A 57671-nucleotide genomic window follows, 5' to 3' on the forward strand; every position below is an offset into this window, starting at 1 on the left:
CGGTGTTGCCGGGCAGCACCTCACCGGTCATCGCGGTGATGCCGTGCCGGCGGGCACGGGCGGCCAGATGCTCCAGCAGGAGCGTGCCGATGCCGCGGCCGTGATGGCGGTCGGCGACCAGGACGGCGAACTCACCGCGCGGACCGTCCCCGGTCCGGTCGCAGGACGCCACCCCGACCACCTCGTCGCCCTCGCAGGCGAGCATCGCCAGGAACCGGCCCGACTGCGGGCGGCACAGCCGGTCCACCTCGGCGGCCAGCGTCGCCGGCGTCGGCCAGGTGAAGAAGCGCAGCCGCAGATTCTCCGGCGAGGCCCGCTCGTACAGGGCGGCGATGGCGCGCCGGTCGCGCGCGGTCACCGGCCGGATCGACACGATCCGGCCGTCCGCGGCGAGGGCATCGGCCGGACCGGTGCTCATCGGCCTCCTCCCGCGGTGCCGTCGTCGGCTCGCCTTGTGTGCGGCGCCGCCGTCGGCCCTGGCGGTACGGCGGCCGTCGCCGGCTTCACCATCGTGGCCCGGCCGGTGGTCTCGCGGGCAGTGCCACAGGTCCCCACCACTCCCGCGTGGTTCGGGCCGCAAGTCCCTACTGGCCGGGCCGGGAGGTGGTCACCGTGAGGGGAGAACCGCAGGCGAAGGAGGGATCGACGTGAGGACCTGGACGGTCGGTGACGTGATGACCCGCGACGTGGTGTCGGTCGCCGAACAGACCTCGTATCGGGACGTGGTGGACCTGCTGGTGGAAATGCGGATCAGCGCGGTGCCGGTGGTCGACGGCTCCGGCCGGGTCACCGGGGTGGTCTCCGAGGCCGACCTGCTCCGCAAGATCGAGTACGGCGGACAGGACCAGCCCCGGATCTTCGAGGGCCGCCGCCGGCGCGGCGAGCGCGCCAAGGCCACCGCCCGTACCGCCGCCGAGCTGATGAGCGCGCCGCCCGTGGTGGTGCGCGAGGGCACGCCGATCGCCGCGGCGGCCCGGCTGATGGACAGCACCGGCGTCAAGCGGCTGCCGGTCACCGACGCGGCCGGCCGGCTCGTCGGCATCGCCTCCCGCACCGACCTGCTGCGCACCTATCTGCGCTCGGACGACGACATCCGCGCCGACGTGCGCAACACGGTGCTGCGCGAGTTCCTGGCCGAGGAGGCCGACGGGGTGACCGTGACGGTCGCCGAGGGCGCGGTGACCCTCGCCGGCCGGGTCGGCCGCTGGTCCTCGGCGGACCTGGCCGAGCGCCTGACGCACCAGGTCGCCGGGGTGGTGCAGGTGCGCTCCAGCCTCTCCTACGACCTCGACGACCGGAACCTGGAGGGGCCGGTGGGACCGTTCGGCACGTACTGAGCCGCCCGGCCGGCCGCGGTTCCGCTTCGCCGGGGGCCTCCGGGTCGCCCGGCGGCGGTTCCGCTTCGCCGGGGGCCTCCGGGTCGCCCGGCGGCGGTTCCGCTTCGCCGGGGGTCCGGGTCGCCCGGCGGGGCTCAGCCGGTGATCCGGCCCGCCGTGGCCCGCGGGCTGCCCGGCAACGCCACCGGCCAGCCCGGCGGAACCAGCAGCACCGGGCACACGCCGTGCTGGCCGCCGGCCCGGTCGAGCGACGCGCCGATCAGCTCGGTCAGCTCGCCGCGGCCACCGGCGCCGGCCACCAGCAGCCGGGAGCGCCGGGAGGCCCGCTGCAGCGTGTACCGGGCGTCGACGTCCGGCACCAGCAGCGACTGGACGGCGACCTGCGGCAGCCGCCAGGACCACTCGGCCAGGGCGGCGGCCAGCGACTCGGCCATCGCCCGCCGCCGCGGGTCGGCGCCGCCGATCGGGAACGGGTGCCGGTTCCGCCGCTCCGGCGGCTGCCGCCAGGCGTGCACCGCGATCAGATCGGCCCCGGTCAGCGCGGCCTGGACGAAGGCGTACCCGAGGGCCGGTTCGGCGGGCCGCCCGGAGACGCCGACGACGACCGGGCCGGGCAGCCCGGCGCGGCCGCGGTGCACCAGCAGCGGACACGGGCAGAGCCGGGCCAGCCGGCTGGTGGTGGACCCCCAGTCCGCGCGGCTGACCTGGCTGTCGCGGTGCCCGACCACGAGCAGTCCCGCACCCTCGGCGCAGGCGGCGAGCGCCTCGCCGGGGACGCCGGGGCGCAGCTCGGTCTCGACGACGAGGGTGGGGTCGGCGGCCGCGGCGTGCTGGGCGGCGGCCGCCAGCACCCGGCTGCCCTCCGCCTCGGCGCGGTGCACGCCGGTGGCCCGGGACCGGCCCCGGTAACTGCCCGGCCAGGCGTGCACGATGAGCAGCCGTGCCGAACGGCGGCCCGCCTCGGCCACGGCCAGGTCGACAGCGACCTTGGAGGTCGTGGAACCGTCGACCCCGACCACGACCGTGCGGTGCTCCCTTGACACGAAGGCCTCTCCCATGACCGTACGTTATGGACGGATCACCGAGGCCGGACACGGCCGATGGTCCGGGGCGCAGGGGCCGATGGGCCGTCGCCCCGGCGGGCCGGGTCCTCCGGCCCTGACCCGCCCACCCCGCCCGGTTCACCGTGGGAAGGGGAAAGGAGTGCAGCCATGATGTACGACCATCCGCACCTGACGGCTTCCGGATCGGCCTGGCTGCTGGTCGTCCTGGCGCTGCTTCTGGTGAGCGCCCTCGTCGCCGCCGTGATCCGCCGGCCGGCGCACCGCGACCACGGTGCCGAGAAGGTGCTGGCCGACCGGTTCGCGCGCGGCGAGATCGACGCCGAGGAGTACGAGCAGTGCCTGCACACCCTGCGCGCCGCGGGGCGGTAGCCGTGCGGGGCAGCGGCTTCCCGCACCTGCCGGCCCGCGCCGCGGGCCGGTGGCCGCGCGGGGCAGCGGCTGCCGGCGCGGTCCGGGTGTGCGGTCGCGGCTCACTCGCCGAGGGGGCGCGGGCTTCCGGTTGTGGCTCATTCGCCGGCGGGGCGCGGGTTTCCGGTTGTGGCTCATTCGCCGGCGGGGCGCGGGTTTCCGGTTGCGGTTCATTCGCCGGCGGGGCGCGGGTTTCCGGTTGTGGCTCACTCGCCGGCGGGCCGCGGGTTTCCGGGCGCGGCGATCGTGGAACAGGGGACCGATGATATTGGAGACTGATGTCGGCGAGGCCCGGGAACTCGCGCACGAGCTGCTGGGCGAGCTGCCCGAGCGGTGGCAGCACACCGCCGGGGTGGCCCGCTGCGCCGAGGCGGTGGCCGGGACCGTCCCGATCGGGGACGTGCCGGTCCTGCTGGCCGCGGCCTGGCTGCACGACATCGGGTACGCCCCGCCGCTGCACGACAGTGGATTCCATCCGTTGGACGGCGCGCGGCACCTGCTGGCCCGGAACTGGCCGATCCGCCTGGCCGGGCTGGTGGCACACCATTCCGAGGCACGCTGTGTGGCCGACCGGCGCGGGCTGGGCGCCGCGCTGGCCGCCTTCCCGCGCGAGAACTCGCCGGTCACCGACGCGCTGACCTACGCCGACCAGAGCGTCGGGCCGTACGGGCGGCCGATGACCTTCGACGAGCGGCTCGACGACATGCTGCGCCGGCACGGTCCCGCCTCGCCGAACGCCGCGGCGCACGCGGAACGCGCCCCGCGCCTGCGCGCCGCCGTGCAGCGCGTGCAGGAGCGCCTCGCCGGGACGGGTCCGGCCGCTTGACCCGCTGTTCGTGCCGCCCGCCGGGTGATCGGGTCCGGCGTCTGGTGCGGTCGGCTGCCGTGTTGACGCCCGGCGTCTGGTGCGGTCGGCCGCCGCGATCCTGGCCGGATCCCGGGCCGGTCGTGCCGCCGCGGTCCACGCGCCCGCGCACGGCGGGACTTGCGGCCCTGCCCGGCCGGCGGCGGTGCGGGCAGGCTGGAACGCGGCGCCGGGTTCCGGCGTACGGCGCAGCGGCCGTGTCGCACGGTGGGCTGCGCGGTGATCGTCGGCGGTGTGGCGGATCCGTCGGCCCCGGGTCTGGACCTGACGTCTCGACGAGGCCGGAACCCGACACCGGTTCCCGGCCGGTTCAGCCTCCTTCCCGGCCGGGAACCGTGACACCGCACGTCGGCAGCGCACGCCGCGCGCCGAGTCGTCCACGCCCCGGGCCGTGCGCCCGCGTCCGCCCGATACGGCGCGCTCCCGCGCCGATCTCCCGGGGACCGCCGTTGCCGGAGCCGATGGCGATCCTGCGCGGCGTGGCCTTGGCGGAGACCGGGATGCGGTGCCCGCCCGGCCGGGCGGGCACCGGTGGCTCAGGACAGGACGGTCACCAGGCCGGTGTCCAGGTCGTACCGCGCGCCCACGACGGCCATCTCGCCCCGGGCGACCTTCTCCCGGATCATCGCGCTGCCGGCCAGGACCGCGGCCACCTGCGCCTTGACGTTCGCCCGCACGGCCTGCTCGACGCCGTCGGCGGCGCCCGCGTACGGCGCGACGATGGGCCGCAGCGCATCCACGACGGTGCGGATGTGGCCGGGCGGGGTGGCTCCGGTCGCCATCGCGTTCAGCGTCGCCGACACCGCGCCGCACCGCTCGTGGCCGAGCACCACGACCAGCGGCGGGGTGAACTCCTCGATGGCGTACTCCATGCTGCCCAGCAGCAGGTCGTCGACGATGTTGCCGGCCACCCGGTCGTCGAACAGGTCCCCGATGCCCTGGTCGAACAGCAGCTCGGGGGAGACCCGCGAGTCGGCGCAGCCCAGCAGCACGGCGAACGGGTGCTGGCCGGCCGCCACGTCGTGAAGGCGCCGTACCGTCTGGTGCGGGTGCCGGGCGTGGCCGGCGACGAACCGGCGGTTGCCGTCGAGCAGCGCTCTCAGCGCCGCGTGCGGCGTGGTGGGCGGGGTGGGGGTCGCGGCGGCGGGCGACGCGGCGGCGGCGACCGCGATCGACCCCGCGACGGCCCCGCCGGCGGCGAACAGCGCGCGGCGGCGCAGGGATTGCTCGAGCATCGACACTCCAAAGTGAAGGGTGGTCGGCACATCGTGCACCCGGTCGACGGCTGCGGGTAGGGCCCGGCGGCTGCGACGATCGACACAGTGCGCGGCGCGGTGCCGGCCGGTCACCAGCCGAGGTAGCTGCGGGTCAGCGCGGCGACGTGCTCCGCGACGTCGATGCCGCCCCGCTGGCTGCGATGCCCGTGGGAGAGCACCGAGAGCAGAACGTCGGTCTTCTCGCCGGAGATCCGGCCGGTGCTGTTGATGATCCAGCGGTTGTTCTCGGTCGAGCGGGCCAGCCAGCCGTTCTTCAGCGACACCTGTTCGCCGCTGACCGACGCGGCGCTCACGCCCCAGGTCTGGTCGGCGTTGACCGACGACATCAGGCCCAGGATCAGATCCCGCGACCCGGTGGTCAGCGGGCTGTCCGCGCCGGCCAGGGCGGCCATCATCCGGGTCTGATCGTTCGCGGTCGTCTTGCTCAGGCCGGAGGAGGCGGCCGGGTCGGTGTCGTCGAGACCGAGCCGGCGCAGGGCGTCGCGCAGCGGGGCCGGGCCGCCGACCGCCTCGTAGATCTGCTTCGCGGTGGTGTTGTCGCTGGCCCGGATCATCTTGGTGGCCCGGGAGCGCTCCTTGGCGGTCAGCTGGCGGTGCTCGTCCTGCGCGCGCAGCAGCAGCGCGGCCAGCAACTCGACCTTGATCACGCTGGCCGCCTCCAGCTTGCGGTCGCCGTGGTAGTCGTACCGGTGGCCGGTTCTGCGGTCGACGACCGAGACGGTGAACTCCGGTACGGTCGCGGCGTACTCGTCGAGCGCCGCGGTCAGCCGGGACACCCGCCGGCTCCAGGAGCCGACCGCCTTGGACCGGTCGACCTTGGCGCCCCGCTGCGGCCCGGCGTAGACCAGGCCCCGGCCCTTCTTCACGTCCGGGCCCAGCGTCTTGAGGTCGTCGCCGACCCGGTTGCCCACCATGGCCGGGCCCGCCATGGCCCGCGGGGGCTGGCCACGCAGCGCGTCGCCGAGGAACCTCTGGAAGATCCGGTACGGCATCCCGTCCCCGTTGATCGCCTTGCCGGTCCGGTCCCGGATCGGTCCGGGCTTGTCGCGGCCCACCCAGGTGACCACGGCCAGCCCCGGCGACCAGCCGGCCGTCCAGGCGTCGGAGGAGTCGTCGGTGTCGCCCCACTGCTGCGAACCGGTCTTCGCGGCGGCCTGCTGGCCGGGGACCCTGCCGTCGTGCTCGACCACCTTCGCCAGCACGGTGCCCACGTCCGCGGCCACGTCCCGGGAGAGCACCCGCCGCGGCTTGCCGGCCGGCGCGTGCAGGAAGGTCCCGTTGACCGTGGTGACCCGCTGCACGAAATGCCGGTCGGTGCGGACGCCGCCGCCGGCCAGGGTGGCGTAGACGCCGGCCAGGTCGGCCGGGGTGACCGGGTAGCGGCCCAGCGCGATGTCGGCGCGGGTCCGGCCGGGGGCCGGCTCGCCCTTGACGTCGACCAGGGTCCGCTGGTCGCCGTACGTGCGCGGCACGCCCAGCCGGTGCGCGAGATCGCGCACCGCGTCCGCCCCGATCTGCTCGGTCAGCGCGTAGAACGGGGTGTTGAGCGAGTGCACCATCGCGGTGTCCAGCGGGCAGACCGGGCACTGCAGGTTGTCCTTGTTGTACAGCGGCGCACCGTCCCGGTCCGGGAACAGCCGCGGTGACGTCCCGTTGTACACCGACTGGAAATTGATGTCGCGTTCCTCGGCGGCGGCCAGCACCAGGGGCTTGAACGTCGAGGCCGGCGGCCGGGCGGCGATGGCGTCGTCGAAGTAGCCGCGGCCCCGGTCGCCGCCGTAGTACGCGCGCACCCCGCCGTCGGCCGGGTCGACCGCCACCAGCGCCGCCCGCAGCTGTTCCGGCTGGCCTCGCAGCGCCGCGCCGACGCCGCCGGTGGCGGCGGCCTGCGCGGCCACGTCGATCGTGGTGGTGATGTGCAGCCCCCCGCTGCGTACCTGCTGGCGGCTGATCCCGGCCTTGAGCAGCTCGTCCTCGACCCGGTCGGCGATCAGGCCGACCGGGCCGCTGATCGCGCTCGCCGTGACGTTCTCCGGGCTCACCGCCGGGTACGGGGTCTGCTCGGCCGCGCCGCGGGGCAGCCAGCCCTGCTCCACCATCGCCCGCAGGATCCACGTCCACCGGTTCTTGGCCCAGGTCGCGTCCACCGCCGGGTCGCCCCGGGACGGATCCTTGATCATCGCGGCGAGAACCGCGCCGCGCGCGGCGTCGAGCCGGTCGACCGACATGCCGAAGTAGGCGCGGGCCGCCGCCTCGATGCCGTAGGCGCCGCGGCCGAAGTAGATGGTGTTGAGGTAGCGCTCAAGGATCTCGTCCTTGCTGTACCGGTGTTCGACCCGCAGCGCCAGCGCGGCCTCCCGGGCCTTGCGGCTGACCGTGCGCTCCTGGGTGAGGTAGGCGTTGCGCACGTACTGCTGGGTGATCGTGGACGCGCCCTGGCCGCTGTCGTCGACGATGTTCGTCCACAGCGCCCGGGCCAGGCCGCGTACCGAGACGCCGAGGTGGTCGTAGAAGTCGCGGTCCTCGGCGGCCAGGAACGCCTGGCGCACCGGCACCGGGATCCGGTCCAGGGTGACGTCGGTGCGGTCGGTCAGGCCGATCCGGGCCAGCACCGTGCGGCCGTCGCGGTAGTAGAGCACCGACGCCTGCGGCGGGCTCGGCTCCGGCGGCAGGGTGACGCTCGCGACGTAGCCGAACCCGGCGGCGGCCAGGGCCAGCGCCACGGCGAGAAGGACCGTCACCGTCCGGCGGCACCACCGCGGCAGCCACCGCCACCACCGCGGCGCTCTCCACCGCTGGCGATGCCCGGTCGGTCGGATGCCGTCAGCCGCTGGCATGGTCACGTCCCCCTGTCGTCCGCAGCGCGCCGGGTGGCGCATCCCTAGAGACGCCGGAAAGACGATCTATGTTGCACAGGCGTCAAAAGATCACGAATGGCTCGCGTGTGGTGACGCAGCGTGCGGGCGAGCCGGTCCGCGGGGCCGGCGTGCACCGCCGTGACGCCCGGCCCGCGCCGGGACCGTCCACCGTGGTCCGGTGATCAGTTCCGGAACCGGCGGCGACCAGTCGTTTCGCCCGGTGTGCCCGGGGTCGGCTTGTGGTGTTCGGGTGACGTCCATTAGATTCCTTCGCGTTGTCGGCGATCGGCGGAAATGAATAGCGGCGTCGTGCGATCTGCCATCGCCGCCCCCGGCCGATGAGAATCCGGAAGGCGCCGGGCGGATCCGTGCCGTCGTCCGGACGGGAGAAAAGGCACGTGAATGGGTCGAAAGGCCGCCGGGTGTGCCTGGTGGTGCCGACCAACCGGGAATGCACCGCGACGCTGGCCGAGGTGGTCGCCGAGGCAGAGCACGCCGAAAGCCATTTCGACGTGGACGTCCGGCTGCTGGTCCTGGACTCCTCCGACCATTTCCGGGCGCACGCCGCGACGCTGGCCGCCGCGCGCGACGTCCGGCACCTGGACGAGCGGCGCCAGCGGGACTTCCTGCGGCGCGTCATCCGCCGGGCCGACCTCGCCAAACCGGATCTGGCCCTCGACCTGATGCTGCCGCGCGGGCTGTCGTACGGCGCCTGCACCAACCGGGCGTTCCTGATCGCGGCGGCGCTGGGCTGCGAGTCCGTGCACCGGCGGGACTCCGACCTGTACTTCCAGACGTACGCCGGCAGGAAGGTCTTCCCGATCCACGCGGAGCTGTCCGCGCTGGGCCGCCCGGCGGGCGACGTGGTGGCCACCGAGAACCGGCTCGACCGGAGCCGCCGGAACCTGCCGGTGGCCCTGGTCGGCGCCTCGTTCGTCGGCAGCATGTCGGTCGACATCGAGGACATCCGCGACCACGCGGCCTACTACGACCTGGTCAGCCTGTGGGCGGCGGACGGCAGCACCGAGGCGGAGAAACGCGCGCTGGTGGCCGAGTCGTTCACCGGCAGCGCGCCGTTCGACGGCGACCGTTGCGTCCTTTCCGCGGTCGATCCGATGCGCGTGGACATGCACAACATCAGCTTCCACGGATTGCACGAGCGGGTCCCGCTGCCGCCGGCCACCGACACCATCGGAAGTGATTATTTCCTCATTCACGTGGCCGCCCGGGCGGGACTTCCCGGCGTTCTGCACAACCGGCACATCGTCAATTTCCACACCGCCGAGCGCAAGAGCGACGCGGGTTTCCTGGCGTACCAGATGCGGTTCGCCAAGTTCATTCTGTCGATGTATTACCTGCATTTCGTCTACCAGCGGATGACCACCGACGACCCGGCCGACATCGCCGCGCTCGTGCGGGCCAGCACCTGGCAGCCGCGCGAGCCGAACGAGGCGAAGGCCGGCCTGCTGGAGGCGGCGTACCGTCGGCTCGGCGGGCGGTTCACCGGCGTGGCCGACCGGATCCGGGAACGCCGCGAGCTCCTGCTGGTCGAGGCGCGCCGGGACATGGACGACTTCGCGCTGCTGATCGACGCGTGGGCGGCGCTGACCGCGGCGGCCCGCGAGACGCCCGTCGACGATGTCTGACGCCCCCGTCCGCGTGCCGCGCCGGCCACCGACCGGATCGAGCGGATGACCGGACGCGGCTGGGCGACCGTCCTCGACGCGCTGCTCGCCCTGCTTCCCGGCGGGCGCGAGCGCGGCATCCGCGCCCGGGTGGCCGGCCTGACCGTACGCCGCGCCGCCCGGCTCCACCTCGGTGGCGGCCGCTGCACCGGGTGGTACGAGGGTGACCGGCTGCGCCACCACCGCAAGTTCCCCACCCACGCCGGCGCCCCGGCGGCGCCCCGCGTGGTCGCCCGACCCGGCCGCGACCCGCTACCGTGCACCACCGTGCGCGCCGAACGGGTCCGCCCGATCGACGCGCCCGACTGGCCGGCGATCGCCGCCCTGGAGTCCGGCGCGTACGCGGAACTCGGCCTCTCGGAGAGCCCGGACGCCCTGCGCTCGCGGGCGCACCCGGCCACCTCGTTCGTGCTCGACGCCGGCGGGCGGGTCGGTGGCTACCTGCTCGCGCTGCCGTACCCGCCGGCGCGCTGCCCGGACCTGTCCGGCCCCGAGGGATCCGGCTTCCACGGCGGCAATCTGCACCTGCACGACATCGTGGTCGACGCCGAGTTGCGCGGCCGCGGCTGGGGCCGGCGCCTGGTCCGGCATCTCGTCGAGGAGGCGCAGTCCCGGTCGTACGACAGGATCTCGCTCGTCGCGATCGACGGCACCGCCGGCTTCTGGTCGGCCCGCGGGTTCCGCCCGCACCCGGAGGTCGAGGTCCCGGCCTCCTACGGCCCGGGCGCCGTCTACATGTCCCGTGACCTGAATCGGCCGGCCCCGCCCGCCGCCTGAGCGCCGCCCGTACCGCGCGACTGGCCTGAACACCCGACCGCGGCTGTCCGCATGGTGATCAGCAACCGCACGAACAGCCAATCGACCAACATCACCATGACGGCCAGGGTGGGACGGGTGACCTACCCGCCACCCAGCACGCCGCCGTCGCCCCCGCCGTCCGAGCCCGGGACGCAGCCCGCCGCGGACCGGCCACCGGTCCGGCGGCGCGCCTCGTGGAAACTGATCGGCGGCCTCGCCGCCGGCGTGCTGGCGCTGTGCGCGGGCGGGCTCGCCGCCGTCGGCGCGGTCGTCGACGGCCCGGACGCGACGAAGCCCGGAGCGGGCGCCACGGCAGCCGCGCTGCCCGTGGTCACCGGCCAGGGCGGGACCACCGGATCCGCCGGACCGGCCCGGACCACCGCCACGGCGGCCGCGCCCGCGGCCGGAACCACCACCGCCGGGCCCACGACCGTCGCATCCGCCACCCCCGGCGCCACGGTGGCCAGCCGGCCGGGGCCGTCCCACTCGCCGGGCACCCACCCGACGCGGACCAGCACCCCGGCCCGGCCCCGGCCGACCACCGCCCGGCCGACCACGACGGCGCCGCCGGCCACGACCACGCCCACCTCCGAGCCCACCCGGCAGGGCGTGCGGGCGGGCTCGTTCTGCTCCCCGGAGGGCGCCTACGGAGTCACCGCCAAGGGCACCGTGATGCGCTGCACGAGCCGGGACGGCGACCAGGCGCGCTGGCGCAAGGCGTAGCGCCACGGCAGTCGATGCCCGCGGCGACGAGGCGCCGGTCGCGCCGGACCGCGCGGCGACGGCGGGAGCGGCACCGGGCACCGCACCGACGAACCGCGCGGAGCGTCGGCGGCCGGCCTACGCGACGGCCGGCTGCCAGGCCTCCCGGAAGCGCAGGCGCGCGCGGTGCAGGCGGGAGCGCACCGTGCCCACCGGCAGGGCGAGGAGCTCCGCCATCTCCTCCTCGTTGAGCCCGTACGCGCGCATGGTCAGCACCTGCCGGTGCGACCTCGGCAGCCGCTCCAGCACGTCGCTGATGTGCACGGCGTCCAGCGGGTTGGTGGTCGGGCCCGACTCGGGGCTCAGGTACGGCGCCGGGGTGCCGGACCGCTTCGCCGTGCGGACGGCCTCGCGGATCGTCACGGATCGTACCCAGCCGTAGAAGGCGGCCGGGTCGCGCAGCGTACCCAGGCCACGGTAGACGGCCAGCAGCGACTCCTGGGTGGCGTCCGCGACGTCGTGGGTGATGGAGCGGCACAGCCGCGAGACGTACGGGGTGATCGCGGTCAGCAGTTCGTTCATGGCGGGCCGGTCGCCGGACTGCGCGAGCGACAGCAGCGACGGTGAGACGGAGATGTGCCTGACGTTGTCCATGCCGGGAGTGGCTCCTTCCGGTGGCCGGGGTCACGTACGAGGGGCCGGCAGTGTTCAGCCGGCCGGCGCGGGGGCGGGCTCGGCCGCGTCGGCGAAGGCCACGAGCCCGGCGTGGAGCTCGTTCCGGAAGGTCCGCATGAACGACGGGCTGAAGCACGCGGTGAAGAACGGGAACTCGATGGCGAGGCGGCCGTCGAAGGACACCGCGCAGGCCATGATCGGGCTGCGGCCGGCCTGCGGGAAGTACTGCTCCCGGGCGGGCACGAGGCGCACGTCGACGAGCTCGAGTCCCCGCGGCGGGCGGGGCGCGGGACAGACGCCCATGTTGGTGGCGATCACGGTCGCCAGCTGCAGGGTGGGGTTCCCCGGGATCTGCGGCGTGATCCGCATCTCGTGCACGTAGTCCCGGCTCGCGACGAAGTCGCCCAGTCGGGTGTGGACCGTGCGGGCCAGCTCGTACCGGTCCGCGTCCGTGGCGACCTCCAGCGTCTGCAGGTGGGTGGTGACCGCGGGCACCGTACGCAGGGCGGGCACCGGTGGCGACACCCGGGACCGCAGGTCCACCGGGGACAGGCAGCCGAGGGTGCGGGGCTCGTCGCCGTCGAGGCGGCGGCGCGCCGCCGACAGCAGCGCGGCGCAGATCAACGCGTGCACGGACACGCCCCGCCGCCGCGCGGTGTGCCGCAGCCGGGTGGTGTGCTCGTCGTCCAGCGTCAGCCGGACGACCTCGATGTGGGGGTCGTCCACCTCGCCCGCGTCGTAGGCGACCAGGTGGACCGGGTGCTTGCGGGCGTGCTCGACGCGCTGCTGAAGGTAGGCGGCGGTGTCCGCGCGGCCGGTGTCGGGCAGCAGCTCGCTGATCGGCTGCGGCCACCGCGGCGCCTGCTGCCGGCCGCCGGGCGCGCTGGCCGCGCCGGTCCGGCCCTCGACCAGGGCCCGGTAGCGGTTCCACACCTCGTTCTGCACGGCGACGGCGCTGTGCCCGTCGATGATGGTGTGGTCCAGCGAGATGACCAGCATGTGCTCGTCGCCGGTGGGGGCGCTGGTCAGCACCGCGCGGCTCACCGGCCCGCCGACCGGCAGCGCGGTGTTCAGCTCGCGGGCGTACGCCTCCCGCAGGTCCCCGGTCACGGTGCTCAGCCGCGGCCGCTCGTCCTCGCCCAGCGGCGCCAGCGCGAAGCCGTCACCGGCCGCCACGATGCGCGTGCGCATCGACGGCTGGTCCCGGGTGACCTCGTCGAACGCCGTGGCCAGCGCTCCGGTGTCGAGGTGGCCGCGCACGGTGCTGGAGAGCACCCCCCTGCTGCGCTGCCCGACGTACAGCGTCTCCACCGGACACAACGCGCGGTGCATGTCGTCAACCCTTTCCCGTACGCGATCTCCGAGAGCCCGCGACACCGGCGGACCGGCGCCGTCGGGGCTCGGCTCAAGGTCGGCTCGACGATGCATCGCCGGGGCGCGAGCGGTCCACAGGAACGAGGGAAATCGCCGGAGAAACCGGGAATCCCCTAGAACTGCCGGCCGGTGACCGGCGCGGAGGCGCACATGGACCGCCGCTATCCCGCCCCCGCGCGATTCCAGTGAGATCACTGAAAATGGCGTCGTGGCGCCCGGCCGCCTTGACCGGACTCCCCGCGACACCGCACCGTGATGATCGATCCGGTGACCCGGCGGCGCGTGGGGCGGCGGCCACATCCTCGGCATCCGACCCCTCCCTCAGCCGCCCGCCCGAGGTCCGTGAACCCCTGTCCGGCCGGGACCTTACGGCTTGCTACGTGAGGGTGTGTGCAATGTCTGTTGACAAGGACGAACGTCAGCCGCTGTCCGGAGCCCAGGCGGGCCTCTGGTACGCCCATCGGCTGGCTCCCGACAGCGCGGTCTACAACACCGCCGAGGCGGTGGAGATCCACGGGGCGCTCGACGTCCGGCTGTTCGAGGCCGCGCTGCGCCGCGTGGTCACCGAGGCCGGCACTTTCGCCCTGCGCTTCGTCGACACCGACGACGGCCCGCGCTGCCACCCGGCGCCGGACGCCGACGACTGGCCGCTGCACCGGATCGACCTCAGCGACGCCGCCGACCCGCACGGCGCCGCCTGGGAACACGTCCGCGCCGACCTGGCGACCCCGGTCGAGCTGGACAAGGGCCCGCTGTTCGCGCACACGCTGATCACCCTCGCGCCGGACCGGTACCTCTGGCTGCTGCGGGCCCACCACATCCTGCTCGACGGCTACAGCTACAAGCTCCTCGGCCGTCGTCTCGCCGCCGTCTACAACGCGCTGGTCGAGGGGCGCGAACCGGAACCGGCACGGTTCGCGCCGGTAGGCAGGCTGCAGGCCGAGGAGGCGGACTACCTCGCGTCCGAGCGCTGCGACCGGGACCGCAAGTACTGGCAGGGACGCCTGGCCGAGCTGCCCGAACCGGCCCGGCTGACGCACCGTACGGCGCCACCGCAGGCGCCGTTCCTGCGCCGCACCGCCGAGCTGCGCGGCCCGGACGCCGAGGCCCTGACGGCCGCGGCGGCCCGGTGCGGCGTCACCCGTACGGACCTGTTGACCGCCGCCGTCGCCGCGTACCTGCACCGGATGACCGGCACCGGCGACCTCGTGCTCGGCATGGCCTCGATGAGCCGGCTGGGCAGCGCGGCCCTGCGTACCCCGGGAACCGCCTCGGACGTCCTGCCGCTGCGCGTCACCGTCGCCCCCGACGCGCGCGTGGGCGACTTCGTCCGGGCGGTGGCCGAGGAGCTGGCCGCGCAGCGCCGCCACCAGCTGTACCGCGCCGAGTTCATCCGGCGTGACCTGAACCTGCTGGGCACCGGCCGCCGGCTGTACGGGCCGGTGCTCAACATCGTGCCGTTCACCGAGGCGCTGGAGTTCGGCGGCCACCCGGCGCAGTGGCACCACCTCTGCGGCGGCGCCGTGGACGACCTGCAGATCAACGTGCGTCCCGGCGCCGGCGAGGACGGGCTCTGGCTGGCCTTCGACGCCAACCCCGCCCTGTACGACTCCGACGAGCTGACCCTGCACCGCGACCGGTTCCTGACCGTGCTGCGCCGGCTGGCGGGCGCCGACCCCGCGAGCGCGCTCGGCGACCTGGACCTGCTGCTGCCCGGCGAACACCCAGGCGAGCTGCCCAGCCGGGAGTTTCCGGTCACCGCCACGCTCACCGAGCTGTTCGAGCGGCAGGTGCAGGCCGGCCCCGAGCGGATCGCGGTCAGCCACGAGCACGACCGGCTCACCTACGGCGAGCTCGACGCCGAGGCGAACCGGCTGGCCCGGCTGCTGGCCGAGCGCGGCGCGGGCCCGGGAACGGTGGTGGCGCTGGCGCTGCCCCGCGGGCTGCGGCTGCTGCCGGCCCTGCTGGCGGTGCTGAAAACCGGGGCCGCGTACCTGCCGCTGGACCCCGGCCACCCCGCCGAGCGCCTGCGCCTGGTCATGGCGGACGCGGCACCGGTCCTGCTGGTCACCGAGACCGGCCTCGCCGGCGCCCTGGCCGGCGACGTGCCGGCCGTGGTCCTCGACGATCCCGCCGTCGCGGCCGACCTCGCCACCCGCCCCGAAGGCGACCTGAGCCCGGCCGAGCGTGCCGGGGCCACCGGCCCGGCCGACATCGCGTACATCATCCACACCTCCGGCTCCACCGGACGGCCCAAGGGCGTTCCGGTCACGCACGCCAACGTGGTGCGGCTGTTCGCCGCGGCGGCCGAGCACTTCACGTTCGGCGCGGACGACGTCTGGACGCTGTTCCACTCGTACGCCTTCGACTTCTCGGTGTGGGAGATCTGGGGCGCCCTGCTGCACGGCGGCCGGCTCGTCGTCGTCCCGTACCCGGTCAGCCGCTCCCCGCGCGACTTCCTGGCGCTGCTGCACCGCGAGGGCGTCACCGTCCTCAACCAGACGCCGTCCGCCTTCGAGCAGTTGATGGACGCGGACGTCGACCGGCCCGGGGGCGGCTCGCCGGGCGCGCTGCGCTACGTCGTCTTCGGCGGCGAGGCGCTGCGCCCGCAGCGGCTGCGCCCGTGGGTCGACCGGTACGGGCTGGACCGTCCGGTCCTGGTGAACATGTACGGCATCACCGAGACCACCGTGCACGTCACCCATCACCGCATCGGCCCGGCCGACCTCGACGACGCCCGCCGCGGCAGCGTCATCGGCACGCCGCTGGCCGACCTGCGCGTGTACCTGCTGGACGCCCGGCGCCGGCCGGTCCCGCCCGGGGCGGTGGGGGAGATGTACGTCGCCGGCGCCGGTGTGGCGGCCGGCTACCTGCACCGTCCCGAGCTGACCGCCGAACGGTTCCTCGACGACCCGTACGGCACGCCGGGCGCCCGGATGTACCGCTCCGGCGACCTGGCCCGCCGTCGCGCCGACGGCGAGCTGGACTACCTCGGCCGGGCCGACCAGCAGGTGCAGCTGCGCGGCTTCCGCGTCGAGCCGGGCGAGATCGAGGCGGTCCTGGTCACGCACCCGCGGGTCAGCCGCGCCGCCGTGGTCGTCCGCCGCGCGGACAACGGCTCCCAGCAGCTCGTGGCGTACACCGTGACCGCCGGCGGCCCGCCGCCGAGCTCCGCCGAGCTGCGCCGGCACGCCGCCACCCGGCTGCCCGAGCACATGGTCCCGGCGGCCTGCGTGAGCGTCGACGCGCTGCCGCTGACCGCCAACGGCAAGCTCGACGTCGCCGCCCTGCCCGCGCCCGACTTCACCGCGGTGGCGGCGGGCACGCGGCCGGCGAGCCCGCAGGAGGCGCTGGTCTGCCGCCTGTTCGAGGACGTGCTGCGGCTGCCGCGGGACACGGTCGGCGCGGACGCCGGCTTCTTCGACCTGGGCGGCGACTCGCTGCTGGCCACCCGCCTGCTGGGCCGGCTGCGGCAGGAGACCGGCGCCGAGGTGCCCATCACGGCGCTGTTCGACGCGCCGACGCCGGCCGCGATCGCCCGGCGGGTCGCCGAGCGCATCGGCGCGGACCCCGACCGGCCGCGGCTGCGCCCGGTGACCCGGCCGGAGCGGGTGCCGCTGTCGTACGCCCAGGAGCGCATGTGGTTCCTGAACCGGCTGGACGGCGCCGCGGAGACGTACAACATCCCGCTGATCGTGCCGCTCGGCGCCGCCGTCGACGCCGGCGCGCTCGACGCCGCGCTGGGCGATCTCGCCGACCGGCACGAGAGTCTGCGGACGGTGGTCACCGCCGGTGACGGCGCCCCGTACCAGCGGATCCTGCCGCCCGGGCAGCTGCGCCCGCGGCTGCGCCGGGTGGACTGCCCGGCCGACGAGATCGACGCGCACGTCACCGTGGCCGCCCGGCACCGTTTCGACCTGAGCGCCGAGAGCCCCCTGCAGGCGTGGCTGGTCGGCGCCGGCGAGCGGCGCACCCTGGTGCTGGTGCTGCACCACAGCGCCGCCGACGGCTGGTCGCTGCGGCCGCTGGCGGACGACCTGAGCACCGCGTACGCGGCGCGCCGCGCCGGCCGTGCCGCGCAGTGGCGGCCGCTGCCCGTGCAGTACGCGGACTACGCGATCTGGCAGCGGGAGCTGCTGCGCCCCGACCCGGACGGCGCCGGCCGGACGGAGCGCCTGACCCGGTACTGGCGCACGGAGCTCGCCGGTCTGCCCGAGGAGTGCACCCTGCCCGGCGACCGGCCCGGCCGGGCCGAGCCGCGCGCCGGCGCCCAGGTCACCCGGCACATCGGCGCCGGCCTGCACGGCAGGTTGCTCGGCCTGGCCGACCGCGAGGGGGTCAGCCTGTTCATGGTGCTGCACGCCGCGGTGAGCGCCCTGCTCACCCGCGGCGGCGCCGGCGAGGACGTGGTGCTCGGTGTGCCCGTCGCCGGCCGCGCGGAGCCCGGGCTGGACGACCTGATCGGGTTGATCACCAACACCCTCGTGCTGCGCGCCGACACGTCCGGCAATCCGGCGTTCCGTGACCTGCTGGCCCGGGTGCGGCCCCGCGACCTTGCCGCCCTGGACCACCAGGACCTGCCGTTCGACCGGCTGGTGACCGAGCTGAACCCGCCCCGGCAACCCGGACGCCACCCGCTGTTCCAGGTCATGCTGGCGCTGCAGAACAACGACCCCGCCGTGCTACGCCTGGGCTCCGACGAGGTGCCGCTGCGGCCCACCGCCACCGGCACCGCCAAGTTCGACCTCTTCGTCGACGTTCTCGAACGGCATGCCCCCGACGGCACCCCCGACGGCCTCGACCTGCACGTCGAGTACGCCACCGAGCGGTACCAGGCGGACACGGCCGAGGCGGTCGCCGATGCCCTGCACCGGCTGCTGGACGTCGTCGCCGCGAACCCCGCGACGCCGCTGGGCGAGCTGCCCGCGCCGAGCCGCCCCGCCGCCGCGGCCGCGGTCGCCGACACCGCCGGCCTGGCCGACGCGGCGCTGTCCGTACCCGGCATCCGCGACGCCGTGGCCGTGCCCGCGGCCGGGGACCGCCCGGCGCGGCTGTTCGTCGCCCCGGCGCGCGCCGAGGCCGCGGAGGGCGTCGAGCGGCTGCTGGAACGCACCGGCGCCGGCGACGTCCCGGTCACCGCCGTGAACACCCTGCCCCGCGACGCCGACGGCGCGCTCGACCTGGCGGCGCTGAGCGCCCTGCCGGCGGTCGACCGGGCGGCGGCGCAGACCTGGCAGCGGCAGCTCGCGCGCCTCGACGGCGTCGCCGCGGCCGAGGTCGTGGTGGAGGACACGCCCGAGGAGCTGGGCCGCCGCCATGCCGGATCGCACCGGCGCCGCGCCGGCGAGGAGCCCGCCGGGCAGGCCGCTCCGGCGGCCGAGCGCAGGCCGGCGCTGAGCGAGGGCCCGGCGCTGACCGAGCCGTCCGTCTCCAGCTGGGCCGAGGCCCTGGTACGCGCCGCCGAGCGGGCGCAGGGCGACATCGTGCACGTGCACGCCGACGGCAGCGAGAACCGGCGTGACTACGCGTCGCTGCTCGCCGAGGCCTCCCGGGTCCTCGCCGGGCTGCGGCGGGCCGGGCTGCGCGCGGGCGACCGGGTGATCCTGCAGTGCGACGCCAGCGAGGACTTCCTCGCCGTCCTGTGGGGCTGCATCCTCGGTGGCTTCGTCGCCGTCCCGCTGACCGTGCCGGCCTCGTACGCCACCGCGTCGGCGGCGCTGACCAAGCTGGAGGGCATCTGGCGGATGCTGGGCTGTCCGTGGATCGTGTGCTCGCCCGCCCTGGAACCGGGCCTGCGCGCTCTGGCGGAGCGGCAGAGCTGGCCCGGCCTGCGGCTGGCCACGGCGGACGCGCTGCGCGAGCCGCAGGAGGACCGCGACTGGTACGCCGCCGCGCCGGACGACCTCATCCTCATGCTGATGACCTCCGGCAGCACCGGCCTGCCCAAGGCGGTCCGCCTGACCCACCGCAACGTGCTCACCCGGTCCGCGGCCACCGAGGCCGTCAACGCGCTGGGCGTGCACGACGTCTCGCTCAACTGGATCCCGCTCGACCACGTCACCGGCGTGGTGATGTTCCACCTGCGTGACGTGTACCTCGGCTGCCGGCAGGTCCACGCCCCCACCGGCTGGGTGCTGCAGGACCCGCTGCGCTGGATGGACCTCGCCCACCGGCACCGGGTCACCGTGACCTGGGCGCCCAACTTCGCGTTCGGCCTGCTGGCCGAGCAGGCGCCGCGCTTCCGCGACCGCGACTGGGACCTGAGCCCGATGCGGTTGGTGATGAACGCCGGCGAGGTGGTCGTGGCCGCGGCCGCCCGCGCCTTCCTGCACGCGCTGCGGCCGTTCGGGCTGCCGCAGGACGTGATGCACCCGGGCTGGGGCATGTCCGAGACCTGCTCGGTGGTCACCGACGCGGTGCTGCCGTCGGAGCCGCCGGGCACCGACGAGACCTTCGTGAGCTGCGGCCTGCCGTACCCCGGGTTCGGCATGCGGATCGTCGACGAGAACGCCGGGCTGCTCGCCGAGGGCGACGTCGGCCGGCTGCAGGTCCGGGGCACGTCCGTGACCGGCGGCTACCACGACAACCCGGCCGCGAACGCGGAGGCGTTCAGCGACGACGGCTGGTTCGACACCGGCGACCTGGCGTTCCTGCGCGACGGTGAGTTGTACATCGCGGGCCGGGTCAAGGACGTCATCATCGTCAACGGCGTCAACCACTACAGCCATGAGATCGAGGCGTGCGTCGAGCAGCTCGACGGCGTCGTGCGCAGCTACACCGCGGCCGTCGCGGTGCGCTCGGACCCGTCCTCGACCACCGACGAGCTGGCGCTGTTCTTCCACCTCGCCCCGGGCGCCGACCCGGCCACCACGCTGCGCGAGATCGGCGGCAAGGTCACCCGCGAGATCGGCGTGAGTCCCACCTTCCTCGTGCCGGTCGAACCCGGCCAGGTGCCCAAGACCGAGATCGGCAAGATCCAACGGAGCAAGCTGCGCAAGGGCTTCGAGGCCGGCGCGTTCGACGACGCCATCCGCGAGGCTCAGCTGCTGCTCGGGTCGGCCGCCACGGTGCCCGACTGGTTCCTGCGCCCGGTGTGGCAGCGGGCCGGCCGGCACCGTCCGCCCGCCGCGACGGCAGGCCGGCACACGGTGGTGCTCGCCGGTGCCGACCCGCGCACCCGGGAGCTCGCCGGGCGTCTGGCCCACGCCGTGCGCGCCGGCGGCGGACTGTGCACCGTGGTCACCGACGCTGCGGCGTACGCCCGGATCGACGCGGCCCGCTACCGGATCCGGCCCGGCGCGGAGGCGGACCACGCGGCGCTGCTGACCGGCCTGGCCGCCGACGAGCGGGCCGTGGACACCGTGGTGCACCTCGGCGCGCTGCACGCCGGCCCGGCCGACGCGTCGCCCGACGAGGCCGGCGCCGCGTCCCTGCTGGCCCTGGCGCGCGCCCTCGCCGCCCGGCCCGGCGGCCCCGGCCCGGTCACCCTGCTGTACGTGACCGCCGGCGCCCAGGCGGTCACCGAGCGGGATCGTCCGGTCCCGGCGCACGCCATGGCCGGCGCCGTGCTCAAGTCGCTGCCGGAGGAGCTGGGCACGCTGCGCGGCGTGCACCTCGACCTGGACCCGTACGGCGACGCCGACCCGGTGCCGCTGATCCTGGCCGAGGCGGCACGCACCCCGGTCGACGTCGAGGTCGCCCACCGCGGCGGGCAGCGCTACGTCCGCCGGCTGGCCGCGCTCACCGACGACGACACGGGCGCGGAGCCCGCCGCGACCGAGGGCTTCCACGTGATCAGCGGGGGACTCGGTGGCGTCGGCGTCGAGCTCGCCGCCCACCTGCTCCGGGCGCCGGGCGCCAGGGTCCTGCTGCTCGGGCGCACGCCGCTGCCCGCCGAGGACACCTGGGCCGACCTGCTGGCGCGGGGCGGTCCCGCGGCGTCCCGCGTCGAGGCGTACCAGCGGCTGCGCGCGCTCGGCGACGTACGGTACGCCTGCGCCGACGTCACCGACGAGGGCCGTACCCGGCAGGCGGTCGACGCGGCCGCCGCGGCGTGGGGCGTGCCCCTGGCGTCGGTGCTGCACCTGGCCGGCGCGTTCGTCGAGCGCGGCATCGGCGACCTGGACGAGGCCGCCTGGCGCGCGGCCCTGGACGCCAAGGTGCGCGGCGGCTGGACCCTGCATCGCATCGCCGCGGACCACCCGGTCGCCTCGTTCGTCACGTTCTCATCGCTCAACGGCTACTTCGGCGGCGCCATGAACACCGCCTACGCCGCGGCCAACGCCTACCTCGACGCGCTCGCCCTGCACCGGCGGGCACTCGGGCTGCCCGCGCAGAGCCTCGCCTGGAGCATGTGGCGCGAGTGCGGCATGAGCAGCGGCTACCGGCTGGCCGCGCTCACCGAGGCCCGCGGCTACCGGCTGCTGGACGTCACCGCCGCGCTGCGTTCGTTCGACCTCGCGCGGTCCCTCGGCCATCCACACCTGCTGATCGGCGCCGATCGCACCGCGCCGTGGGTACGCAGCCACGTGCTCGCCCCGGCCCGGCAGCTGCGGCGGCTGGCCGGCCGGGTCACCCTGCGCGACGGCGCCGACCTGGGCGAGCTGTACCGGGCCGCGGCCCGCGCGGCCGGCGGCGACGACTGGGTTCTGCGCGCGGCCGGCAGCGCGCAGACGCCCGCGGCGGCCTCCGGCGAGCAGCGGCGGCTGCACGACCTGGAGACCCGGATCGCCGGGCTCTGGTGCGAGGTCCTGGGCCGCGACCGGGTCGGCCGCGACGAGAACTTCTTCGACCTGGGCGGCAACTCGCTGATCCTGGTGGCGGCCCAGAACGCGGTCAACCGCGCCTTCGGCTGCCAGCTGTCGGTCGTCGACCTGTTCGCGCACCCCACCGTCCGCGACCTCGCCCGGCACGTGGCGAGCCGGACCGCGCCGTCACCGGCCGAGGCGCGGCCGGACCGGGCGGCCGAGCCGCCCGCGAGCGCGGCGAGCGGGCTGGACCGCGCCAAGGAACTGGCTCAGCGGCAGCGCGCGGCCCGGGCCCGCCGCACCGCACGGCACGGAAAGGGCTGAGACCATGCCGGACATCCCCGAGAACGAGCAGCCGCCCGCCGTCGCCATCATCGGCATGGCCGGCCGGTTTCCCGGCGCGGACGACCTGGACGAGTTCTGGGACAACCTCGTCACCGGGCGCGAGTCCATCCGGCCCGTCACGGACGAGGAGTTCCTGGCGGCCGGCGGCCGGCAGGGTGACCTCGACGACCCGTCCCTGGTGCGCATGGCGTCGGTCGTGGCGGGCATCGACCGCTTCGACGCCGGCTTCTTCGGCTACACGCCGGCGGAGGCCGCCGTCGTCGACCCGCAGCAGCGGCTGCTGCTGGAGACCGCCTATCACGCCCTGGAGGACGCCGGCTGTCTCGGCGAGGGCGCGGACAACGGCACCGTCGGTGTGTACGCGGGCAGTGGCGACAGCCGCTACTACCCCGCGCACGTGCACCCCCGGTACGCCGGGCGGCCCGCGACGATGGAGCTGGTGCACGCGGCGACCGCCAACTCACTCGGCACGCTCGCCACGCGGGTGTCGTACGAGCTGGGCCTGACCGGGCCGAGCGTCTCCCTGCAGACGGCCTGCTCCACCGCGCTCGTCGCCGTGCACACCGCCTGCCAGGACCTGCTCGACTACCGGTGCGACACCGCGCTCGCCGCCGCCGTGTCCCTCAACCCCTCGGCGGCGCTGGGCTACCGGCACGTGCCCGGAGGTCCGTTCTCGCCGGACGGCCGCTGCCGTGCCTTCGCCGCGGACGCCGAGGGCACCTCCTCCGGCGACGGCCTCGGCGTCATCGTCCTCAAGCGGCTGGAGGACGCGCTGGCCGCCGGCGACCGCATCCGGGCCGTGGTGCGCGGCAGCGCGATCAACAACGACGGGCGGCGCAAGGTCGGCTTCAGCGCGCCCAGCGCCGCCGGGCAGACCGAGGTCGTCCTTGCCGCGCAGGCCCAGGCGATGATCAGCGCCGACACCATCGGCCTGGTCGAGGCGCACGGCACCGCCACGCGGCTCGGCGACCCGATCGAGGTGTCCGCGCTCACCGAGGCCTTCCGCCAGTCCACGCAGCGCCGCGGCTACTGCGCGCTGGGCTCGGTGAAGACCAACATCGGTCATCTGGGCGCGGCCGCCGGCATCGCCGGGCTGATCAAGGCGGTCCTCGCCCTGGAGCACCGGCAGATCCCGCCCAGCCTGCACTTCACCGAGCCCAACCCGCTGATCGACTTCGCCTCCAGCCCGTTCCGGGTGCCCACGACGCTGCAGGACTGGCCCGCCGCCGAGCATCCGCGGCGGGCCGCGGTCAGCGCGTTCGGCATCGGTGGCACCAACGCGCACGTCATCCTTGAGGAGGCCCCACCGGCCGCGCCCGCGCCCCGCCGCGCGCCCGGGGACGGCCGGCGCCTGGTGCTGCCGCTGTCCGCCCGTACCGCCGGCGCGCTGCGGGGCCAGGCCGAGGCGCTCGCCCGCCACCTCGAACGGCGGCCGGAGCTGCGGCTCGACGACGTCGCCCACGCGCTGCGCGCGGACCGGCCGGCCCTGCGCCACCGGCTGGCGGTGACGGCCGCGAGCCGCGACGAGGCCGTGGCGGCGCTGCGCACCGCGGCGCCGGTCGCCCCGCCGCTGTCCGACGAGCCCGCCCGGGTGGCGTTCCTGCTGCCCGGCGGCGGCACCCAGTACCAGCGGATGGGCGCCGGCCTCTACCGGGAGCACGGTGTCTACCGCGACGTGGTGGACGAGTGCGCGCGGATCCTGCGCCCGGTCCTCGGCGACGACCTGCGGACCGCCGTGTACGAGCGGCCGGAGACCGACCCCACGACCGCCTTCCTCGGCCTGGTGGTGACCGAGTACGCCATCGCCCGGTCGCTGATCGAGGCCGGCGTGCGCCCGGACGCGCTGATCGGCCACTCCCTCGGCGAGTACACGGCGGCCTGCCTGGCCGGGGTTCTCGACCTGGACGAGATGCTGCCGCTGGTCACCGAACGGGTGCGGCTGATCGCCGCCGCCGGCGGGGCCACGGTCGGGGTGGCGGCACCGGTCGAGCAGGTGCTGCCGCTGCTCGGCGACGATCTGTCGCTCGCCGCGGTGAACGGCCCGGCGGCCTGCACGGTCGCCGGGTACGACGACGCGGTGACCCGCCTGGAGGCCGAGCTCACCCGGCGCCAGATGCCGTTCCGCCGCCTGCGCATCCCCGCCGCCGCGCACTCGCACGTGCTGGATCCGGTGCTGGAGACGTACGAGAAGCACCTGAGCGGCGTCACCCTGCGCCCGCCGAGGATTCCGTTCGTCACCAACGTCACCGGCACCTGGATCACCGACGAGCAGGCCACCTCGGTGCGGCACTGGATCGAGCACACCCGCGGCACCGTCCGGTTCGCCGACGGGATCACGACTCTGTGGGAGTCTCACCGCCCGGTGCTGGTGGAGGTCGGCCCGGCGGACACCCTCACCAAGCTGGCCACGGCGCAGCTGGCGACCGAGCGTCCGGTGACCGTGACCACCATGCGGCACGTCAAGGCCGAGGCCTCCGACGGCTTCGTGTTCGCCGAGGCGCTGGGCCGTCTGTGGAGCGCGGGCGTGGACGCGGCGCTCCCGCCGGCGAGCGAGGAGTCGCGGCGGGCGCCGCTGCCACCGTACGCCTTCGACCGGCAGCGTTACTGGATCGACGCCCCCGGCGCCCGGGCCGGCGCCGACGACGGCCCGGACGTGCCGGACGCCGGTCCCGTGCTGAGCCCCCGGCCGCGGCTGACCACCGAGCACGTGCCCCCGCGCACCGACCGGGAGCGGGCGGTCACCCGGCTGTGGGAGGAGACGCTGGGCATCGGCGGCATCGGCGTGCACGACAACTTCTTCGACCTGGGCGGCGACTCGATGCGCGCGGTGCTGCTGGCGGGCCGGCTGCGCCAGTCCGGCGTGCTGGACGTGCCCGCCGCGGCCCTGCTGAGCGCGCCCACCGTCGCGGGTGTGCTGGCCGCGACCGGCGAACCGGCGTCCGGGGCGGACACCGGCGCGCTCGGGCCGCTGTTGCCGCTGCGCGCCGAGGGCAGCGCGACGCCGCTGTTCTGCCTGCACCCCGGGGCGGGCGTGGCCTGGCGGTACACCGGGCTGCTGCCGCACCTCGGCGGCGACCAGCCGGTCTACGGCATCCAGGCCGAGGGCCTCGACGGCACCCGGGCGCCCGCGGCGGACGCCGCCGCCATGGTGGCCTCCTATCTGGAGCGGGTCCGCAGCGTCCAGCCGCACGGTCCCTATCGCCTGCTCGGCTGGTCGTACGGCGGGTTCGTGGCCCACGCCATGGCCCGCCGGCTGCGGGAACAGGGGGAGCGGGTGGAGCTGCTGGCGATGCTGGACGCTCCCCAGCCGTACCGGATGGGCTACGACGAAGCGGCCGCCGAGCGGCAGGTGGCCGCCCTGCTGAGCCGGGTCGCCGGCCTGCCGCCGGAGCCGGACGCGGGCCAGACGCCCGGCGTGGCGGAGGTGCTGGACCGCATCGGCACGATGGTGGCGCGGGACCCGGCGAGCTCGCCGATCACCCGCGAGCAGGCGGCGGCTATCGCTACCGTCATGCGCAACAACCTGCGCATCGCCGGCGAGTTCGAGCCCGGCGTCTACGACGGCGACGTGCTGTTCTTCAGCGCCGACGAACAGGTCACCGGCACGGCCGGCACCGACCTGGCCGTGCAGCCCGGCAAGGCCGAGGCCTGGCGCCCCTATGTGGGCGGCGCCCTGCACCTGCACAGCGTGCCGTGCGGGCACTACGAGATGACCGAACCCGAACCCATCGCCCTGATCGGCGCCGCCGTCGCGGAGGCGCTGCGGCCCGTTCCCCCCAGTGGACCAGCCCCCGCGGGGCACCGACCCTCAGGAGACAACCCGTGATCGAGAACGGCATCCAGGATCTCTACGAACTCGGTGACGCACCGGAGCTCGGCACCGCGCCCAAGCGCATGTACGCCTCGCTCATCCGCCGGGAGCGGTACGGCGAGCCCATCGACGCCTTCCGCACCGAGGTGGTCGACGTGCCCCCGGTCCGGCGCGGGCAGGTGCTCGTCAAGGTCATGGCGGCCGGGATCAACTACAACAACGTCTGGGCGGCGCGGGGCGAGCCGCTGGACGTGATCGCCGCCCGGCAGAAGGCGGGTGCCACCGAGGAGTTCCACATCGGCGGCTCCGACCTGTCCGGCATCGTGTGGGCCGTGGGCGAGGGCGTCAAGGGCGTCAGGCTCGGCGACGAGGTGGTGGTGCTGGCCAACCGCTGGGACGAAACCGCCGAGGACATCCGGCTCGGCGGCGACCCGGCCTTCTCCACCACCCAGCGCATCTGGGGCTACGAGGAGAACTACGGCTCCTTCGCCCAGTTCGCGGTCGTCGACGACTACATGTGCCACCCGAAGCCCGCGCGGCTGTCCTGGGCCGCGGCCGCCTGCTACATGGCGACGGCGGCGACCGCCTACCGGCAGCTGTTCGGCTGGCCGCCGCACACCGTACGTCCCGGTGACCCGGTGCTGATCTGGGGCGGCGCCGGCGGGCTGGGCAGCATCGCCATCCAGCTGGTCCGGCACGTCGGTGGCATCCCGGTCGCGGTCGTCTCCAGTCCGGAGCGCGGCGAGTTCTGCGGGCGGCTGGGCGCCGAGGGCTGGATCGACCGGCGCGACTTCGACCACTGGGGCCGGATGCCCGACACCGACGACGACGCGGCGATGGCCCGGTGGTTCAGCGGTGTGCGCGCCTTCGGGCGGCGGTTCTGGGAGGTGCTCGGCGAGCGCCGCAGCCCGCGCATCGTGCTGGAGCACTCCGGGGCCGACACCATCCCCACCTCGATGTACCTGTGCGACAACGGTGGCATGGTGGTCACCTGCGGCGGCACCACCGGGTACAACGGCGACATCGACCTGCGGCTGCTGTGGATGCGGCAGAAGCGCCTGCAGGGCTCGCACGCGGCCGGCGTCCGGGAGGCCCGCGAGGTGACCCGGCTGATCGACCAGGGTGTGCTCGACCCGTGCCTGTCGCGGACCTTCACGTTCGAGGAGATCGGCCTGGCCCACCAGCTCATCCACGAGAACCGCCACCCGTCGGGCAACATGGCGGCCCTGGTCGGCGCCCGGGACTGAGCTCACCGGCAGGGCGACGGCTGCCCGGCGGCACCCCGATCGCCGACCGGCCGCGTCCGGCTCACGAGCTGACCACGCTCAGCTGCGCCGCGCCGAAGGAGACGGCGAAGCGTTTGCACCAGATGCTCACGCTGCGCCACGCCTGCGGATCGACGGCGTCGGGGAAGCGGTACACCTGATCGCCGTGGTTGCCCTTGAGCCTGCCCAGTTCGGCGTGTTCGCCGTCGTCGAACACGCCCCACCCGGCGGGGCCGGTGCGCACCGGCTGGTCGGAGAGCCACACCCGCAGGTCGGGGCCGTCGCTGGTATCCAATCCGGCCAGCTCCAGCTGGTGGCTGCCGTCCGCGTTGCGCACGATCCGTGCCGTACCGCTGGTGTCGTGCTCATGGGACACGAAGGGGCCCTCCGCGATCACGACCGGCGACAGGTCCCGCGTAGGTGCCGCCGAGGCGCTCGACGGCTGCGGCCCCGCGGACGGCACAACCGACAGCGTGTCGGTCACCACGGTGTCGGTGAACAGCCGCCACGGCTGGAACCAGTACAGGGCGCCGGCGGCGGCGATGCCGAGCACTGCGACGACGGTCAGGGTGACGGATCTGGTGAACAGTCGGCGAATCACGGTTCGAGTCAACGCGCCGGATCCGAGGATCACCAGGTTCCGCCCGCTTACGATCACCTTACGGCCGGCGACAGGGGGCCGGCGGTCATCCGCCGGCCCCCTGTCATGTGGCGGGCCGTCAGCCCCGGAGCAGCTTCTTGATGATCTTTCCCGCCGGGTTGCGCGGCACCTGCTCGATGAACTCCACCCGGCGCGGCCGCTTGTACGGCGCGAGCCGCTGCGCGACGTGGGCCTGCAGCTCCCGGGCGGCGGTCCCCGGCTCGGCCACCACGTACGCCAGCGGCACCTCGCCGTAGTCCTCGTCGGGGATGCCGACGACCGCGGCGTCGCGGACCGCGGGGTGCGTCATGAGGGCCCGTTCGATCTCCGAGGGGTAGACGTTCTGCCCGGCCCGCAGGATGAGGTCCTTGGTGCGGTCCACGAGGTGGATGCGGCCGTGCTCGTCGACGAAGCCCAGATCGCCGGTCCTGATCCAGCCGTCCGGGCTGATCTCCCGGGTCGCCTCGGGGTCGTTCCAGTAGCCCTGCATGACGCCCGGCCCGCGCACCACGATCTCGCCGATCTCGCCGGTCGGCAGCGTGCGGCCCGCCGCGTCGGCCGCGCGGGCGGACATGCCCGGGATGACGCGCCCGCAGGGGATCCGCGCGGTGACCTGGCCCGGGGCGGGGTGCTCGTCGGGGCCGAGGGTCACGAACGGCCCGCCGACCTCCGTCATGCCGTAGACCTGGCGGAACCCGCAGCCGAGCCGCCGCGTCGCCTCGGCGTACACGTCGAGGGGCATGGGCGCGGCGCCGTAGAGGATCTCGCGCAGCGAGGAGAGATCGGTCGTGTCCATGCCCTTGGCCTGCAGCATGAAACGCAGCATCTGCGGGACCATCCAGATGTGCGTCGCCCGGTGCTCCTGCACGGCGGCGAGCGCCCGCTGCGGGGTGAAGCCGGGCATGAGCACGACGGTCGCGCCCGCGGCCATGTAGGTCAGCGACACCACCATGCTGCCGTGGTAGAGCGGGCAGCAGTTCACCATGACGATGTCGTCGGTGGGCCGGGCCACGGCCAGCCAGCCGAGGGCGATGGCGCGGAACGAGGCGCTGTCCACGGTGACGCCCTTGGCCTGGCCGGTGGTCGCGGACGTGTGCAGCACGGCGACCGGGTCGGTGTCCGCGGGCGGGGGCAGCTCCCGGTCCGGGGCCAGGCTGCCCAGCGCCTCGAACTCCGGCTTGTCGAACGCCACCCGGATCCGTACCGACGCGGGCAGCCGGGGGTGCTGGTCCAGCAGCGCCGACTCGCCCAGCACGGCCACCGCGCCGACGCGCTCCACGATGCCGGCGACCTCGGGCCCGGTCAGGCTGTGGTTGAGCGGGACGAACAGCGCGCCCAGCCGGGCCAGGGCGAAGTAGCTCTCCAGGACCTCGACGCGGTCCTTGGCCAGCACGGCGACGCGGTCACCGCGCTCGATGCCCAGCCCGGCCAGGCCGAGGGCGAGCCGGCGGGTGCGCTCGTCGAACTGCGCCCACGTGAGGCTGCGGTGCTCGTCGGCGAGCGCGGTCCGGTCCGGGAAGCACTGGCGGTTGCGCTCCAGCAGCTGCGTCAGCCACATCAGGCACCGCCGGTACCGGCCATCGAGCGCTCGGCCACGAACCGCTCGTAGTCGGCGATCGTCTGCAGCTTCTCCATGTCGGCCGCGGTGACCTCGACGCCGGCCCGCTGCTCGACGAGCAGCACCAGGCGAACCATGTCGCCGGAGTCGATGCCGCTCGCGGCCAGGTTGGTGTCGTCGCTGACGCGCGAGCTGTCGGCGAACTCCGCCGTGCCGGTGAGTTCGACGAGCAGCTCCCTGATGGTGTTCATGGTGGTCCCCTTCCGCGCGAACCGGCCCGCCGAGCGGGGTCGCGCACGTCGCCTGTCATCCGGATAGGAGGCGGCTGCCCGGGACCGCAATCCTCGCGCCAGGACGTGACCCTGATCACGCGTTCCGGCCGCCGGTCGAGGGATAGCGGCCGGCGCCCGGGGTCTCTTTCCTCAACGGGACGTGCCGGACCGCCACGCTCCCGAGCAAGCCACCCTTTTCCCGACCGGAGGGGCCGAGCATGAGCGCACAGCCGGCGGACACCGAGACCGTCGCGCAGCAGGAGTTGCTCAACCGTTTCGAGGCGCTCATCGCCGCGGGGCAGGCCATCGAGCCGCGCGACTGGATGCCCGACGGGTACCGCCGCATGCTGGTGCGGCAGATCGCGCAGCACGCACACTCGGAGATCATCGGGATGCAGCCGGAGGGCGCCTGGCTCACCCGGGCGCCGTCGCTGCACCGCAAGTCCGTGCTGCTCGCGAAGGTGCAGGACGAGGCCGGCCACGGGCTGTACCTCTACGCCGCCGCAGAGACCCTGGGAGTCGACCGCGCCGAACTGCTGGACGCGCTGCACCAGGGCCGCCAGCGCGCCTCGGCCACCTTCAACCACCCCGCGCTGACCTGGGCCGACACCGGCGCCATCGCCTGGTTGACCGACGGCGCCGCGGTGCTCAACCAGGCGCCGCTGAGCCGGGCGTCGTACGGGCCCTACGCGCGGGCGATGCGCCGGGTCTGCCAGGAGGAGGCGTTCCACGTCCGGCAGGGCTACGACCTGATGCGCGCGTTGTGCACCGGCACGCCGGAGCAGAAGGCGATGGCCCAGGACGCCGTCAACCGCTGGTGGCTGCCGGCCGTGGCGCTGATGTTCGGCCCGCCCGACACCGAGGCGGCCGGCGGCGCCCGGGGCGCGGCGCTGGGCGCCGCGGTGTCGCAGCGCGCCATGGCCTGGGGCATCAAGCAGCACACCAACGACGAGCTGCGCCAGCGCTTCGTCGACATCTGCGTCCCGCAGGCCGAGCGCCTCGGGCTGACGCTGCCGGACCCGGCGATCCGCTGGAACGCCGAGCGCGGCCACTACGACTTCACCCCGGTCGACTGGGACGTCTACCGGCGCGCGCTGGGCGACGACACGCACTGGGCGCGGCAGCGCCTCGCCCATCGGCGCGCCGCGCACGAGGACGGCGCGTGGGTCCGCGAGGCCGCCGCCGCGTACGCCGCTCGCCCGGGGTCCGCGCACGAGAAGGGAGAACGCCCGTGACCCGCGAACGCGAGGGCGCCCCGGCGTCCTGGGAGGTCTTCCTCCGGCCCCGCCGCGGCCTCGCCCACCAGCACGTGGGGTCGGTGCGGGCCGGCGACCCGCACGCCGCCCTGCTGCGGGCCCGCGACCTGTACACGCGCCGCGGCGAGCCGCTGTCGCTGTGGGTGGTCCGCTCCGGCGACGTGCACGCCGCCGCCCCGGACGAACACGACCCGTACTTCGCCAACGCCGAGCACAAGCCGTACCGCTACCCGCACCAGTTCGCGCCGCTGACCGGGGGAGGCTCCGATGGCGATCATGACCACTGACGCCGCGCCGAGCCGTACGGCCGACGCCCGGCTCGCCGCGCTCACGCTGCGCCTCGGTGACGACGCCCTCGTCCTCGGGCAGCGGCTCTGCCAGTGGATCACCCGGGCGCCCACGATCGAGGAGGACCTGGCGCTGTCCAACATCGCGCTCGACCTCATCGGTCAGGCGCGGATGCTCTACACGTTCACCGGCCGCCTCGACGCCACCGGCCGCGACGAGGACGACTTCGCGTTCGCCCGCGGCGACCGCGAGTTCACCAACGCCCTGCTGACCGAGCTGCCGAACGGCGACTTCGGCGCCACGATCGCCCGTCAGCTCGCGTACAGCCACTACGCCGTCCTCTACTACCAGGCGCTGGGCGGCTGCGCGGACCCCGACCTGGCCGCCTTCGGACAGCGGGCGGCCAAGGAGGTGGCGTTCCACCGGCTGTACGCCGACACCTGGACCGAACGGCTCGGGCTCGGCACCGCCGAGAGCGCCCGGCGCATGCAGCGGGGCCTGAACGACGTGTGGCCGTACACGGCGGAGCTGTTCGACGAGGACGACGTGGCGCGCGACCTCGCCGCCGCCGGCGTGGCGCCCGCCGCGGCGGCGCTGCGCCCGGCCTGGGAGCGGGCGATGACCGAGTCCGTCACGCGGGCCGGACTGCGCGTGCCGGCCCCCGGCTGGCACGGGCGTGGCGGGCGCGCCGGCCTGCACACCGAGGACTTCGCGTCGCTGATCGCCGAGCTGCAGTCGGTGCGCCGCCAGTTCCCGGGAGGCACCTGGTGAGCGCCGGTACCCGACCGGCCCGCCCGGTGCGGGAGATCCGCGCGCTGGTGGAGGCCCTGCCCGACCCGGAGCTGCCGACGATCACACTCGGCGACCTCGGGGTGATCGTCGCGGTCGCCGAAGGTCCCGACGGGGTGCCGGAGGTCGCGGTCACACCCACCTATCTGGGCTGCCCGGCGCTGTCCTCGATCGTCGCGTCGATCGAGGACACGCTGGCCGCCGCCGGGCACCCGGACGGCCGGGTCCGGCAGGTGCTGTCGCCGCCGTGGACGAGCGACCGCATCACCCCGGCCGGGCGGGCCAAACTGGCCGCCCAGGGCATCGCTCCACCCGGACCGGTCCGGCGCGAGGGGCCGGTCGTCATCCCGCTCGCCGCGGTGCCCTGCCCGTATTGCGGCTCCCGGGCCACCCGCCCGCACAGCCCCTTCGGGCCCTCCCGGTGCCAGTCGGTGCTGCGCTGCACGGCCTGCCACGAACTGTTCCCCCACCTGACCGCGCTGTGAGGCCCACCGTGAGCACTGTTTCGGCAGCGCCGGCTCGCCCGGCCGACCGGCGCGCCGGCTGGCACCGGCTCGCGGTCACCGCGGTGCGCCGACTGTCCGCGGACGCGGTCGCGGTCACCCTGCACGTGCCCGACGCGCTGCGCGAGGTCTTCACCCACCGCGCCGGCGAGCACGTCGTCGTGCGGCACCGCGGCCCCGGTCACGAGCTGCGCCGCAGCTACTCGGTGTGCCCGCCCCCGGACACCCCGAACGCGCTGCGTCTGGTCATCACACGCGGGTCCGTGGACGGCTTCGGCGCGTACGCCCTGACCCGCCTGCGCCCCGGGGACGTCCTCGAACTCTCGCCGCCCACCGGCGCCTTCGCCCTGCCCGACCGCCGCGGCGCCCACCACGTGCTGATCGCCGGCGGCTCCGGCATCACGCCGCTGGCCGCCATGGCCGGCGCCGCGCTGCGCGACGACCCGGACTGCCGGGTGTCGCTGGTGCACTCGGTCCCGACGGCCGTGGACGCGCTGCTCGCCGACGAGCTGGCCCGGGTGAAGGACGCGTTCGTCGACCGGTTCACCGTCCTGTACGTCCTCACCCGCGAGCGCGCGGTCGCCGGGCCGCTGTCCGGGCGTATCGATGCCGGCACGCTGCCCCGCCTGCTCGCCGCCCTCGACGCCCGGCCCGGGCGGGACACCACCTTCGCCCTGTGCGGGCCGGCCGGCCTGGTCGCCCTGTGCCGGCGGGAGCTGACCACCTGGGGCGCCGACGCCACCCTCGTACGCTCGGAGCTGTTCACGCTCGGCGACACGGCCCCGCCGCCCACCCCGGCGCCGGGCGCGCCGGGGATCCGGGTCACCGCGACGGTCGACGGTCGTCACCGGAGCGCCATCACCCGCCCCGAGGACGCCACGCTGCTCGACACGCTGCTGCGCGGCAACCCCGACGTGCCCTACGCCTGCCGCGAGGGCGTCTGCGGAAGCTGCCGCGCCCGGGTGGTGTCCGGGCGGGTCGCCACCGGGGCCCAGCACGCCCTGGACGCCGCCGACCTGGCCGCCGGCTACACCCTCGCGTGCCGCGCCCAGCCGCTGAGCACCGAGGTCACCCTCGACTTCGACGCATGACGCCCGCCTGGCATCCGTACCTTCCGAAGGAGACAACAGTGACCACCTCCCAGCGGCACGAGGGCAAGACCGCCCTGATCACCGGCGGCAGCCGCGGCATCGGCCGGGCGATCTGCCGGCGCCTGGCCGACGAGGGCGCCGTGGTGGCCGTCCACTACGGCCACGACCACGACGCCGCCGAGCGCACCGTCAAGGAGATCGTGGCCGACGGCGGGCGCGCCTTCCCGGTGCACGCGGAGCTCGGTGTGCCCGGCGACGCCGAGGCGCTGTGGGCCGCCTTCGACCGTGCCGCGGCGCAGGAGGACGTCGACGCCCGCGTGGACGTCCTGGTCAACAACGCCGGCATCACCCTGCCACGCCGCGTCGCGGACGTCACCGAGGCCGACTACGACCGGGTGTTCGCCGTCAACACCAAGGCGCCGTTCTTCATCGTCAAGCACGGCCTCGGGCGGCTGCGCGACGGCGCCAGCATCGTGAACATCTCGTCGGTGGTCACCCGCATCGCCTACCCGCACCTGGTGGCGTACGCCATGACCAAGGTGGCGCTGGATCACCTGACCCGCACCCTCGCGCACGAGCTCGGCGGACGCGGCATCCGGGTCAACGCCGTCGCGCCCGGCTACACCGAGACCGAGATCAACCCCACCCTGGCCATCCCGGAGATCCGTCAGCGGTACGCGTCCGCCTCCGTGTTCGGACGCCTCGGCCAGCCGGCCGACATCGCCGACGTGGTGGCGTTCGTGGCCAGCGACGAGGCGCGCTGGGTGACCGGCCACTGGATCGACGCGTCCGGCGGGGTCCACCTCGGCGTGTGACCGGAGAGCCTGCCCGCATCGACAACCTCCCGGAGGGACCATGACTTCCCGCACGTCCGTACTCGAGGAACCGACCACGGACGACACCCTGCTGCAACCCTTTCCCGGCGCCACCCCGTACGACGCCTACGTGCGGGCATCGGTGCTCAACACGCTGCAGCGCCCGCTCACCGAGGCGCCGCAGGAGATGGCCTTCATCGTCACCACGCAGGTGATGGAGCTGTGGTTCACCCTCGTCGTCCACGAGTGGCGGGAGGCGGCGACCGCGTTCGCCAAGGACGACCTGCCCGCCGCCGTGGACGCCCTGCGCCGCAGCAAGCGGGCGCTGACCGCGCTCAACGCCGCCTGGGCGCCGCTCGCCTCGCTGACCCCGGCGCAGTTCAACGGTTTCCGGTCCGCGTTCGGCCGGGCGTCGGGCTTCCAGTCGGCGATGTACCGGCACATGGAGTTCCTGCTCGGCGACAAGAACGCGGCGATGCTCGCGCTGCACGAGGGCGACCGCGCCGTGCACCAGGCCCTCAGCGCGACCTATCACGCCCCGTCGCTGTACGACGAGGTCCTCGGCTTCCTGCACCGGCGCGGCCTGCCGGTCCCCGAGCACGTCCGGACCCGGGAGGTCACCGCGCCGCACCGCTGCGACCCCGGCGTCGTCGAGGTGTGGCACCGCATCTACTCCGGTCCGCAGCACGATCCGCTGCTCGCCCTCGGCGAACTGCTCACCGACGTGGCGGCCCTGGTGACGCGCTGGCGCAGCGACCACGTCCTGGTGGTACGCCGCGCCATGGGCGACAAGAGCGGCAGCGCCGGCTCCACCGGGCTGGCCTGGCTGGAGAAACGCGCGGCCCGCCCGGTCTTCCCCGAGCTCTGGCAGGTCCGTGGTGGCGTCTAGGGTCATCTCCGAGTTCGCGGCCCAGGAGGAGAAGCGGGTCCTGAGCCGCAAACCCGTGCTCGCCCCCGAGCACGGCCGCTACGGCGACCACCCGCACCAGGTCTACGACGCCTGGCCGGGCACGGACGGCGCCCCGCTGGTGATCCTGCTGCACGGCGGATACTGGCGCTACGACCGCATGCACCTGACGCCCTTCGCGGCGTACCTCAACGAACAGGGCTTCGACGTGCTGCTGCCCGGCTTCCGGCGCTCCGGCGGCGCGGGTGGCTACCCGGAGACCTTCGACGACATCGCCCGGATCGTGGACACGCTCGCGCAGGGCCGCCCGTACGTGCTGGCGGGCCACTGCTCCGGCGGCCACCTCGCCCTGTGGTGCGCCGCCCGTGGCCTGCTGCCGCCCGGCAGCCGCTGGCACACCCGCGACCTGCCCACCGCCGTGCTCGCGCTCGCGCCCCTCACCGACCTCGCCGCCACCCGCCGTGACGACCTGAGCGACGGCGCCGCGGTCCAGCTGCTCGGCGACGACCCGCTGTTCGCCGAGCGCCTGCCCGAAACCGACCCGATGACTCTGCTGCGCGGCGCGGGCACCACCGGCGTACCGACCGTCCTGCTGCACGGCGCCGCCGACGAGGAGGTTCCGCTGACCCAGTTCAGCGACTACGCGGCCGTCCACCACGACCTGCGTACCGTCGTGCTGCCCGGCACCGGCCACTACACGCTCATCGAGCCGGGCGCGCCGGGCGCCCGCGCGGTCGCCGACACGCTGCACGAGATGGCGGCGGCGTTCCCGACGGTGAACGGAGGTGGCGGCGCGACCGGTGCCGCACAGCGGAGCCGGTGACCCGCTCGGCGCGGACCGGGCGGCACGTGCCGCTGCCGCGGCGACCGCCCGTCCGGCCGGGCGGACACCCGGGTTCAGCTCCGCTTCGCCCGGCGGCGCGGCGCGCGGCACTCAGCGGACGGGATGGGTGTACAGGACGGTCCCGCAACCCGACTCGCCCGGTTCCAGCTGAATCTGGTCGAAGGCGACCCGCTCCGGCTTGCCGCCCGCGGTCCGGATCATCACGATGCAGTCCCGCTCGGCGGCCAGCCCCACCGCGGCGACCAGGGTGCCCCGGTAGGTGACGGTGTCGACGCTGATGTCGGCCGGCGGGAACGCGGCCCGCACCCGTCGCGCGAGCGTCGCCGGTGTGGCGTCGCGCAACGCCGCGGCGAGCCGGTCCTCGGCGTCCGGCGGCAGCGCCGGCGGCGGCGAGGCCGAGGGCACCGGCGGCGTTCCCGCCGGGCAGCGGATCTCCCGGTGCTCGGTGTACCGGTACATCTCCAGCGTGTAGCGGTAACACCAGGCCCCGCCGCCGGCGGCGTCGCCCGCGGTCACCACGAAGCGGACGTCGATGGTGGCCGTCTCGTCCCCGAAGACGCGCCCGGACCAGGCCAGCGGCGTCATCCGGACCTGGCCGTTGTCCTGCGCGCCGGCCGGCACCTCGGTCGCCGCGATGTACTCCGCCGTGCGGACCCGGTCGCGCCGGCCGAAGTCGTCGCCGAGCCGCCGCGCCGCCTGCTCGGCGACCTCGCCCGGCGGCTGGCCGCCGTCCAGCGGCACGGTCAGGCAGCCGGCCAGCGCGACGGCGGCCGCGCCCAGAACGCCGGCCAGACAAGATCCCGTTGCGGGTCGCACGCCCATCCCGGAACCCTATCGCCCGTGATCAATCCGATGGCGCCGGCCGCGGTGCGCGGGCGGGGGCGCAGCACTCGTCGCCCTCCGGGTCGGCGAGCGTCACCCCGCTCACCTCGTCGCCCTGGCCGACGTCGGCGTGCCGGGCGAGCCCGTGCGGGTCGGCACAGCCGATCGCCAGGCCGGTGACCTTACCGGCCGTGGCGGGTCCCTGATCGCCGTCCGGGCCCGGTCATTGCAGGCGGGACCGGACGACGCCGGGCCGGTCACCGCGCCGCGGGCAGCACGACGGTGAACGTCGCGCCACGGCCGGGGCCGTCGCTGGCGGCGGCGATCCGGCCCCCGTGTTCGGCCACGATGGCCCGGGCCACGGCCAGCCCGATGCCCGACCCGCCGTGGTCGCGGTCACGGGCGGTGTCGGCGCGGTAGAAACGCTCGAAGACGTGCGGCAGGTGTTCGGCGCGGATGCCGTCGCCGGTGTCGGCCACCGCCAACCGGACCCCGTCCCGCTCCGCCTCGGCGGTGACCGTGACCCGCCCGCCGGGCGGGGTGTGCCGCAGCGCGTTGTCGAGCAGGTTGGCCAGCACCTGCCCGATCCGCTGCGGGTCGGCGGACACCCGGGGCAGCCCCGGTGCGGCGTGTTCGTGCAGCCCGACGCCCTTGGCGGCGTAGCGGGCCCGGGCCGCGAGCACGGCCGCGTCGAGCAGGTCGGCGGGCGCCACGCGTACCGGTCGCAGATCGAGCTGGTGTTCCTCGGCCCGGGAGACGGCGGCGATGTCCTCGACCAGCCGCCGCATCCGGTCGGTCTGGGTGGCCAGCACCGTCCAGGTGTCCTCGTCCTCGACGGCCACCCCGTCCTGCGCGGCCTCCACGTAGGCCTCGATCGTGGCGATCGGGGTCCGCAGCTCGTGCCCGAGGTCGGCGAGCAGCCTGCGACGGGTCGCCTCGACGTGGGCCAGCCGGGCGGCCATGGCGTTGAAGGAGGCGGCCACCGAGTCGAAGTCGGCGCCGATGCCCGGCGCGCCCACCCGGGTGCCGTAGCGGCCGTCGGCGATGTCGGCCGCCGCCGCGGCGAGCTGCCGGACCGGCGCGGCGACCCGGCGGGCCACCAGGGCGCTCACCGCCAGCGCCGCGCACAGCGCCGTCCCCGCACCGACCGCCAGCGCGACCGTGGTGGCCGAGGTGTAGGCCTGCTCGACGTGGTGCGCGAGCGCCGGGTCCACGTCGCCGGAGATCTGCCGCAGGTGGGTGTGGAACATCGCCGGGCCGGCCAGCACGGTCACCAGGCCCAGGGTGGCCGCGCCGACGAGCAGCACCATGGCCTGGGCGGCGAACAGACGCCCGGCCAGACCGACACGCGGCCGGCGCATCAGCCCTCGCCCATCCGGTAGCCGACGCCGCGCACGGTCCGCACGAACCGCGGCGCGGCGGCGTCGTCGCCGAGCTTCCGGCGCAGATGCCCGATGTGTACGTCGACCAGATGCTCGTCGCCGACCCAGTCGTCGCCCCACACCGTGTCCACCAGCTGCCGGCGGGAGAACACCATCCGCGGGCGGGCCGACAGCGCGGCGAGCACGTCGAACTCGGTACGGGTCAGCGGCACCGGGGCCCCGTCGACGCTCGCCTCCCGGGCCGCCACGTCGATGCGCAGCGCGCCGAACACCCGGGGCGGGTCCTCCAGCGGCGTGGCGCCGGCCGTGGCCGCGCGGGGGCGGCGCAGCATGGCACGGACCCGGGCGACCAGTTCCCGCGGGCTGAACGGTTTGGTCAGGTAGTCGTCGGCGCCGACGCCGAGCCCGACCAGCTTGTCGACCTCGTCGCCGCGGGCGGTCAGCATGATGACGTAGCAGTCGCTGAACGTGCGCACCTGCCGGCACACCTCGACGCCGTCCAGCCCCGGCAACCCCAGATCCAGCACGACAAGGTCGGGCGACCGGTCCCGGGCGGCGGACACGGCGCCCGGCCCGTCGAAGACGCAGGTCACGTCGTGGCCGTCGCGTTCCAGATAGCTGGCCACCACCTTGGCCAGGCTCTGCTCGTCGTCGACCACGAGGATGCGCGTGTTCATGCCTGACATCCTGCCCCGGCGCCGGAGCGCCCCGGCGCACCCGTCGCCCCGGGTGCCGGCGGGAGCCGGACCCGGCCGGCGCGCTACCTTGGGTCGGTGATCGCCGCCGCCCGCCGTGTGCCAGCCGCCGCGCTGGTCCGATGGGCGCTGCTGGCCGGCACCCTGCTCGGCCTGGCGGCGATGCACACCATCGGCCATCGCGGTCCGGGCGGGCACATGGGCGACCCCGGTGCGACCGGACATCCCGGCGCGCGGCCGGCGGCCGCGATCATGACCGCGATGGCCCAGCCGGTCCCGATCGCCGCGGCCGGGCTCGCCACGGACGCCGTCTGCCCGGACGGGCACTGCGACGGGCACCACCCGATGAGCGGCTGGAACGCGTGCCAGGCCGTCCTGCAGGTCGTCACGGCCGCGGTCCTGCTGGCGCTCCTGCTGCTCGTGGCCGGGCGCGGGTCCGGTGGCGTCCGGGCCACCGTGCCGCGGCGGGCCTGGCCGCCGCGCGGGCCACCGGGTCCGGGGTGGGGTCTGACGATCGCCTCGGTAGCGGCGCTGCGCATATAGGCGCCGCGGCGGCGCGCCGTGCGCCGGATACCGCCGATCGTCTTCGTCCCGTTTCCGAAAGGTACCTTTCTGTCATGATGTATACGTCTGCCCGGTCCGTTTCCCGTCGGCGTCGTGGTCTGCTGGCGGCCGCCGCCGCGGTCGGCGCGGCCGTGCTGCTGGCCGCCTGCGGCGGCGGCACCGAGTCCGGCATGGATCACGGTGGTACGGCCACGCCCACCGGCACCGCCTCGGCCGGCGTGCCGGCGGCCGGCACCCACAACGACGCCGATGTCGCCTTCGCGCAGCAGATGATCCCGCACCACCGGCAGGCGGTGGAGATGGCGGCGATGGCCGACGGGCGTGCCGGTGACGCCCGGGTCACCGCGCTGGCCGGCCAGATCCGGGCCGCGCAGCAGCCGGAGATCGACACGATGACCGGCTGGCTGACCGCCTGGGGCGCGCCAGCGCCGTCGGCCGGTGACACGATGGGGGACATGCACCACGACGCCATGCCCGGCGGCATGTCGGAGTCGGACATGACCGCGCTGCACAACGCCAAGGGCGCCGAGTTCGACAAGCAGTTCCTAACCATGATGATCGAGCACCACGAGGGCGCCGTCGAGATGGCCCGGACCGAGACCGCGCAGGGCGCCGATCCGCAGGCCAAGGCGCTGGCCCAGAAGATCATCACCGCTCAGCAGGCGGAGATCGCCACGATGAAGGGCATTCTCGCCCAGCTGTGACGCCACCGCCGCCGGCCGGGCCGCACCGAGGCCCGGCCGGCGGCCCGCGCCGGCTCGTGGTCCCGGCCGGCGGCCCGTGCCCGCGGCGGCCGACGGCCCGGACCGGCTTGTGGGCTCTCGTCCGGCGGGTCCGGGCGCGGACGGTTCGGAAACATCCGACGTATCCGGGCGGTTGTATCCGGCGTGACGCTCAACTTCGCGATTCTCGGCGACTCGATCGCCTACGGCCAGGGCGCCGCCCGTTCCACCGACACCGTCGCGGCCCGCCTCTCGGCGGATCTGGCCGCGCACGGCATACCGGCCGAGGCCCGGGTCTTCGCCGTCCCGGGCAGCCGCAGCAGCGACCTGGCCGCGCAGGTGAGCCGGGCGAGCGCCTGGCCGCCGGCACTGACCCTGATCATCGTCGGCGCCAACGACCTGACCCGGTTCGTGCCGCCCCCGGTGGCCGCCGCCCAGCTGGGCGACGCCGTCCGGGCATTGCGGGCGGCCGGCGCCGAGGTGGTCGTCGCGCCCGCGCCCGACCTGAGCGTCGTCCCGTGGGTGCCGGCCGAGATGCGCCCCGCGGTACGCGCCGCGAGCCAGCTGCTGCACGACGCGCAGGCCCGGGCGGCCGTGTCCGCGGGTGCGCACGTCGCGGAGATCGGCATGACGACGGCGGCCGGCTTCGCCCGGGACGCCGGCCTGTTCAGCGCGGACCGCTTCCACCCGTCGAGCGCGGGCTACGCGGTGATCGCCGCGGCGCTGGCCCCGGCGGTCCGGGCCGCGGTGTCCGCCCGCGTCCGCTCGTGACCGGGTCGCCGGCCGGCATGGGACGCCGTCCGGCTGACCGGGTCGTCGACCCGTCCTCCGGCCCGGCTCGGGCCGCCCTCGCTGAGCCCGGTGGCGACGGTCAGCGCCGCCCGATCAGATCGCCCACCTCGGTACGCGACACGGCGCCCAGCTTCCGCAGGATGTTGGAGACGTGCACGGCCGCCGTCTTCGGCGAGATGTACAGGCGCCGGGCCAGCTCGGCGTTGGTCAGCCCGTCGCCGAGCAGCACCGCCACCTCCCGCTCGCGCGGGGTCAGCGCGGCCGGCCCGGTGACCGCGCCCGCCGCGTCCACCGGCGCCAGGCCCAGCCCGGCCCGGACCTGGGCGAGCTGCTCCACCCGCCAGCCGCGCCACCCGGCCAGCAGCCGCCCGGCCGCCTCCAGATGCTCGGTGGCCTCGGCGCGCCGGCCGGCGGCGAGCAGGCAGCGGGCGGCGTTGACCCGTACCGTGCCGCGGGTCGCCGGCCCGAGGATGTGCGCCTCCCGGACGGACAGATAGCCGGACAGCGCCTCGGCGTGCCGGCCGCGCGCCTCGGCGAGCTGGGCGTCGACCAGCGTCCGGTGCGCGTCCCACACGTCGGCGTCGAGCAGCGCGCCGGCCAGCTCGTCGCGCCGGTGCGCCGGCAGGCCCGCCGCGAGCGCGGCGGAGATCAGGTCGTGGGCCTGCTCGCCGCTGCGCCAGGTCTGCCCGGCCAGCGCGGTGAGCACCTCGTCCAGCGCGGCCTCGGCGCCCGGCAGGTCGCCGCGGCGGCAGGCGAGGTGGAAGCGGAGCCCGGGAAGCGTGATCGGCAGGTTGTTCGGCAGCGACGCCAGGTCGGTGACCAGCTGCTCGACCCGGTCCAGCTCGCCGGCCTCCAGATACAGCCCGGCGAGGAAGACCCCGTGGTAGTCGGCCCAGCGGCCCGGGCGCCGGTAGTTGCGGTCCTGCTCGCGTCCCTCCTCCAGCGCGGTGACCGCGGCGTCCAGGTCGCCGGCCCGCAAGGCGAGACGGGCGCGGCCCTGGAAGTAGGTGGCCACCGCGAGCGACTCGAAACCGGCGCGTTCGGCGTCGACCCGCATCCGCTCCAGGGTCTCGGCGTGCTCGGCCGGCGAGGCCGGCGGCTCGCCGTGCACCAGGGTGTTGAGGGCGCGGGCGGCCAGCACCCACTCACCCGCCCGCTCCGCCTCGTCGACGACCCCGAGCAGGATCCTGCGGCCCTCGGCGGCGGTCTGCGGGCGCTCGGTCAGCGCCGAGCCCTTCTCGAGCAGCGCGGCCCGGCGTACCGCGGGCAGGTCGAACTCGTCGGCCAGCGCCAGCGCCCGCTCCGAGAAGGACAGCGCGGCATCGAGGTCGTCGCGCAGGTACGCCGACTGCGCGATCGCGGTCATCGCCCGGGCCTGGTCCGCGCCGGGTGGCAGCTGCGCGATCAGCGTCTCGATGTCGTGCGTCAGCGCGCGCATCTCGCCGGTGTCCCGCGACTCCCAGGCGATGCGGACCAGCAGGTACAGCGACTCGGCCCGGTCGGTCGTGGTGCCGGCGAGGTCGCGCCAGCGCCGGCCGTGCCGCAGGGCGTCGTCGAGCAGCCCGGCCAGCCACGCCGCCCGGGCCGCCGAGGCGAGCAGGCCGGTGTCGTCGGGCGCCTCGTCCAGCCCCATCTCCGCCAGCTGCAGGGCCGGGTAGGCGGAGCCGATGGACAGGTAGAGCGCGGCGCCGCGGCGGGCCGCGGCGATCATGTCGTCGTACCGGCCGGCGCCGCGGGCGTGGTGTGCCACCATGGCCGGGTCCGCGGCGCCACTGCCCAGCAGCACGTCCAGGGCGGCCTCGTGCAGCCGGCGGCGCTGCCGGCCGAGCAGCTGCCCGGCGATCGCCTCGGGCACCAGCGCGTGCCGGAACGCGAACTCGTCCTCCCCGGACTCCACCAGCACCCCGCGGGTGACCAGGTCGCGCAGCACCGCGATGAGCTCGTCCTCGCCGGTGCCGGTCACCGCGGCGAGCAGATCGAACGGGATGCGGTGGCCGAGCACGGTGGCCGCCTCGACCACGCGGTGGCTGACCGGGTCGAGGTCGTCGACCTGGCGGCGCAGCACGTCGGCGAGGCTCCACGGCAGCGGCTGCTCGACCAGCGCCTCCACGTCGTACCCGGGAAGCGCCCGCAGCAGCTCCTCCAGGAAGAACGGATTTCCGCCGGTGCGATGATGCAGCGCCGTCGCGGCGCGCAGCGGCGCCGGCGCGCCGGTCGCGGCCGCCAGCAGCGCCGCGGTCTGCGACGGGGTGAGGCGATCCAGATGTACGTGGGTGACCGCGTGCCGGCGTTCCATTCGCGCCAGCAGACCGGCCAGCGGGTGGCGGCGGGTCACCTCGTCCGGCCGGTACGTCCCGATGAGCAGCCGCGGCCCGTGCTGGTCAGCGATCCGCTCGAACAGCGCCGCGCTCTCCGAGTCGGCCCAGTGCAGGTCCTCGAAGACGACCACCGCGGGCGAGTCGCCGATCAGGTCGTTCAGCACGGCCAGCCCGGTGTGCAGGCGCTCCACCGGGCTGCGCCGCGGGTCCGCGAGCGCGGCCAGCTGCTCCTCGTCGACCGCCGGGTGGTTGTCGACGGCGTCCAGCAGCACCTCGTACGGCCGGGACAGCGAGCCGGGCTCCGCCTGGCCGACCAGCACCACGGTCCGCGCCGGCAGGATCGCCAGCAGCTCGCGCACCAGCCGCGTCTTCCCGATGCCCGGCTCGCCCGCGATGATCGCCACCGCGGGCTCGCGCGCCGCGGTGAGCTGCGCCAACCGGCGCAGCTCACGCTTCCGGCCGATCATCACCGGGCTGGCGCCACCGCGACTGGTTCGCACGACGTCAGGGTACCGGTGGGCTGTCCGCGGACCGCCGACCCTTGCCCGGCCCTGCGTGACCGGCGGCTGAGCCGGGCGGCGGCGAGCAGGCGCGCGCGCTGCGCCTCGGCGACCAGGTCACGGTGCCGGTCGTGGGCCAGGCCGAGCATCAGCTCCGGGTGCATCACCATGGTGTTCCTCCTCCTCGACCGCTGATGCCTCGATCCTCGGCCGGGAAGGAGGTGGGCACATCGGGAGCGCTTACCTATCTTCGCCGGCCGGGACGCCGTAAGCGGGGCACGCCGGACGACTAGGCATACCTATCCCGGCGGCCGTGCCGGTCCGGGGCGGGCCGCAGCGGGGTGAGGGTCGCAGCGGGGCGGGCGGGGCGAGGGCGGGCCGCAGCGGGGTGAGGGTCGCAGCGGGGCGGGCGGGGCGAGGGCGGGCCGCAACGGGGCGAGGGCGGGCCGCAACGGAGCGAGGGCGGGCCGCAGCGGGGCGGAGGTGGCGAGCGAGGGTCGCAGCGGGGCCGCGGCGGCGGCGCAGGAAGCGCCGGGCGAGGCGTGACACCGGCGGTGACCGCGCTTCAGATCGGGCAGGCGGCGCGGAACAGCCGGTCCGGGTCGACGGCGGCCCGGATCCGGCGCAGACGGGCCAGATGCCGGCCGTGATAGAGGGCCGGGTCGATCGGGTCCGGCTCCAGGTAGTTGACGTACCGCCCGGACGACCACGGCGCGACGGCCCGGTGCCCGGCCTCGATCCACGCGTACCCGTCGGCGACCGACGCGGCGTCGGCCGCCGGTGGGACGACGAGCCACTGGAGCATGCTGTGCGCGCCGTGCCACGGGAACGCGGTGGCGTCCGCCGCGACTCTCGCCGGGGCGCCGGTCATCCGCTTGAGTTTCGCCAGACCGGGACGGCGGCTGGCCGCGCGGCCGCGGACCGCGGCCAGCAGGGCGGCGATCCCCGCGGCCGGCAGCGCCCGCGCGAAGATCTCGCTGCCGATCAGGTGCGTGTTCCGGGCCGCGTCGCCGGCCCGGTCCGCGAGCATCCGCAGGTGCGGCATGCTGGTCACGGTCGTGGTCGCCGGGGCCCGGCCGATGGCCCGGGTCAGGGCGGCCACCTCGGCGCGGGCGTCGCCGTCGAGGACGAAACCGCCGATCCGTACGGACAGCGCGCCCGTGCGCTCGGCGGTGAACTGGCACGCCGACCAGGCGTTGTCCGGGGCCACGGCGATCCGGGACTGCCAGCCCGCGGCGACCGCGGCGGCGTCCGCCCACGGGTAGCCGAGCGTGAACGTGCCCGTCGATCCGGCCGGATGGGTGCGCATCCGCCACGAGGTGACCACCCCGAACTGGCCGCCTCCGCCGCCGCGCAGCGCCCAGAACAGGTCCGGCTCCCGGGCGGCGTCGACGCTGCGGCGCCGGCCGTCGGCGGTCACCACGTCGGCGGCCACCACGCCGTCACAGGTCAGCCCGTACGCGGAGGTGACCGCGCCGATGCCACCACCGCAGGTCAGGCCGCTGACGCCGACCGTGCCGCAGGTGCCGCCCGGGATGGAGACACCGTGCGCGCCGAGGGCGGTGTAGGCGTCGATCAGCGTGGCGCCGCCGCCGATCGTGGCGGTCCGTGACGGCGCGTCGTAGCGGACCGCGTTCATCGCCCGCAGGTCGAGGACCAGGCCGGTGGCGGTCGTGGAGGCGCCGACGTACGAGTGCCCGCCGGCCCGTGTGACGACCGGCTGTCCGAGCCGGGCGGCGAACCGGACCGTCTCGGCGACGTCGGCCGGGCCCGCGCAGCGCACGACGGCCGGCGGCCGGAGGTGGTCGAATCGTGGTGAGAACAGTCGTCGCGCCTGCTCGTAGGTGGCCGTGCCGGGCAGTTCCACGGTGCCGTCGAGGCCGGCGGCGAGCGCTCGCCAGTCGGCGGCGGTGGGACCGGGCCCCGGGGGCGGGCTCGGCGCCACCACACCGAGCAGACCGGCGCTGAGCAGAGCACGGCGAGAAACTGGCATACGATATCCTGACATATGACTCTCTGACCGTTTTCATATTGCCCTTGCTTCGCCCTGTATGGCGATGCTTCGCCGCGCCGACGCTGCTCGTGCCCGGCCGTGGGAGAGGCACGGGGTGTCCGGCTCCAGGACGGCCGGGCGCGGAGATCCGGCGGGCGCGGGTGGCCGCTTGCGGTCACCTGCCTCGGGTGGCCGCTTTCGGTCAACTGCGCTGTGGACGTGCCGATCGAGACTGCCCGTGACTTCGCCTGTTCCGACCGGGGTGGTGCCCGGAGTGACCGCGCGGGTGGGTCGTGCGCCGCTGGTGGCGGCTGCCGCCATCCCGCTCGCGGTGGTGGTCGTCCACCTGCTGGCCGGCCGGCAGCTCGGTCAGGTTCCCGCCTTCATGCCGGGTTTTCTGGCCGTGGTGTGGGTGCTGGACCTGCTGACCGCGTTTCTGCTGTTCACCCAGTACACCGCGGGCGGGTCGCCGCGGCTGCTGGTGCTGGCCGCCGCGTACCTGTGGTCCTCGACGGTGATCGTGCCGCACGCGCTGGTGTTCTCCGGCCTGTTCTCCCCGGCCGGGCTGCTGGGCGCGGTGCCCAGCAGCGCCCCCTGGCTGTGGACGGCGTGGCACGTCGGGCTGCCGTTGCTGATCGGCGCCGCGATGGCGCCGTGGCATCCACGCTGGCACACCCGGGCCAAGGCGCTCACCGCGCGCGGGCGTCTGGGCGCGGTCGCCGTGGCCGTGACGCTCGTGCTGACCGCCGCCGTCTCGGTGACGTGGCTGGTCACCGCCGGCCACGACCACATTCCGGTGATCATCGTCAACGGGGACTACACGGTGCTGACGCAGCGCTTCGGTCCGGCCATCATCGGGATCAACGTGCTGGCGCTGGTGCTGGGCGCCACCCGGTTCCGCCGCGACACCGTCCGCGGGCTGGAGGCGTGGGCGTTCGTCGCCGTCGCCGCGTCCTGCGGTGACGTGGTGCTGACGCTGTTCTCCCGGGCCAGGTTCACCGTCGGCTGGTACGGCGCCCGTGTCCTGGCGCTGGTCGCCGCACTGGTCGTGCTCAGCGCCCTGCTGCGCGAGGTGACCGTGCTCTACCGGCGGGTCCGCGCCACCGCGGTGGAACTCGCCCAGCGCAACGGCGAGCTGCAGACCGCCGACGCGCTGCGCGACCACCTGATGGCCGTGGTCTCCCACGAGCTGCGTACGCCACTGACCGGGCTGACCGGCATCGTGGAGATCCTGCGGGACGGCCGGGACCGGATGCCACCGGCGAAGGTCGACGACATGCTCGCCCGCGCGGACGCGTTGACCCACCGGCTCACCATGCTCACCGAGGACCTGCTCGCCGTCTCCACCCTCGGCCACGGCGAACTGCACGTGGCGCCCACCACGGTCGACCTGGCCGAGGCGCTCGGCGAGTGCGCCCGCATGTTCGGCCGGACCGACGTACGCCTGGACTGCCCCGAGGAGCTGTACGTGGCCGCGGACCCGCTGCGGCTGCAGCAGATGCTGGCCAACTACGTGCGCAACGCCATCAAGTACGGCGCCGAGCCGATCGTGCTGTCCGCGACCGCCGCCGCCGAGGGCGTCCAGGTGCGCGTCCGTGACCACGGCACGGGCGTGCCGCCGGAGTTCGTGCCCGAGCTCTTCGACCGGTTCACCCGGGCCGAACAGGCCAAGGCCGGCCCGGTCGCCGGTTCCGGGCTGGGCCTGTCCATCGTCGCCACCCTGGCCGCCGCGCACGGTGGCCGGGTCTGGTACGAGCCCGCCGAGCCGGGCGCCTGTTTCGGCCTCACCCTGCCCGCAAGCGCCGTCCCGGCTTCCGCGCCAGCCGGCGCGGTCCCCGTCGCCCCGGTGGCCGGCGCGGTCCCCGTCGCCCCGGTGGCCGGCGCGGTCCCCGCCGCCCCGGTGGCCGGCGCGGTCCCCGCCGCCCCGGTGGCCGGCGCGGTCCCCGCCGCCGAGGCGATGCCGCAGCTCAGCGACGCCGCCGCGCGGAGTCGCTGACAAGGCCCGGTGCCGTCGACACCGCCCCCGGGGCGCGGCCACCACGCGTCCCGGGCGCGCCCGGCGCGGCGTTCGCCGGTCAAGCGCGGACCGGCCGGCGCCCGAACGCGCGCATCGCCAGCGCGCCCACCAGCGGACCCGGGACGAGCAGCCAGAATGCCCAGCGCCAGCCGGCGGCCTCGGCGAGCACGGGCACGAGTTGGATGGTGACGACGGTCAGGGCGAAACCGATGGCCGTCTGCGCGGTGAGCGCGGTGCCGACGTAGCGTTTGTCGGCGACCTCGCTCAGCGCGGTGGAGAAGACGCCGGAGTCGGCGATGACGGCTGCGCCCCACACCACGCCGAGCACCGCGACCGCGCCGGGCGGGGCGGCGAAGAACAGTGGCGAGAGCAGGCAGCAGGCGCCGCTGACAGCCAGGGCGGCGACCGCGGCCGGCGATCTGCCGAACCGGTCCGCGGCCCATCCGCCGGCCACGCACCCGGCGACGCCGGCGATACCGATGGCCAGGAACGCGAGGAGGCTGACGTCGGCGTCGTCGCGGCCGGTCCGGGCGGCGGCGCCCGCGATGAGGAAGCTGGGCAGCCAGGTCCAGAGCGCGTACAACTCCCACATGTGCCCGAAATAGCCCAGGTTCGCCAGCCGCGGCCCGCGCTCGCGGAACATCGTCAGGGCGTACCCGGGATGGTGCCGGGCCGGCGCTCCGTGGGCGAACTGCGGTCCCTCCCGGACCAGCGTCGCGGCCAGCAGCGCGCCCAGCGCCGCGCATCCGGCGGCGGCGCCCATCACGCCGCGCCACGGCAGTGCGCCCATCCCGCGGATCAGGTGCGGCAGGGCCGAGCCGAGCGTGAGCGCGCCGATCATGACGCCGAAGGCGAGTCCCCGGCGGGCGGGAGGCGTCCAGGACGCGGTCACCTTCATGCCCACGGGATAGACGCCGGCGAGGAACACGCCGGTGAGAAAGCGCAGCGGAACGGCGCCGGCCAGCCCGTCGACGACGAGGGCGAACGCGGCGGTGCACGCGGCGGCCAGCGCCGCGCACACCGCCATCAGCAGGTGCGCCCTGACCCGGTCGGCCAGGTTCAGCGCGGTCGAGGTGACCGCCCCGGCCACGAACCCCAGCTGAACGGAGGCGGTCAGCCAGACCGAGGCGGCCGCGCTGATGTGCCACGCCTCGCGCAGCGCCGGCACCACGGCGGAGGCCGAGAACCACACCGCCAGGCCGAGCACCTGTCCGGCGGCGATCAGCGCGCGCTGCACGCCGGGCCGAAGCAGCATGGCGTGCTCCTGGAGATGAGACGGTGCGATGGCTCCGCGCCGTGTGTGCGGGCCGGGACGGGCGGGTGCGGTGCATTCTGCCGCACCACCGCGGGAGCCCGGCGCGCGGGCACGCAGGCCACCGCCGCCGCGGCGTGCCCGCCCCGCCTCGGCGGGCAGAGCCCGGCGCGGGTGACGGGCCACCCGGGCCGGCGCGCTCACGACCGTGATTGACAAACATCTCTTGACAGAAATCCACGGGAAACCACCATGATGTAACATCCCCCGACTCAGTGGAGAGCCCATGACACAGTCCCGTTCCGGACGCGGCGCCCTGCGCCTGGCGGCGGCCGTCACCGCCACCCTGGCCCTGGCCGCCGGCCTGCTCACCGCCACGGTCACGCCGGCGGCCGCCGTCGCGGCCGGGCCGGTCATCGATCAGAACTTCGCCGACCCGGACGTCATGAAGGTCGGACGTACCTATTACGCCTACGCCACCAACAGCGACGGCCGGCACATCAGGTGGGCCACCTCCACCGACCTGGTCACCTGGTCGGTGCAGGACAGCGACGCGCTGCCGACGCTGGGCGCCTGGGCCGACCCGGACTGGTCGTTCCCGCCCGGCGGGTCCGGTGACCACGGCGTCTGGGCGCCGGAGGTGTTCGCCACCGGGCCGAGGAGCTACGTCATGTGGTACACCGCGCACGACCGCGCCTCCGGCAAGCAGTGCATCGGCGCGGCCACCGCCACCGCGCCCGGCGGCCCGTTCGTGCCCCGGGACACCAGCCTGGTGTGCACCCCGGAGACGGGCGGCGCGATCGACGCCTCCTCGTTCACCGAGAACGGGCGGCGGTACATGCTGTGGAAGAACGACGGCAACTGCTGCGCGCAGGACACCTGGCTGCACCTGCAGCAGGTCAGCGCGGACGGGCTGCGCCGGACCGGCGCCGAGACCGAACTGATCAAGCAGAACAAGCCGTTCGAGGGCACCCTCGTCGAGGCGCCGACGCTGTGGAAGCACGGCAGCACGTACGTGCTGTTCTACTCCGCCAACTTCTTCGGCAACGGCAGCTACCTCAGCGGCTACGCCACGTCGACGAGCCTGCGCGGGCCGTACACCAAGGCGAACGCGCCGCTGATGACCACCGACGCGTTCGCCGGCTCGGTCCGCGGCCCCGGCGGCCAGGACGTCGTGGTCGGGCCGGACGGCACGGACCGGATCGTCTTCCACGGCTGGAATCCCGGCTTCACCTACCGGGCGATGTACTCGCAGCGGCTCGACTGGCAGGGCAGTCGCCCCATCGTGGCGGGCGCCAAAGTCCGGTACGAGGCCGAGGACGCCACCTTCACCCGCGCCAACGCCCGGTACGCCGCCGGTGGCGCCAGTAACGGCGTCGTCGTCGGCGGGATCGACTTCGACGACAGCCGGGTCACCTTCACCGTCTACGTGCCGCGGGCCGGCAGCTACCGGCTGTACACCCGCTACGCCAACGGATCCGACGCCGGCGCCGCCAGCCACACCCTGTCGGTCAACGGCGCCGCCGCCGGCACCGTGGACTATCCCGTCACCGGCTGGGACAACTGGCAGGTCAGCGAACGTACCGTGACTCTGCGGGCGGGGAACAACACCATTTCGTACGGCAAGGGCGCGAACTTCGCCGAGCTCGACGCGATCGACATCGCGTGACCGGCCACCCGTGATCGCCCACGGGCCGTCCCGCCGCCGGTGGGACGGCCCGTGGCCGCGGCCGTCGTCGCCGAACAGGTGGTGACGACTGCGGTCAGCGTGCAGACGAGGATCGCGGCAGGAGAGGCGTTGCCGCTGATCACGGGGAAGGCCGCTACGTTGGGCGCGTGGACGAAGAAGCGGGCTACGACTACACGCTCAAGTCAGCGGATGCCGGCCGCATGGGGAAGGCGGCCGAGCACCTGGTCGCCGCCTTCTGCATCCTCGCGACACGCGGAGCTCTCAATGTCTCTACCTCGCTCGTCGATGACGAGGGTGTCGACCTCGTGTTCCACCGGCGCGGCTCCACCGGAACGCTCGCCGTTCAGGTCAAAGCGCGTATGTCCGACAGCAAGCGGATCCGATCCGAAGGCTTCGTCGCCTTCGTCCGGTCACAGACCTTCGTCCCGCGAGATAACCTGGACATGCTGTTCGTGGCGATCGATGTGATCCACGGCATCGTGATGAAGGCCTGGCTCGTTCCCAGCAAGGTCTATGCGGGCACCCTCGGCAACCCGAACAGCAAGGGCCGGTACCGCTTCAGCGCATCGATGAAGGACGGGTCCAACGATCGGTGGAAGCCGTACCGCCTGGAAGCACATGAACTGCCTCAGGCGGTGCTGCAACGGCTGGAGCGGCTGGAGGGCGGATAGATCTGTGCTGAAGCGCCGAGGATTCCGCGCCGATCACCCGCGAATCGCGGCTTTTTGTTTCATTGCTCCAGGGCGTGTATCGAAGTCGGTGGCGGTACCCCCAAGGACGGCGGCGCGCGTCGTGATCGATGAACCGCGAAGCCGTAGGATCGCTTTCCCGTGGACTTGAGTCTCGACCTGATCACCGTTCCGGCGGGCGAGGTCACCCTCACCGATCGCCGCACCGAGCGCCGCTGGACCGTGCCGGTCGCGGCTTTCCGGCTCGCCTCAACACCCGTCACCCGATCCGCTTACGCCAGGGCGGGCGGCGATTCGAGCGGCGCGAACCTGCCGGCGGAAAGCATCTCCTGGTGGGACGCGATTCGCTTCTGCAACGCTCTCTCCTCGCTCCACGGCCTCACTCCCGCCTACCGCGTGCACGCCGCCGGTCCCGATTCGCCGCCGTCCCCGGCGGGATTGGTGGTCCGCAACGCCCCGCTCCCGTCGGACCGGCAGGTCGCGGATCCCGGCATCACCTGGGACCGTGACGCGGACGGCTACCGGCTGCCGACCGAGGCGGAGTGGGAGCATGCTTGCCGCGCAGGATCCTCCGGCCCTCGATACGGCCCGCTGGACGAGATCGCCTGGTATCGCGGCAACTCCGGCGAACGGGCCCACGCCGTCGGCGGCCGAGCGCCGAACGACTGGGGCCTGTTCGACATGCTCGGCAACGTGTGGGAATGGTGTTGGGACCTCTACGACGCCGAGGTCTACGGCCCTTACCGGGTGCTGCGCGGCGGCGGCTGGTTCGACGAGAAATGGAGTTGCCGCGCCTCGGTCCGGCGCCGCAGCCATCCCACCCTCAGCCTCGACGACGTCGGCTTCCGCCTGGCCCGCAACCACCCCGCTTGAGACCGGCGGCCTCGGGCGAAGCGACGGCTCAGGGCTTCCACCGCCGCCCGTGGACAAGCCGCGGCCCACCGAACGTTTTCGGCGCTTCCCGGCGAAACGCGGTGACTACCCGCGAAGCCTTCCCCGCGGCACCGGTCAGCCGGCCGCCGATACTCACCACGCACGCAACGATCTTTCGATCCGAGCCCCGGTACCGTCCTGCCCCACCGCGAGAACCGAACGTCACACGTCCTCGCGGGCCCGTACCGATCCGGGATCTCATGCCACTTCGGACCGGTGTCGATCCGCCCCGGATCCCGTTGATCACCTGCCGCTGATCACGCCACTGGCCACCTCGCCGAACGTTCCAGCACGCCCGGATAAACAGCCCTCTCCAACACTCACGTAGGCGCGTCCGATATTTCGGCCAGGGATACCGAGCTTTCATGGGCGGGACACTTGCCATTCAATACGAGTAGCGAATCAATTGCACTGTACGTCGCTGTTGATTCAGCCGCGGTGCAGGAGAATGTTGGCTTCGTCGTCGTGCTGGCTGGGCCCGATGTGATCGTTTACGCTACGGCTGTTCAGGTCTACGCGAAGGGTCGATATCGGTGTCGCAGTCGAGCGCAGGACGGTTGAAACGGCTCGCGATTCCGATCGGCATGGGTGTCATCGGGGTGCTCGGGTGCATGGGCGGCTTCTTCTGGCTGATCGACACCATGATAGGCGTCGATCACCTCAGCGATGAGCAGATCCGCAACGGCCGCGCCTGCACCGCGGCCGTGTCATCGGTCCAGGACACCGGATCGGTCGTCAACGATGACACGGTCTACGAGTTCGAGCTCCGGGTGCAGCCGTCGGACGGCGCCGGGTACGAAGCCACGATCCGCGATTCGCTGAACTCCGTCGAGGCCGGTCGGGTCGGTGCCGGCGCCGCTGACTTCCGGTGCGTCATCGATCGGGACGACGCTACCCGCGTCGAGGTCTTCTGGTCCGACTGACCGACCCCCCCCGTGCCATCCCGTCGGCCGACATATAGCGCTCAGCGGGCGCACCCGGCACAGGCGGATGGGAAAGGCCGTCACCAGCGCGTCGCTGACGACCGTAAGGTGTGCGCCGGTTCGAGCCGCTCGGGCTGGCTTGGACTCTGCTCCATCTGATCGAGACGGCGCCCGCGCCCATACCGCTGACTGAGCCGGCCGCTGACGCCGACCCACGGATCCGGCGCCTGTGGCTTCGCCAGCAGAACGCCTTGGCCGACTCCTGACCTCGCCGAGCTGGGATCCGCACATCAGCACGAGCGTTCCGGGCCGGCGCGGACCGCACCGAGCGTAACGGCCTTGCGGGCGTCTCGCGCGACCAGCGACAGATGGGTGCGGGTCGGTGGGCCCCGGCTATGCGCAGGCACGTGGAATGTTTCGCGGCAGGCTGAGATCCGCCTGCGCCGGGGTCGAGTTCCGCCGCGTCCGCTCCCGCGCATACCGGAGAATCGTTCCATGGCCGCGAGCGTGGAACAGTCCTGGGCACGCATCCTGCGGTGGCTGTCGGTGAACGTGACCTGGGCGGTACCGGCTGTCGCCCCGCCGGCGAGTCCGCAGGCCGTCGCGGACGCCGAACGCGAGATCGGGGCGCGCCTGCCCGATGATCTGAAGCAGTGGTGGTTGCTGGCGGACGGCATGACGGACATGGTCTTGTGCCTTCCGCCGGAGTGTCAGCCGCTGTCGGTCGCCGACAGCCTGGAGGACCGGCGTATGCATCTTCACGACTGGCGGGCCCTGGGGAAGCCCACCAGTTCCGCGGGTGTGGCCGGTGAGCCGTCATTGCCTTTCCTCGACCTGTTCCTGCCCATCGGCACCGACGGGTGCGGCGGTTACCTCTACGTCGACCTGCGAGACGGTGACCTACGGGGCAGTGTCGGCTGGTGCAACGGTGAGGAGGCCCATGACGGAGCGGAGTGGGACAGCACCGCCCATCTGCTCGCGGCGACAGCCGAGGCGATGACCGCCGGGGTGCCCTGCAAAGGACCGTACGGCGATGTGGTGCCCGAGCCGGATCCCGCGTCGTTCGTGATGTGGCGCCGCGTCGGGGAAGCGGGCTGATCGGCCGGCACCATGTCGTTCCGTGCGCGCTGATCACTTCCGGCCACCAGCGTACGAGATCTCGGCCGGGTTCAGATCCGCGGGGACCTGCTGTCGTCGACATCCGCGGATCACGGCTTCTTCTGCGCCTGACTCGCCGGCCTCAGCGGTGCGGTGGAGCCCGTGTCGATGGCCTCGCGTACTTCGTCGAGGGCGTCGCGGATCATGGCGCCGTAGTCGTCGGCGGGAAGCGCGTCGAGCGCGGCGACCGCCTCGGTGAGGTGGTGGCGAGCCCGCCCGCGGTTGCCGGCGCGCCGGTGGACGTCGGCCAGGTTGAGGTGTAACGAGGGCAGGAATGCCCTGGCCTGCCACGTGGCGTCGTATTCGCGGGCGCGCTCGTCGGTGAGGCCGGGAAATTCCCGCAGCGCCAGCTCGTCCCACCGCAGTTCGTCCTCCACCGAGCCCTGCAGGTCAGCGAGATAGTGCGCGATGGTGCACCGGTGCAGGGCGTCGTCGGCGGTCTCCCACAGGCGCTCCAGCGTCGCGCGGGCTCCAGCCCGATCACCGCCCAGGTTCATCTCCTGCGCCCTGCGGATCTCTTCCATCACGGCGTCGGTCACCGCTCCTCCTCCGAGTCCATTGGCACGCGAGCTCCGATGTGCTCGAAGGTGACCCTGAACGCTCAACCAGGTCGAGGGTCAACGGCGCGAACGCAAGAAGGGGCAGCAGGTGTCACGGGCGGTGCGGCGAGCAGCGGTGGGAGGATGACGCTTCAGCCGGAGCGGTTGCCGTGGGAGAGGTATGCGATACGTCAAGATCAGCCGAGGGCGCGACGGCAATACGCTGGACGCGACCGGATACCTGGACGCGCTCGGTGCGTTCGCCGAACGACTGCCACCTGGCGCGCGTGCGTTCGCCACCGATCCGCAGCACTACGACCTCTTCGGCGGGCGGTGCGTCAAGGACCTCAAGCCCGTGGCACTGACTCTGGGCGATGGCGATGGCGATGGCGATGGACGAGCATGGGCGGAGCTTCGCCTGCAGCACCACTGCTGGAAACACGAGGAGGACCTGACGATCCGCTACAGCGGCGTACGCAGCGTCGTAGCGGATCCCGACGGTGCCGAGACGGACGTGCGCAGCCTTCGCGACGTGATGCTCGACGAGGTTCTGCCCCACGGGCAGGGGTGCAGCCACGAGATCGCGTTCCTCGCCGGGTCGATGACCATCGTCGCCGACGATCTCGTGGCCACCTGGGACGCGGCTGACTGCGCCGATCGTCAAGCGCTCTCCCGGGCCGCGGGTCCGCCCTCGGCCGCATCCTGATCTGCCGCAGAGCACGCGCGCTCGGCCGCACCTCGGCCCGCACACGGCCGATTCGTCGCACGCATCGTGGTCGCCCGTGATGGCACTGCGCGCCGGAGGGACGCCGGCTCGGGCCGGACGGTGAACGGCAGGCTCAGGGCGGGGCCGCGTCGTAAACGAGCTCGTCGGGGGAGCGCCACCGGGCGCCGGCGGCCACCCGGTGGCGGGCGAGCCGACCGCGGTGGTCCAGGTGGCGGACCGGGAACCCGTGGATCTCGCTGACGAAGTCGGCGATCAGGCGCCGGTGGCAGCGCCACCACAGGGTCTCGCTGCACATCACCGCGGTGGTGCCCGCCCGGATGTCGGTGAGCAGCTCGTCGACGGCCTCGTGGAACTCGGCCGTGCGCATGTGCGCGGCGTAGGCGCGGAACGCCTCGACCCGCCACCAGATGTCCGGTGATTCCGGCGGCAGGCGGCGGCGCCCGCCCAACCGCTGGTCGGCGCGGTAGGCGATGCCGGCTTCCGGCAGCCAGCGGCTCAACGCCTCGACACCGACATGTGGATGGTGGCGGCTGCCGGGGTAGCGGCGCACGTCCACCACCCGGTCCAGCCCGGCCCCGGTGAACAGCGCCGCCAGCTCGTCCCGGCCGGCGGTGCCGTGCCCCACAGTGATCAGCTCCAGCATCCGGGCCGCTCCCGTCGTGGCGTCGCCCCGGCGACCTTGTCGCCGGCGGTCGTCGCTGATTCCAGTGGACGACGATGGGGGCCGCCGGGGTACGGCGATTCCCCGTCCACCACGCTGACGGGTGCTCTCGGCGCCGATTGCCGTGCGTGGTCGGCCATCGACTGTGCGTTGCGCGGCGAGGTCCCGGGCGACCGGCGATCCGCCCTCCCGGGGTCGTGGCCGCAGTTTCCCCGACTCAACTGTTACGCCCGAGGTTTCCGCAGGCCAGGCGGCGGTCGCAGGGATGTCCTTGAATGCGTGGGAGCGCTCCCGTAATCTGCCTGCAACGTTCGGCAGCGCGGCCGGCAACGACGTCCGCCCCGAGGAGGAAGCCGCCCATGACTATCTTCAGAACGTCGCGAGCCCGGTGGTGGCGCTCGCTGCGCACCGCTGTCGCTGCCGCCGCGATGTCGACCGGAATCGCGGTGGCCGCCGTCGCCGCCACCGCCGGATCCGCCTCCGCGAGCCCCGCTCTCGCCGCCGCGCCGCCCGCGACGGTGGCCGCCGGTTACGCGCACACCTGCGCGATCCGGACCGGCGGGACCCTGTGGTGCTGGGGCTCCAACGCCAACGGCCAGCTCGGCGACGGCACGAAGACCAGCCGCACCACCGCGGTACGGGTCGGCGACGCCACCACGTGGGCCGGCGTCGACGCCGGCACCAGCCACAACTGCGCGGTCCGGACGGACGGCACGCTGTGGTGCTGGGGCAGCAACAGCCGCGGCCAGCTCGGCGACGGCAGCACCACCGACCGCACCGCCCCGGTCCGCGTCGGCACCGCGACGAACTGGACCACGGTCAGCGCCGGCGACCGGCACACCTGCGCGGTGCGTACCGACGGGACCCTGTGGTGCTGGGGCTTCAACCGGCTGGGGCAGCTCGGCGACGGCGCGCAGGTCTACGTCGCCACCACCCCGCTGCAGGTCGGCACGGCGAGCACCTGGGCGAGCGTCACCACCGGTTTCGCGCACACCTGCGGGACGCGCACCGACGGCACCCTGTGGTGCTGGGGCGACAGCTCGGCCGGGCAGCTCGGCCTCGGCATCCTCAGCTACCGGACCACCCCGGGGCAGGTCGGCACCGCGACGAACTGGGCCAC

46 protein-coding genes (2 of these 46 running past the window's edge) are annotated in these 57671 nt (G+C 74.5%); 28 read left to right on the forward strand and 18 right to left on the reverse strand.

Going from position 1 to position 57671, the window contains the following annotated elements; translation table 11 throughout:
• Nucleotides 1–418, reverse strand: partial view of a GNAT family N-acetyltransferase gene (locus ACTEI_RS15250; protein WP_122978274.1) — the beginning only. It extends 1862 nt beyond the left edge of the window; the window shows 418 of its 2280 coding nt (coding positions 1–418); the start codon lies at nt 416–418; its stop codon lies beyond the left edge, outside the window.
• A gap of 229 nt (nt 419–647) precedes the next feature.
• Here ACTEI_RS15250 and ACTEI_RS15255 point away from each other — a divergent pair, with 229 nt between their 5' ends.
• Nucleotides 648–1337 (forward strand): CBS domain-containing protein, encoded by a 690-nt coding sequence (locus tag ACTEI_RS15255; RefSeq protein ID WP_122978275.1) that lies wholly within the window; start codon nt 648–650, stop codon nt 1335–1337.
• 134 nt (nt 1338–1471) lie between these two features.
• On the opposite strand, the gene ACTEI_RS15260 is transcribed toward ACTEI_RS15255, so the two are convergent.
• Nucleotides 1472–2395 (reverse strand): universal stress protein, encoded by a 924-nt coding sequence (locus ACTEI_RS15260; RefSeq protein ID WP_122978276.1) that lies wholly within the window; start codon nt 2393–2395, stop codon nt 1472–1474.
• A 153-nt stretch (nt 2396–2548) separates the two neighbouring features.
• On the opposite strand from ACTEI_RS15260, the gene ACTEI_RS15265 reads away from it, so the two are divergent.
• Both ACTEI_RS15265 and ACTEI_RS15270 read left to right on the forward strand, forming a co-directional pair.
• Nucleotides 2549–2770, forward strand: coding sequence for an SHOCT domain-containing protein (locus ACTEI_RS15265; RefSeq protein WP_122978277.1), 222 nt, complete (start codon nt 2549–2551; stop codon nt 2768–2770).
• A 301-nt stretch (nt 2771–3071) separates the two neighbouring features.
• Entirely contained in the window at nt 3072–3635 is a 564-nt protein-coding gene (locus ACTEI_RS15270) for an HD domain-containing protein (RefSeq protein ID WP_122978278.1), read from the forward strand.
• 575 nt (nt 3636–4210) lie between these two features.
• On the opposite strand, the gene ACTEI_RS15275 is transcribed toward ACTEI_RS15270, so the two are convergent.
• The gene (locus ACTEI_RS15275; RefSeq protein ID WP_122978279.1) at nt 4211–4909 is read right to left on the reverse strand and encodes a carbonic anhydrase; all 699 of its coding nucleotides are present in this window, start codon (nt 4907–4909) and stop codon (nt 4211–4213) included.
• A 110-nt stretch (nt 4910–5019) separates the two neighbouring features.
• Nucleotides 5020–7692, reverse strand: a complete 2673-nt coding sequence (locus ACTEI_RS15280; RefSeq protein ID WP_239082667.1) for a transglycosylase domain-containing protein — start codon at nt 7690–7692, stop codon at nt 5020–5022.
• A 515-nt stretch (nt 7693–8207) separates the two neighbouring features.
• Between ACTEI_RS15280 and ACTEI_RS15285 the strand changes: the two genes are divergently transcribed.
• The 3 genes from ACTEI_RS15285 to ACTEI_RS15295 all read left to right on the forward strand — a co-directional run bounded on the left by ACTEI_RS15285 (nt 8208) and on the right by ACTEI_RS15295 (nt 11015).
• A complete protein-coding gene (locus tag ACTEI_RS15285; protein ID WP_122978281.1) occupies nt 8208–9455 on the forward strand; it encodes a DUF6271 family protein in 1248 nt (415 codons plus the stop codon).
• Nucleotides 9456–9500: 45 nt separating this feature from the next.
• Nucleotides 9501–10271 carry a GNAT family N-acetyltransferase gene (locus tag ACTEI_RS15290; RefSeq protein ID WP_122978282.1) on the forward strand — a complete coding sequence of 257 codons (771 nt, stop codon included), beginning with the start codon at nt 9501–9503 and terminating at the stop codon, nt 10269–10271.
• Between the two features lie 117 nt (nt 10272–10388).
• A complete protein-coding gene (locus tag ACTEI_RS15295; protein ID WP_145831067.1) occupies nt 10389–11015 on the forward strand; it encodes a hypothetical protein in 627 nt (208 codons plus the stop codon).
• 117 nt (nt 11016–11132) lie between these two features.
• Here the strand turns inward: ACTEI_RS15295 and ACTEI_RS15300 are convergent, their stop codons facing one another.
• Nucleotides 11133–11648, reverse strand: coding sequence for an RNA polymerase sigma factor (locus tag ACTEI_RS15300; protein WP_122978284.1), 516 nt, complete (start codon nt 11646–11648; stop codon nt 11133–11135).
• 54 nt (nt 11649–11702) lie between these two features.
• Nucleotides 11703–13001 (reverse strand): phthiocerol/phthiodiolone dimycocerosyl transferase family protein, encoded by a 1299-nt coding sequence (locus ACTEI_RS15305; protein WP_122978285.1) that lies wholly within the window; start codon nt 12999–13001, stop codon nt 11703–11705.
• 437 nt (nt 13002–13438) lie between these two features.
• On the opposite strand from ACTEI_RS15305, the gene ACTEI_RS15310 reads away from it, so the two are divergent.
• From ACTEI_RS15310 to ccrA, 3 genes are read left to right on the forward strand one after another with little or no spacing between them, the layout of a single operon-like run.
• Entirely contained in the window at nt 13439–22114 is an 8676-nt protein-coding gene (locus ACTEI_RS15310) for a non-ribosomal peptide synthetase (RefSeq protein ID WP_122978286.1), read from the forward strand.
• 4 nt (nt 22115–22118) lie between these two features.
• Nucleotides 22119–25961, forward strand: a complete 3843-nt coding sequence (locus ACTEI_RS15315) for a type I polyketide synthase (protein WP_122978287.1) — start codon at nt 22119–22121, stop codon at nt 25959–25961.
• A complete protein-coding gene (gene ccrA / locus ACTEI_RS15320; RefSeq protein ID WP_239082666.1) occupies nt 25958–27193 on the forward strand; it encodes a crotonyl-CoA carboxylase/reductase in 1236 nt (411 codons plus the stop codon). Before ACTEI_RS15315 ends, ccrA begins: the two co-directional genes overlap by 4 nt.
• 61 nt (nt 27194–27254) lie before the next feature.
• On the opposite strand, the gene ACTEI_RS15325 is transcribed toward ccrA, so the two are convergent.
• From ACTEI_RS15325 to ACTEI_RS15335, 3 genes are all read right to left on the reverse strand, one after another.
• Entirely contained in the window at nt 27255–27812 is a 558-nt protein-coding gene (locus ACTEI_RS15325; RefSeq protein ID WP_122978288.1) for a DM13 domain-containing protein, read from the reverse strand.
• 118 nt (nt 27813–27930) lie between these two features.
• Nucleotides 27931–29409: a class I adenylate-forming enzyme family protein gene (locus tag ACTEI_RS15330; protein ID WP_122978289.1), complete on the reverse strand. Its 1479-nt coding sequence runs from the start codon at nt 29407–29409 to the stop codon at nt 27931–27933.
• Nucleotides 29409–29660 carry an acyl carrier protein gene (locus tag ACTEI_RS15335; RefSeq protein ID WP_122978290.1) on the reverse strand — a complete coding sequence of 84 codons (252 nt, stop codon included), beginning with the start codon at nt 29658–29660 and terminating at the stop codon, nt 29409–29411. The genes ACTEI_RS15330 and ACTEI_RS15335 overlap by 1 nt, the downstream gene beginning before the upstream one ends.
• Before the next feature lie 239 nt (nt 29661–29899).
• On the opposite strand from ACTEI_RS15335, the gene paaA reads away from it, so the two are divergent.
• From paaA to ACTEI_RS15375, 8 genes are read left to right on the forward strand one after another with little or no spacing between them, the layout of a single operon-like run.
• Nucleotides 29900–30916, forward strand: a complete 1017-nt coding sequence (gene paaA, locus ACTEI_RS15340) for a 1,2-phenylacetyl-CoA epoxidase subunit PaaA (protein WP_122978291.1) — start codon at nt 29900–29902, stop codon at nt 30914–30916.
• Entirely contained in the window at nt 30913–31224 is a 312-nt protein-coding gene (paaB, locus tag ACTEI_RS15345; RefSeq protein WP_122978292.1) for a 1,2-phenylacetyl-CoA epoxidase subunit PaaB, read from the forward strand. The genes paaA and paaB overlap by 4 nt, the downstream gene beginning before the upstream one ends.
• Nucleotides 31214–31996 carry a 1,2-phenylacetyl-CoA epoxidase subunit PaaC gene (paaC, locus tag ACTEI_RS15350; protein WP_122978293.1) on the forward strand — a complete coding sequence of 261 codons (783 nt, stop codon included), beginning with the start codon at nt 31214–31216 and terminating at the stop codon, nt 31994–31996. Before paaB ends, paaC begins: the two co-directional genes overlap by 11 nt.
• Nucleotides 31993–32499, forward strand: a complete 507-nt coding sequence (gene paaD / locus ACTEI_RS15355; RefSeq protein WP_372443304.1) for a 1,2-phenylacetyl-CoA epoxidase subunit PaaD — start codon at nt 31993–31995, stop codon at nt 32497–32499. Before paaC ends, paaD begins: the two co-directional genes overlap by 4 nt.
• An 8-nt stretch (nt 32500–32507) precedes the next feature.
• Nucleotides 32508–33608 carry a 2Fe-2S iron-sulfur cluster-binding protein gene (locus ACTEI_RS15360; protein ID WP_203723806.1) on the forward strand — a complete coding sequence of 367 codons (1101 nt, stop codon included), beginning with the start codon at nt 32508–32510 and terminating at the stop codon, nt 33606–33608.
• A gap of 38 nt (nt 33609–33646) precedes the next feature.
• Complete coding sequence (locus tag ACTEI_RS15365; RefSeq protein WP_122978295.1) at nt 33647–34423, forward strand: SDR family oxidoreductase; 777 nt, start codon at nt 33647–33649, stop codon at nt 34421–34423.
• A 40-nt stretch (nt 34424–34463) separates the two neighbouring features.
• On the forward strand, nt 34464–35312 hold the full coding sequence (locus ACTEI_RS15370; RefSeq protein ID WP_122978296.1) for a tryptophan 2,3-dioxygenase: 849 nt from the start codon (nt 34464–34466) through the stop codon (nt 35310–35312).
• The gene (locus ACTEI_RS15375; RefSeq protein WP_122982165.1) at nt 35302–36153 is read left to right on the forward strand and encodes an alpha/beta hydrolase; all 852 of its coding nucleotides are present in this window, start codon (nt 35302–35304) and stop codon (nt 36151–36153) included. The genes ACTEI_RS15370 and ACTEI_RS15375 overlap by 11 nt, the downstream gene beginning before the upstream one ends.
• Nucleotides 36154–36264: 111 nt before the next feature.
• Here the strand turns inward: ACTEI_RS15375 and ACTEI_RS15380 are convergent, their stop codons facing one another.
• The 3 genes from ACTEI_RS15380 to ACTEI_RS15395 all read right to left on the reverse strand — a co-directional run bounded on the left by ACTEI_RS15380 (nt 36265) and on the right by ACTEI_RS15395 (nt 39055).
• Nucleotides 36265–36996 (reverse strand): hypothetical protein, encoded by a 732-nt coding sequence (locus ACTEI_RS15380; protein WP_239082665.1) that lies wholly within the window; start codon nt 36994–36996, stop codon nt 36265–36267.
• 257 nt (nt 36997–37253) lie between these two features.
• Nucleotides 37254–38357 (reverse strand): sensor histidine kinase, encoded by a 1104-nt coding sequence (locus tag ACTEI_RS15390; RefSeq protein WP_122978297.1) that lies wholly within the window; start codon nt 38355–38357, stop codon nt 37254–37256.
• A complete protein-coding gene (locus ACTEI_RS15395) occupies nt 38357–39055 on the reverse strand; it encodes a response regulator transcription factor (RefSeq protein ID WP_122978298.1) in 699 nt (232 codons plus the stop codon). The genes ACTEI_RS15390 and ACTEI_RS15395 overlap by 1 nt, the downstream gene beginning before the upstream one ends.
• 96 nt (nt 39056–39151) lie before the next feature.
• Here ACTEI_RS15395 and ACTEI_RS15400 point away from each other — a divergent pair, with 96 nt between their 5' ends.
• From ACTEI_RS15400 to ACTEI_RS15410, 3 genes are all read left to right on the forward strand, one after another.
• Nucleotides 39152–39616, forward strand: a complete 465-nt coding sequence (locus ACTEI_RS15400; RefSeq protein ID WP_122978299.1) for a hypothetical protein — start codon at nt 39152–39154, stop codon at nt 39614–39616.
• Between the two features lie 74 nt (nt 39617–39690).
• On the forward strand, nt 39691–40341 hold the full coding sequence (locus ACTEI_RS15405) for a DUF305 domain-containing protein (RefSeq protein ID WP_122978300.1): 651 nt from the start codon (nt 39691–39693) through the stop codon (nt 40339–40341).
• Nucleotides 40342–40524: 183 nt separating this feature from the next.
• Nucleotides 40525–41130, forward strand: coding sequence for a GDSL-type esterase/lipase family protein (locus ACTEI_RS15410; RefSeq protein ID WP_122978301.1), 606 nt, complete (start codon nt 40525–40527; stop codon nt 41128–41130).
• Between the two features lie 100 nt (nt 41131–41230).
• On the opposite strand, the gene ACTEI_RS15415 is transcribed toward ACTEI_RS15410, so the two are convergent.
• The 3 genes from ACTEI_RS15415 to ACTEI_RS15425 form a co-directional block, all read right to left on the reverse strand.
• On the reverse strand, nt 41231–43969 hold the full coding sequence (locus ACTEI_RS15415) for an AAA family ATPase (RefSeq protein WP_239082664.1): 2739 nt from the start codon (nt 43967–43969) through the stop codon (nt 41231–41233).
• Nucleotides 43936–44139 carry a hypothetical protein gene (locus tag ACTEI_RS15420; protein WP_122978303.1) on the reverse strand — a complete coding sequence of 68 codons (204 nt, stop codon included), beginning with the start codon at nt 44137–44139 and terminating at the stop codon, nt 43936–43938. The genes ACTEI_RS15415 and ACTEI_RS15420 overlap by 34 nt, the downstream gene beginning before the upstream one ends.
• A 395-nt stretch (nt 44140–44534) precedes the next feature.
• Nucleotides 44535–45962, reverse strand: coding sequence for an FAD-binding oxidoreductase (locus ACTEI_RS15425; RefSeq protein WP_164465967.1), 1428 nt, complete (start codon nt 45960–45962; stop codon nt 44535–44537).
• Nucleotides 45963–46200: 238 nt separating this feature from the next.
• On the opposite strand from ACTEI_RS15425, the gene ACTEI_RS15430 reads away from it, so the two are divergent.
• On the forward strand, nt 46201–47958 hold the full coding sequence (locus ACTEI_RS15430; RefSeq protein WP_164465968.1) for a sensor histidine kinase: 1758 nt from the start codon (nt 46201–46203) through the stop codon (nt 47956–47958).
• Nucleotides 47959–48037: 79 nt separating this feature from the next.
• Here ACTEI_RS15430 and ACTEI_RS15435 read toward each other — a convergent pair whose 3' ends face one another.
• Entirely contained in the window at nt 48038–49234 is a 1197-nt protein-coding gene (locus ACTEI_RS15435; RefSeq protein WP_122978306.1) for an MFS transporter, read from the reverse strand.
• A gap of 283 nt (nt 49235–49517) precedes the next feature.
• Between ACTEI_RS15435 and ACTEI_RS15440 the strand changes: the two genes are divergently transcribed.
• The 5 genes from ACTEI_RS15440 (at nt 49518) to ACTEI_RS15460 (ending at nt 54564) form a co-directional block, all read left to right on the forward strand.
• Nucleotides 49518–50900 carry a family 43 glycosylhydrolase gene (locus tag ACTEI_RS15440; protein WP_122978307.1) on the forward strand — a complete coding sequence of 461 codons (1383 nt, stop codon included), beginning with the start codon at nt 49518–49520 and terminating at the stop codon, nt 50898–50900.
• Between the two features lie 167 nt (nt 50901–51067).
• A complete protein-coding gene (locus tag ACTEI_RS15445; protein WP_203723803.1) occupies nt 51068–51592 on the forward strand; it encodes a hypothetical protein in 525 nt (174 codons plus the stop codon).
• Nucleotides 51593–51751: 159 nt separating this feature from the next.
• Nucleotides 51752–52483 (forward strand): formylglycine-generating enzyme family protein, encoded by a 732-nt coding sequence (locus ACTEI_RS15450; RefSeq protein ID WP_372443303.1) that lies wholly within the window; start codon nt 51752–51754, stop codon nt 52481–52483.
• 593 nt (nt 52484–53076) lie between these two features.
• Nucleotides 53077–53466 (forward strand): hypothetical protein, encoded by a 390-nt coding sequence (locus tag ACTEI_RS15455; protein WP_145831066.1) that lies wholly within the window; start codon nt 53077–53079, stop codon nt 53464–53466.
• A gap of 495 nt (nt 53467–53961) precedes the next feature.
• A complete protein-coding gene (locus ACTEI_RS15460; protein ID WP_122978309.1) occupies nt 53962–54564 on the forward strand; it encodes an SMI1/KNR4 family protein in 603 nt (200 codons plus the stop codon).
• A gap of 110 nt (nt 54565–54674) precedes the next feature.
• Here ACTEI_RS15460 and ACTEI_RS15465 read toward each other — a convergent pair whose 3' ends face one another.
• Nucleotides 54675–55148 (reverse strand): hypothetical protein, encoded by a 474-nt coding sequence (locus ACTEI_RS15465; protein WP_122982169.1) that lies wholly within the window; start codon nt 55146–55148, stop codon nt 54675–54677.
• Nucleotides 55149–55344: 196 nt separating this feature from the next.
• On the opposite strand from ACTEI_RS15465, the gene ACTEI_RS15470 reads away from it, so the two are divergent.
• A complete protein-coding gene (locus ACTEI_RS15470; RefSeq protein WP_122978310.1) occupies nt 55345–55869 on the forward strand; it encodes a hypothetical protein in 525 nt (174 codons plus the stop codon).
• 133 nt (nt 55870–56002) lie between these two features.
• On the opposite strand, the gene ACTEI_RS15475 is transcribed toward ACTEI_RS15470, so the two are convergent.
• Nucleotides 56003–56533 (reverse strand): DUF488 domain-containing protein, encoded by a 531-nt coding sequence (locus tag ACTEI_RS15475; protein ID WP_122978311.1) that lies wholly within the window; start codon nt 56531–56533, stop codon nt 56003–56005.
• A gap of 377 nt (nt 56534–56910) precedes the next feature.
• Here ACTEI_RS15475 and ACTEI_RS15480 point away from each other — a divergent pair, with 377 nt between their 5' ends.
• Nucleotides 56911–57671, forward strand: partial view of an RCC1 domain-containing protein gene (locus tag ACTEI_RS15480; protein WP_122978312.1) — the 5' portion only. The gene runs 439 nt beyond the window's last position; the window shows 761 of its 1200 coding nt (coding positions 1–761); its start codon is at nt 56911–56913; the stop codon falls past the right edge of the window.

Origin of the sequence: Actinoplanes teichomyceticus ATCC 31121 (genome assembly GCF_003711105.1) — a bacterium.
Classification (GTDB): domain Bacteria; phylum Actinomycetota; class Actinomycetes; order Mycobacteriales; family Micromonosporaceae; genus Actinoplanes; species Actinoplanes teichomyceticus.

Coding starts and splice junctions, on each gene's coding strand:
- ACTEI_RS15395 (WP_122978298.1), bottom strand. CDS start 39,055: ATGAACACGCGCATCCTCGTGGTCGACGACGAGCAGAGCCTGGCCAAG.
- ACTEI_RS15330 (WP_122978289.1), bottom strand. CDS start 29,409: ATGTGGCTGACGCAGCTGCTGGAGCGCAACCGCCAGTGCTTCCCGGAC.
- ACTEI_RS15465 (WP_122982169.1), bottom strand. CDS start 55,148: ATGGAAGAGATCCGCAGGGCGCAGGAGATGAACCTGGGCGGTGATCGG.
- paaA (WP_122978291.1), top strand. CDS start 29,900: ATGAGCGCACAGCCGGCGGACACCGAGACCGTCGCGCAGCAGGAGTTG.
- ACTEI_RS15300 (WP_122978284.1), bottom strand. CDS start 11,648: ATGGACAACGTCAGGCACATCTCCGTCTCACCGTCGCTGCTGTCGCTC.
- ACTEI_RS15425 (WP_164465967.1), bottom strand. CDS start 45,962: ATGCCAGTTTCTCGCCGTGCTCTGCTCAGCGCCGGTCTGCTCGGTGTG.
- ACTEI_RS15470 (WP_122978310.1), top strand. CDS start 55,345: ATGCGATACGTCAAGATCAGCCGAGGGCGCGACGGCAATACGCTGGAC.
- ACTEI_RS15390 (WP_122978297.1), bottom strand. CDS start 38,357: ATGCGCCGGCCGCGTGTCGGTCTGGCCGGGCGTCTGTTCGCCGCCCAG.
- ACTEI_RS15310 (WP_122978286.1), top strand. CDS start 13,439: ATGTCTGTTGACAAGGACGAACGTCAGCCGCTGTCCGGAGCCCAGGCG.
- ACTEI_RS15275 (WP_122978279.1), bottom strand. CDS start 4,909: ATGCTCGAGCAATCCCTGCGCCGCCGCGCGCTGTTCGCCGCCGGCGGG.
- ACTEI_RS15270 (WP_122978278.1), top strand. CDS start 3,072: ATGATATTGGAGACTGATGTCGGCGAGGCCCGGGAACTCGCGCACGAG.
- ACTEI_RS15265 (WP_122978277.1), top strand. CDS start 2,549: ATGATGTACGACCATCCGCACCTGACGGCTTCCGGATCGGCCTGGCTG.
- ACTEI_RS15335 (WP_122978290.1), bottom strand. CDS start 29,660: ATGAACACCATCAGGGAGCTGCTCGTCGAACTCACCGGCACGGCGGAG.
- ACTEI_RS15420 (WP_122978303.1), bottom strand. CDS start 44,139: ATGGTGATGCACCCGGAGCTGATGCTCGGCCTGGCCCACGACCGGCAC.
- ACTEI_RS15405 (WP_122978300.1), top strand. CDS start 39,691: ATGATGTATACGTCTGCCCGGTCCGTTTCCCGTCGGCGTCGTGGTCTG.
- ACTEI_RS15290 (WP_122978282.1), top strand. CDS start 9,501: ATGACCGGACGCGGCTGGGCGACCGTCCTCGACGCGCTGCTCGCCCTG.
- ACTEI_RS15315 (WP_122978287.1), top strand. CDS start 22,119: ATGCCGGACATCCCCGAGAACGAGCAGCCGCCCGCCGTCGCCATCATC.
- paaC (WP_122978293.1), top strand. CDS start 31,214: ATGACCACTGACGCCGCGCCGAGCCGTACGGCCGACGCCCGGCTCGCC.
- ACTEI_RS15460 (WP_122978309.1), top strand. CDS start 53,962: ATGGCCGCGAGCGTGGAACAGTCCTGGGCACGCATCCTGCGGTGGCTG.
- ACTEI_RS15305 (WP_122978285.1), bottom strand. CDS start 13,001: ATGCACCGCGCGTTGTGTCCGGTGGAGACGCTGTACGTCGGGCAGCGC.
- ACTEI_RS15370 (WP_122978296.1), top strand. CDS start 34,464: ATGACTTCCCGCACGTCCGTACTCGAGGAACCGACCACGGACGACACC.
- ACTEI_RS15440 (WP_122978307.1), top strand. CDS start 49,518: ATGACACAGTCCCGTTCCGGACGCGGCGCCCTGCGCCTGGCGGCGGCC.
- ACTEI_RS15380 (WP_239082665.1), bottom strand. CDS start 36,996: ATGGGCGTGCGACCCGCAACGGGATCTTGTCTGGCCGGCGTTCTGGGC.
- ACTEI_RS15475 (WP_122978311.1), bottom strand. CDS start 56,533: ATGCTGGAGCTGATCACTGTGGGGCACGGCACCGCCGGCCGGGACGAG.
- ACTEI_RS15435 (WP_122978306.1), bottom strand. CDS start 49,234: ATGCTGCTTCGGCCCGGCGTGCAGCGCGCGCTGATCGCCGCCGGACAG.
- ACTEI_RS15260 (WP_122978276.1), bottom strand. CDS start 2,395: ATGGGAGAGGCCTTCGTGTCAAGGGAGCACCGCACGGTCGTGGTCGGG.